Annotated in this window: 48 protein-coding genes and 1 tRNA gene (2 of these 49 cut by a window edge); 22 read left to right on the forward strand and 27 right to left on the reverse strand. The window is 71.3% G+C overall.

The window, feature by feature from the left end; genetic code table 11:
- Together ACGFZK_RS28805 and ACGFZK_RS28810 are read right to left on the reverse strand one after the other, a co-directional pair.
- Positions 1 to 958, reverse strand: the 5' portion of a protein-coding gene (locus tag ACGFZK_RS28805; RefSeq protein WP_393851769.1) for a carbohydrate ABC transporter permease. The gene continues 41 nt to the left of window position 1, outside the view; the window shows 958 of its 999 coding nt (coding positions 1–958); it begins with the start codon at positions 956 to 958; its stop codon lies beyond the left edge, outside the window.
- Positions 959 to 965: 7 nt separating this feature from the next.
- The gene (locus ACGFZK_RS28810) at positions 966 to 2,315 is read right to left on the reverse strand and encodes an ABC transporter substrate-binding protein (protein WP_393851770.1); all 1,350 of its coding nucleotides are present in this window, start codon (positions 2,313 to 2,315) and stop codon (positions 966 to 968) included.
- Between the two features lie 102 nt (positions 2,316 to 2,417).
- On the opposite strand from ACGFZK_RS28810, the gene ACGFZK_RS28815 reads away from it, so the two are divergent.
- Complete coding sequence (locus ACGFZK_RS28815) at positions 2,418 to 3,443, forward strand: LacI family DNA-binding transcriptional regulator (RefSeq protein WP_393851771.1); 1,026 nt, start codon at positions 2,418 to 2,420, stop codon at positions 3,441 to 3,443.
- A 93-nt stretch (positions 3,444 to 3,536) separates the two neighbouring features.
- Here ACGFZK_RS28815 and ACGFZK_RS28820 read toward each other — a convergent pair.
- From ACGFZK_RS28820 to ACGFZK_RS28835, 4 genes are all read right to left on the reverse strand, one after another.
- Positions 3,537 to 3,609, reverse strand: a tRNA-His gene (locus ACGFZK_RS28820).
- Between the two features lie 118 nt (positions 3,610 to 3,727).
- Positions 3,728 to 4,330, reverse strand: coding sequence for an oligoribonuclease (gene orn, locus ACGFZK_RS28825; RefSeq protein ID WP_393851772.1), 603 nt, complete (start codon positions 4,328 to 4,330; stop codon positions 3,728 to 3,730).
- Between the two features lie 105 nt (positions 4,331 to 4,435).
- On the reverse strand, positions 4,436 to 5,608 hold the full coding sequence (locus tag ACGFZK_RS28830; RefSeq protein WP_393851773.1) for a helix-turn-helix domain-containing protein: 1,173 nt from the start codon (positions 5,606 to 5,608) through the stop codon (positions 4,436 to 4,438).
- A gap of 376 nt (positions 5,609 to 5,984) precedes the next feature.
- Positions 5,985 to 6,428, reverse strand: a complete 444-nt coding sequence (locus ACGFZK_RS28835) for a hypothetical protein (RefSeq protein ID WP_393851774.1) — start codon at positions 6,426 to 6,428, stop codon at positions 5,985 to 5,987.
- 323 nt (positions 6,429 to 6,751) lie between these two features.
- On the opposite strand from ACGFZK_RS28835, the gene ACGFZK_RS28840 reads away from it, so the two are divergent.
- Together ACGFZK_RS28840 and ACGFZK_RS28845 are read left to right on the forward strand one after the other, a co-directional pair.
- Entirely contained in the window at positions 6,752 to 7,285 is a 534-nt protein-coding gene (locus tag ACGFZK_RS28840) for a universal stress protein (RefSeq protein ID WP_393851775.1), read from the forward strand.
- Positions 7,286 to 7,383: 98 nt separating this feature from the next.
- Positions 7,384 to 7,950 (forward strand): acetate uptake transporter, encoded by a 567-nt coding sequence (locus ACGFZK_RS28845; protein ID WP_393851776.1) that lies wholly within the window; start codon positions 7,384 to 7,386, stop codon positions 7,948 to 7,950.
- An 84-nt stretch (positions 7,951 to 8,034) separates the two neighbouring features.
- On the opposite strand, the gene glmS is transcribed toward ACGFZK_RS28845, so the two are convergent.
- Complete coding sequence (gene glmS / locus ACGFZK_RS28850) at positions 8,035 to 9,852, reverse strand: glutamine--fructose-6-phosphate transaminase (isomerizing) (RefSeq protein WP_393851777.1); 1,818 nt, start codon at positions 9,850 to 9,852, stop codon at positions 8,035 to 8,037.
- Positions 9,853 to 9,917: 65 nt separating this feature from the next.
- Entirely contained in the window at positions 9,918 to 10,193 is a 276-nt protein-coding gene (locus ACGFZK_RS28855) for a hypothetical protein (protein WP_030008735.1), read from the reverse strand.
- A 172-nt stretch (positions 10,194 to 10,365) separates the two neighbouring features.
- Here ACGFZK_RS28855 and ACGFZK_RS28860 point away from each other — a divergent pair, with 172 nt between their 5' ends.
- Positions 10,366 to 11,967: a beta-N-acetylhexosaminidase gene (locus ACGFZK_RS28860; RefSeq protein ID WP_393851778.1), complete on the forward strand. Its 1,602-nt coding sequence runs from the start codon at positions 10,366 to 10,368 to the stop codon at positions 11,965 to 11,967.
- A 50-nt stretch (positions 11,968 to 12,017) separates the two neighbouring features.
- Here ACGFZK_RS28860 and ACGFZK_RS28865 read toward each other — a convergent pair whose 3' ends face one another.
- The 8 genes from ACGFZK_RS28865 to ACGFZK_RS28900 form a co-directional block, all read right to left on the reverse strand.
- Positions 12,018 to 12,533, reverse strand: a complete 516-nt coding sequence (locus ACGFZK_RS28865) for a hypothetical protein (protein WP_393851779.1) — start codon at positions 12,531 to 12,533, stop codon at positions 12,018 to 12,020.
- A gap of 20 nt (positions 12,534 to 12,553) precedes the next feature.
- Positions 12,554 to 13,684 (reverse strand): alpha/beta hydrolase, encoded by a 1,131-nt coding sequence (locus ACGFZK_RS28870; protein WP_393851780.1) that lies wholly within the window; start codon positions 13,682 to 13,684, stop codon positions 12,554 to 12,556.
- Positions 13,685 to 13,692: 8 nt separating this feature from the next.
- Positions 13,693 to 15,498: an IucA/IucC family protein gene (locus ACGFZK_RS28875; RefSeq protein WP_393851781.1), complete on the reverse strand. Its 1,806-nt coding sequence runs from the start codon at positions 15,496 to 15,498 to the stop codon at positions 13,693 to 13,695.
- A complete protein-coding gene (locus tag ACGFZK_RS28880) occupies positions 15,495 to 16,079 on the reverse strand; it encodes a GNAT family N-acetyltransferase (protein WP_393851782.1) in 585 nt (194 codons plus the stop codon). Before ACGFZK_RS28880 ends, ACGFZK_RS28875 begins: the two co-directional genes overlap by 4 nt.
- A complete protein-coding gene (locus ACGFZK_RS28885; protein WP_393851783.1) occupies positions 16,079 to 17,404 on the reverse strand; it encodes a lysine N(6)-hydroxylase/L-ornithine N(5)-oxygenase family protein in 1,326 nt (441 codons plus the stop codon). The genes ACGFZK_RS28880 and ACGFZK_RS28885 overlap by 1 nt, the downstream gene beginning before the upstream one ends.
- On the reverse strand, positions 17,361 to 18,854 hold the full coding sequence (locus tag ACGFZK_RS28890) for a pyridoxal phosphate-dependent decarboxylase family protein (protein WP_393851784.1): 1,494 nt from the start codon (positions 18,852 to 18,854) through the stop codon (positions 17,361 to 17,363). The genes ACGFZK_RS28885 and ACGFZK_RS28890 overlap by 44 nt, the downstream gene beginning before the upstream one ends.
- A 149-nt stretch (positions 18,855 to 19,003) precedes the next feature.
- Positions 19,004 to 19,903: a siderophore-interacting protein gene (locus ACGFZK_RS28895; protein WP_393851785.1), complete on the reverse strand. Its 900-nt coding sequence runs from the start codon at positions 19,901 to 19,903 to the stop codon at positions 19,004 to 19,006.
- Between the two features lie 41 nt (positions 19,904 to 19,944).
- On the reverse strand, positions 19,945 to 20,982 hold the full coding sequence (locus ACGFZK_RS28900) for an ABC transporter substrate-binding protein (RefSeq protein ID WP_393851786.1): 1,038 nt from the start codon (positions 20,980 to 20,982) through the stop codon (positions 19,945 to 19,947).
- A 375-nt stretch (positions 20,983 to 21,357) separates the two neighbouring features.
- Between ACGFZK_RS28900 and ACGFZK_RS28905 the strand changes: the two genes are divergently transcribed.
- The 8 genes from ACGFZK_RS28905 (at position 21,358) to ACGFZK_RS28940 (ending at position 29,519) form a co-directional block, all read left to right on the forward strand.
- Positions 21,358 to 22,107, forward strand: a complete 750-nt coding sequence (locus ACGFZK_RS28905; RefSeq protein ID WP_393851787.1) for a hypothetical protein — start codon at positions 21,358 to 21,360, stop codon at positions 22,105 to 22,107.
- A gap of 117 nt (positions 22,108 to 22,224) precedes the next feature.
- Positions 22,225 to 22,701, forward strand: a complete 477-nt coding sequence (locus tag ACGFZK_RS28910) for a hypothetical protein (protein ID WP_393851788.1) — start codon at positions 22,225 to 22,227, stop codon at positions 22,699 to 22,701.
- 39 nt (positions 22,702 to 22,740) lie between these two features.
- Entirely contained in the window at positions 22,741 to 24,213 is a 1,473-nt protein-coding gene (locus tag ACGFZK_RS28915) for a hypothetical protein (RefSeq protein WP_393851789.1), read from the forward strand.
- Positions 24,210 to 24,899: an ABC transporter ATP-binding protein gene (locus tag ACGFZK_RS28920; RefSeq protein ID WP_393851790.1), complete on the forward strand. Its 690-nt coding sequence runs from the start codon at positions 24,210 to 24,212 to the stop codon at positions 24,897 to 24,899. Before ACGFZK_RS28915 ends, ACGFZK_RS28920 begins: the two co-directional genes overlap by 4 nt.
- Positions 24,896 to 26,158, forward strand: coding sequence for an ABC transporter permease (locus ACGFZK_RS28925; RefSeq protein ID WP_393851791.1), 1,263 nt, complete (start codon positions 24,896 to 24,898; stop codon positions 26,156 to 26,158). Before ACGFZK_RS28920 ends, ACGFZK_RS28925 begins: the two co-directional genes overlap by 4 nt.
- Positions 26,159 to 26,240: 82 nt before the next feature.
- Entirely contained in the window at positions 26,241 to 28,442 is a 2,202-nt protein-coding gene (locus tag ACGFZK_RS28930; RefSeq protein ID WP_393851792.1) for a glycoside hydrolase domain-containing protein, read from the forward strand.
- 29 nt (positions 28,443 to 28,471) lie between these two features.
- Entirely contained in the window at positions 28,472 to 28,792 is a 321-nt protein-coding gene (locus tag ACGFZK_RS28935) for a hypothetical protein (RefSeq protein ID WP_393851793.1), read from the forward strand.
- A gap of 22 nt (positions 28,793 to 28,814) precedes the next feature.
- The gene (locus ACGFZK_RS28940; RefSeq protein WP_393851829.1) at positions 28,815 to 29,519 is read left to right on the forward strand and encodes a twin-arginine translocation signal domain-containing protein; all 705 of its coding nucleotides are present in this window, start codon (positions 28,815 to 28,817) and stop codon (positions 29,517 to 29,519) included.
- A gap of 56 nt (positions 29,520 to 29,575) precedes the next feature.
- Here ACGFZK_RS28940 and ACGFZK_RS28945 read toward each other — a convergent pair whose 3' ends face one another.
- From ACGFZK_RS28945 to ACGFZK_RS28960, 4 genes are read right to left on the reverse strand one after another with little or no spacing between them, the layout of a single operon-like run.
- Positions 29,576 to 30,736: an acyl-CoA dehydrogenase family protein gene (locus tag ACGFZK_RS28945; protein ID WP_393851794.1), complete on the reverse strand. Its 1,161-nt coding sequence runs from the start codon at positions 30,734 to 30,736 to the stop codon at positions 29,576 to 29,578.
- Between the two features lie 7 nt (positions 30,737 to 30,743).
- Entirely contained in the window at positions 30,744 to 31,661 is a 918-nt protein-coding gene (locus ACGFZK_RS28950) for a hydroxymethylglutaryl-CoA lyase (RefSeq protein ID WP_393851830.1), read from the reverse strand.
- An 11-nt stretch (positions 31,662 to 31,672) separates the two neighbouring features.
- Positions 31,673 to 33,772: a biotin carboxylase N-terminal domain-containing protein gene (locus ACGFZK_RS28955; RefSeq protein ID WP_393851795.1), complete on the reverse strand. Its 2,100-nt coding sequence runs from the start codon at positions 33,770 to 33,772 to the stop codon at positions 31,673 to 31,675.
- Positions 33,773 to 33,788: 16 nt separating this feature from the next.
- Positions 33,789 to 35,405, reverse strand: coding sequence for a carboxyl transferase domain-containing protein (locus tag ACGFZK_RS28960; RefSeq protein ID WP_393851796.1), 1,617 nt, complete (start codon positions 35,403 to 35,405; stop codon positions 33,789 to 33,791).
- A 112-nt stretch (positions 35,406 to 35,517) separates the two neighbouring features.
- Here ACGFZK_RS28960 and ACGFZK_RS28965 point away from each other — a divergent pair, with 112 nt between their 5' ends.
- The 3 genes from ACGFZK_RS28965 to ACGFZK_RS28975 all read left to right on the forward strand — a co-directional run bounded on the left by ACGFZK_RS28965 (position 35,518) and on the right by ACGFZK_RS28975 (position 37,887).
- A complete protein-coding gene (locus ACGFZK_RS28965) occupies positions 35,518 to 36,096 on the forward strand; it encodes a TetR/AcrR family transcriptional regulator (protein ID WP_393851797.1) in 579 nt (192 codons plus the stop codon).
- A gap of 56 nt (positions 36,097 to 36,152) precedes the next feature.
- Positions 36,153 to 36,959 carry a phosphatase gene (locus ACGFZK_RS28970; protein WP_393851798.1) on the forward strand — a complete coding sequence of 269 codons (807 nt, stop codon included), beginning with the start codon at positions 36,153 to 36,155 and terminating at the stop codon, positions 36,957 to 36,959.
- 76 nt (positions 36,960 to 37,035) lie between these two features.
- Positions 37,036 to 37,887 carry a DUF4253 domain-containing protein gene (locus ACGFZK_RS28975; protein ID WP_393851799.1) on the forward strand — a complete coding sequence of 284 codons (852 nt, stop codon included), beginning with the start codon at positions 37,036 to 37,038 and terminating at the stop codon, positions 37,885 to 37,887.
- 10 nt (positions 37,888 to 37,897) lie between these two features.
- Here ACGFZK_RS28975 and tesB read toward each other — a convergent pair whose 3' ends face one another.
- Both tesB and ACGFZK_RS28985 read right to left on the reverse strand, forming a co-directional pair.
- A complete protein-coding gene (gene tesB / locus ACGFZK_RS28980) occupies positions 37,898 to 38,785 on the reverse strand; it encodes an acyl-CoA thioesterase II (RefSeq protein WP_393851800.1) in 888 nt (295 codons plus the stop codon).
- 27 nt (positions 38,786 to 38,812) lie between these two features.
- Entirely contained in the window at positions 38,813 to 39,970 is a 1,158-nt protein-coding gene (locus tag ACGFZK_RS28985) for an acyl-CoA dehydrogenase family protein (RefSeq protein ID WP_393851801.1), read from the reverse strand.
- A 366-nt stretch (positions 39,971 to 40,336) separates the two neighbouring features.
- Here ACGFZK_RS28985 and ACGFZK_RS28990 point away from each other — a divergent pair, with 366 nt between their 5' ends.
- Positions 40,337 to 40,792, forward strand: coding sequence for a hypothetical protein (locus tag ACGFZK_RS28990; protein WP_393851802.1), 456 nt, complete (start codon positions 40,337 to 40,339; stop codon positions 40,790 to 40,792).
- Positions 40,793 to 40,958: 166 nt separating this feature from the next.
- On the opposite strand, the gene ACGFZK_RS28995 is transcribed toward ACGFZK_RS28990, so the two are convergent.
- Positions 40,959 to 42,365, reverse strand: a complete 1,407-nt coding sequence (locus tag ACGFZK_RS28995; RefSeq protein WP_393851803.1) for a helix-turn-helix domain-containing protein — start codon at positions 42,363 to 42,365, stop codon at positions 40,959 to 40,961.
- A gap of 116 nt (positions 42,366 to 42,481) precedes the next feature.
- Between ACGFZK_RS28995 and speB the strand changes: the two genes are divergently transcribed.
- Both speB and ACGFZK_RS29005 read left to right on the forward strand, forming a co-directional pair.
- Positions 42,482 to 43,444: an agmatinase gene (gene speB, locus ACGFZK_RS29000; RefSeq protein ID WP_393851804.1), complete on the forward strand. Its 963-nt coding sequence runs from the start codon at positions 42,482 to 42,484 to the stop codon at positions 43,442 to 43,444.
- A gap of 5 nt (positions 43,445 to 43,449) precedes the next feature.
- Complete coding sequence (locus ACGFZK_RS29005) at positions 43,450 to 45,117, forward strand: thiamine pyrophosphate-binding protein (RefSeq protein ID WP_393851805.1); 1,668 nt, start codon at positions 43,450 to 43,452, stop codon at positions 45,115 to 45,117.
- A 27-nt stretch (positions 45,118 to 45,144) separates the two neighbouring features.
- On the opposite strand, the gene ACGFZK_RS29010 is transcribed toward ACGFZK_RS29005, so the two are convergent.
- A complete protein-coding gene (locus ACGFZK_RS29010) occupies positions 45,145 to 45,405 on the reverse strand; it encodes a hypothetical protein (protein ID WP_393851806.1) in 261 nt (86 codons plus the stop codon).
- 254 nt (positions 45,406 to 45,659) lie between these two features.
- Between ACGFZK_RS29010 and ACGFZK_RS29015 the strand changes: the two genes are divergently transcribed.
- The gene (locus ACGFZK_RS29015; RefSeq protein WP_393851807.1) at positions 45,660 to 49,526 is read left to right on the forward strand and encodes an ABC transporter ATP-binding protein; all 3,867 of its coding nucleotides are present in this window, start codon (positions 45,660 to 45,662) and stop codon (positions 49,524 to 49,526) included.
- 31 nt (positions 49,527 to 49,557) lie between these two features.
- Here the strand turns inward: ACGFZK_RS29015 and ACGFZK_RS29020 are convergent, their stop codons facing one another.
- A complete protein-coding gene (locus ACGFZK_RS29020; RefSeq protein WP_393851808.1) occupies positions 49,558 to 50,112 on the reverse strand; it encodes an EF-hand domain-containing protein in 555 nt (184 codons plus the stop codon).
- A gap of 323 nt (positions 50,113 to 50,435) precedes the next feature.
- Here ACGFZK_RS29020 and ACGFZK_RS29025 point away from each other — a divergent pair, with 323 nt between their 5' ends.
- Positions 50,436 to 50,789 (forward strand): hypothetical protein, encoded by a 354-nt coding sequence (locus ACGFZK_RS29025; protein WP_393851809.1) that lies wholly within the window; start codon positions 50,436 to 50,438, stop codon positions 50,787 to 50,789.
- Between the two features lie 84 nt (positions 50,790 to 50,873).
- Positions 50,874 to 52,307, forward strand: a complete 1,434-nt coding sequence (locus ACGFZK_RS29030; RefSeq protein WP_393851810.1) for a S28 family serine protease — start codon at positions 50,874 to 50,876, stop codon at positions 52,305 to 52,307.
- A 39-nt stretch (positions 52,308 to 52,346) separates the two neighbouring features.
- Here the strand turns inward: ACGFZK_RS29030 and ACGFZK_RS29035 are convergent, their stop codons facing one another.
- Positions 52,347 to 54,098, reverse strand: coding sequence for a glycoside hydrolase family 3 N-terminal domain-containing protein (locus tag ACGFZK_RS29035; RefSeq protein WP_393851831.1), 1,752 nt, complete (start codon positions 54,096 to 54,098; stop codon positions 52,347 to 52,349).
- 117 nt (positions 54,099 to 54,215) lie between these two features.
- A complete protein-coding gene (locus ACGFZK_RS29040) occupies positions 54,216 to 55,121 on the reverse strand; it encodes a LysR substrate-binding domain-containing protein (RefSeq protein ID WP_393851811.1) in 906 nt (301 codons plus the stop codon).
- A 100-nt stretch (positions 55,122 to 55,221) separates the two neighbouring features.
- Between ACGFZK_RS29040 and ACGFZK_RS29045 the strand changes: the two genes are divergently transcribed.
- Positions 55,222 to 56,050: the 5' portion of an EamA family transporter gene (locus ACGFZK_RS29045; RefSeq protein ID WP_393851812.1), read on the forward strand. 152 nt of this gene lie beyond the right edge of the window; 829 of the gene's 981 nt are visible here — the first part of the coding sequence; its start codon is at positions 55,222 to 55,224; the stop codon falls past the right edge of the window.

Below are 56,050 nucleotides of genomic sequence, written 5' to 3' on the forward strand. Positions count from 1 at the left end.
CCCCGGCGATCAGCAGCAAGATCAGGAACATCGCCCACGCGATCGCCGAGGCCCGCCCCAGGTGCAGGTTCACCCAGCCCTGCTCGTACAGGTACAGCCCGAGCGTCTGGAACTGGTGGTCCGAGCCGCCCGTCGCACCCGCCCCGCCGTTGAACAGCAGCGGCTCCCCGAACAGCTGGGTCGCCCCGATCGTCGACACCACGCAGGTGAAGAAGATCGTCGGCCGCAGCGAGGGCACCGTGACGTGGAGGAACTGCTGGAAGCGCGAGGCCCCGTCCAGTGCGGCGGACTCGTACAGCTCGCCCGGTACGGCCTGCATGGCCGCCAGGTAGATCAGCGCGTTGTAGCCGGTCCACCGCCAGATCACGATGCTGGAGACCGCGAGCTGGGAGGCGAAGGTGCCGTTCTGCCAGTCGACCGCCTCGAAACCCACCGCCGACAGCGCCCAGTTGACCATTCCGTAGTCGCGGCCGAAGAGCAGCACGAAGACGAGCGTGGCCGCGGCCACCGAGGTCGCGTACGGAGTGAGCACCGCGACCCGGAAGAAGGCGGAGCCCCGCAGCCGGTAGTTGAGCAGATGGGCGAGGCCCAGCGCGATCGCCAGCTGCGGCACCGTGGACAGCAGCCCGATGGTCACCGTGTTGCGCAGCGCGTTCCAGAAGAACTCGTCGTCCCACAGCCGGGTGAAGTTCCGCAGACCCACCCACGTCATGCTGTCGGGATCGGTCAGCTCCACCTGGTGCAGCGCCGCCCAGCCCGTGTAGAGCAGCGGGAACAGCCCGAAGGCGGCGAAGAAGAGGAAGAAGGGCGCCACGAAGGCGTACGGGCTCCAGCGCAGGTCCCAGCGGTAGCGGCGCGAGCGCCACACCTGGCCCGGCCGGCCCCGGCCGCCCCCCTCCGCCGCCGGCCGCTGCGGGCCGACGGCGGAGGGGGACAGAACAGCCGTCTCGTCCGTCACTGGCGCCTCACTGATCCAGGGCGTTGTCGATCGCCTTCACCGCGGCCTCCCAGCCTTCCTGCGGGCTGCGGCCCTTCTGGTCGACCTGGAGCATCCCGATGTCCGCGAGGTTCTGCGCGATCACCAGGTCCTTCGGGCCGACCACCGTCACCGGCACGCCCTCGGCCGCCTTCGCGAAGATCTCGCCGATCGGGGCACCGCCGAAGTACGCGTGCTGCGCACCCGACACCGACGGCAGCTTGTACGCGGCGCTCGCGCTCGGGAAACTGCCCCGCTTCTCGAAGAGCTTCGCCTGCTGCGCCGGAGCCGTCAGCCAGGCCGCGAGCTTCGCCGCCTCCTCGGCGTGCTTGCCCGCCTTCGGCACCACCAGGAAGGAGCCGCCCCAGTTGCTGGGCTTCGGTGCCTGCGCCACGTCCCACTTGTCCTTGCCCGCCGGACCCGCCTTGTCCTGGATGTAGCCGAGCATCCAGGCCGGGCAGGAGACCGTGGCGAAGGAGCCGTTGGAGAAGCCCTGGTCCCAGGCCGGGGTGAACTGCTGGAGCTTGGCGCTCAGCCCGCCGGTGGCGAAGGAGGCCGCCAGGTCGAAGGCCCCGCGCACCGCCGGGTTGGTCTTGTAGACGACCTTGCCCTGGTCGTCGTAGAACCGCTGGGCGCTGCTTCCGGTCACCGCCGCCATCACTCCCGACGCCGAGTCCACGAAGGCCTTCCCGTCGCCGGCCTTGGCCTTGTACGCCTTGCCCGCCTCCAGGTACTTGTTCCAGTCGCCCGCCCACAGCGCGCCGACCGCCGCCCGGTCGGTGGGCAGTCCGGCCGCCTCGAAGAGGTCCTTGCGGTAGCAGATGCCCTGCGGGCCGATGTCGGTGCCGAGGCCGACCGTGGCCCCGCCCTTGGCGGCGCTCGCCGTGCCCTGCGCCCACTTCCAGGGCAGGTACGCGGCCTTGTCCACGCCGGGGGCCTTGGCCAGGTCCACCAGCTTGTCGGACTGGGTGGCGGTGATCTCGGCGATGTTGTTGACCTCGACGGCCTGGATGTCGGCGAGCCCGCTGCCCGTGCCCAGGTGGGTGAGGAGCTGGGGGTAGTAGTTCTCGTTGCGCTCGATGGAGGTCTGCTCGATGCGGATCCCGGGATTCTGCGCCATGTACGCGTCGTAGAGCCCGGCCTCCTGGAGTCCGAAGGCCCCGAAGACCCCGACGGTGAGGGTGGTCTGTGCGGTGCCGCCGGATGTGCCGGTGGCCGGAGCGCCCTGGTCGGGGCTCTCCTCGGGGTCCTGCGCACACCCCGCGAGCAGCAGGGCCGCAGCTCCTACCGCGGCTACGGTCGTGACAAGGGTTCTTCGGGCTCGGGCTCGGACGCGCATGTGCTTCCTCCCTGGAGGACGAAACGTGCCAGGTGTCGTGTGACACAGTGTGGGAGCGCTCCCACAGTCGTCAAGAGGTAGATTCACAACCGGGAGGAAGCCATGAACGGGCACGGGCGCAGTGGGGGACGGCCGACCCTGGAGGAGGTCGCGGCGCGCGCCGGAGTCGGGCGCGGCACGGTCTCCCGGGTGATCAACGGATCCTCCAAGGTCAGCGAGCACACCAGGGTCGCCGTCGAGGCGGCCGTGGCCGAGCTGGGGTACGTACCGAACCGCGCCGCGCGCGCCCTCGCGGCCAACCGCACCGACGCGATCGCCCTCGTGATCCCCGAGCCCGAGGCCCGCTTCTTCGCCGAGCCCTACTTCTCCGAAGTGGTCCGCGGGGTGGGCGCCGCCCTCGCCGAGACCGAGGTCCAGCTCGTCCTCACCCTGGCGGGCAGCGACCGCGAACGCCGCCGCCTCGCCCAGTACCTGTCCGGGCACCGCGTCGACGGGGTGCTCCTCGTCTCCGTCCACGCCGGGGACCCGCTGCCGGAGCTGCTGGCCGAGCTGGGCATCCCCATGGTGGTCAGCGGCCGCCGCTCCGCCGCCGAGACCCTGCCCAGCGTGGACTCCGACAACCTGGCGGGCGCGGCCGAGGCCGTACGCCACCTCCTCGGCCGGGGCCGTCGCACGATCGCCACGATCACCGGCCCGCTGGACGTGTACGGGGCCCAGTGCCGCCTCGACGGCTACCGGCAGGCCCTGGAGGGCGCCGGCCACCCCGTCGACGAGCCGCTGATCGCGGTCGGCGACTTCACCGAGGAGGGCGGCCGGCGGGCCATGCGCGAACTGCTGGAGCGCCGCCCCGCGCTGGACGCGGTGTTCGCCGCCTCGGACGTGATGGCGGCGGGCGCCCGGCAGGAGCTGCGCGCGGCCGGCCGCCGGATCCCGCAGGACGTGGCGCTGGTCGGCTTCGACGACTCGGTGGTGGCCCGGCACATGGACCCGCCGCTGACCAGCGTCCGGCAGCCGATCGAGGAGATGGGGCGGGCGATGACGCGGATGCTGCTGGGCAGGATCGCCGGGGAGACGGGCGGGGCGGCCGTGGTCCTGCCGAACCGGCTGGTGGTCCGGGAGTCCTCCTGACCGGCCCGGCCCCGGGGCAGGCCCGTTCAAGCAGAAGGCCCCGGTCATGCAGAAGGCCCCGGTCCGCTTTCGCGAACCGGGGCCTTCCCGCAGGGTGAGTGACGGGACTTGAACCCGCGGCCACCTGGACCACAACCAGGTGCTCTACCAACTGAGCTACACCCACCATGTCCGGTCGGAAAACCGACCGGCCGAAGAAAAGGGTACAGGGTCCGGGAGGGTGCTCGCTCCCTCCTTTCCCGGCGCCCCGTCTCCGCAGGGCCTGGCCAGGAGCCGGGAGGCGGCTACGCGCCCGGCACGACGTGCTTGGCGGCGATGCCCCGGGCCGTGTCCGAGTCGGGCCCGGGCTGCGGCACGAAGACCGCCTCACGGTAGTAGCGCAGCTCGGTGATGGAGTCCTTGATGTCCGCCAGCGCCCGGTGGTTGCCGTTCTTCGGCGGGCTGTTGAAGTACGCCCGCGGGTACCAGCGGCGCGCCAGCTCCTTGACCGAGGACACGTCCACGATCCGGTAGTGCAGGTAGCTCTCCAGCGCGGCCATGTCGCGCAGCAGGAAGCCGCGGTCGGTGCCGACCGAGTTCCCGCACAGCGGCGCCTTGCGGGGTTCCTTCACGTGCTCGCGGACGTAGGCCAGGACCTGCGCCTCCGCATCCGCGAGGGTGGTCCCGCCGGCCAGCTCGTCGAGCAGGCCGGAGGAGGTGTGCATCTCGCGCACCACGTCGGGCATGGTCTCCAGGGCGGCGTCCGGCGGGCGGATCACGATGTCCACGCCTTCGCCGAGCACGTTGAGCTCCGAGTCGGTGACCAGTGCGGCCACCTCGATAAGTGCGTCGTCCGTCAACGAGAGCCCGGTCATCTCGCAGTCGATCCACACCATGCGATCGTTCATGTGTCCCACCTTATGCGGTCGCCCGCGGCGCGGACCGCATATGCGGAAGGTCCCCCATCGGCGATGACCGATGGAGGACCCTCGTGCGTCGTACCCGGCGAGCGGTTACGCGTGTTCCCGTAGCGCCCGGCCCGGGGCGTAGAGCTCCGTCACCGTGGGACCCGCCGCGGCCAGGGCCGCCGCCGCCCGGTGGGGCTGCGGAGTGCGCTGGTGCGGAACCGGACCCGAGTTGATCTCGGCCACCTGTGCCACGTCGGCCTGCGGCCGGCGCGCCCGGTAGGCGGAGCGGTAGGCGGCCGGGGAGGACCCCAGCTGCCGCCGGAAGTGACCCCGCAGGGCGACCGGCGAGCGGAACCCGCAGCGTCCGGCGACCTCGTCGACCGAGTAGTCGGAGGTCTCCAGCAGCCGCTGTGCCTGGAGCACCCGCTGGGTGATCAGCCACTGGAGCGGAGCGCTGCCGGTGAGCGAGCGGAACCGCCGGTCGAAGGTGCGCCTGCTCATGTAGGCGCGGGCGGCCAGCGTCTCCACGTCGAACTGCTCGTGGAGGTGTTCCAGGGCCCAGGCGACGACCTCGGCCAGCGGGTCGGCACCGATCTCCTCCGGCAGCGACCGGTCGAGATAGCGTTCCTGGCCGCCCGTCCGGCGCGGCGGCACGACGAGCCTGCGGGCCAGGGCCCCGGCCGCCTCGCTGCCGTGGTCCGTGCGCACGATGTGCAGGCACAGGTCGATTCCGGCCGCCGTACCGGCGGACGTGAGCACGTCGCCGTCGTCGACGAACAGTTCGCGCGGATCGACATGGACGGACGGGTACCGCTTGGCCAGCGTCGGCGCGTACATCCAGTGCGTCGTCGCGGGCCGGCCGTCCAGCAGACCGGCGGCGGCGAGCACGAAGGCTCCCGTGCACAGTCCGACGATCCGGGCCCCCTCCTCGTGCGCCAGACGCAGTGCGTCGAGCGCCTCCGGCGGCGGTGGTGAAGTGATGGAGCGCCAGGCGGGAACGACGACCGTTCCTGCCCGGGCGATCGCCTCCAACCCGTACGGCGCGGTCAGTTCGAGTCCGCCGGTGGTCCTGAGCGGACCGTCCTCACCGGCGCACACGAGCAATCGATAGCGTGGAACTCCCGCGTCCTGCCGGTCAATGCCGAACACGGAAAGTGGAATGGAGCTCTCGAAGATCGGTCCGCCGCTGAAGAGCAGCACCGCGACGATCTCCCTGCGGCGACGCCCCGCGAGCTTCCGGCCGGCGTCTGTGACGACGGCGGTGGAATCCTGGCTCATGGCGCTAAGCCCCCCTTGGGTGTCGCGACTCCTTGGTCTGGTCGCACCTGCACGTTTCCCCTCGGCCTTGCACGTGGATCCCCCGCCGTAAATACATGATCGAATCTACTGCGTCCCGTGGTGTCGGCGTGACAAGTTCAGCACGCAGCGCTATGTCGACTTCTCAACTTGGCGAAAAGCATTCGATCAGTAAGCGTTCCACTCCGCTACCCGAACGGGAAGCGTGCCGCCCGGCCATGGCCAGTACCTGTAGGGCCAGCACGCCCCTCGGGGTCTGTCGTCGCTGGTGGTGAGGGGGGCGGGGGGACATTCCGGCAAGGAGGGCACCCTGCCGGGAAGTTGGCCGAAAACATGCGTGTGTGGGTGTGCGAATAAGTCAGTCGTGCGGGGAGACCGGCCCGGAGGCCCGGCATCCGCGGCGGCTCCCGGCCCCGCCGCGCGAGTGCCGGCGGCGGTGGGCGGACGGCAGTGGCTCCTCCGCCCGGACCCGGGCCGCGGCCCGCGCGGCCTTCTCCGAGTGGCGCAGCAGGATCCGGCACGCGGCCGTGACGGCGAGCAGGCCGAGGGTCGCGACGGCGGCCCCGCCGAAGGAGGTTCCGTAGACGACGAGGACCACGGGGACGAGCAGGCAGCTGAAGGCGGCCCAGCGCACGACGTCACCCGCGGGGTCGTCATGGGGGTGTCCGGTGGGACGCACGGACGAGTGAAGGGGCGAGCGGGGGGAAGGCGCGAACTGCGCGAGCGGGTCGGCGTTCTGGAGGGACCGGACGGACTGCGTCGGCTGAGCTGGCTGGACGGGGTGAACCGGATGACCGGGCACGGCGTGCTCCCTGCGGGCTCTTACCTGAAGGTCGGACGCATGTCCCAACGCCCGCCGGCGGGGCTCGGTCACTGCGCGCACGGGTGGCGATCCCCTGTCTCGTCACTGCCTGTAGGGGACAGCGGACATTGCCAAGGCGCGCTCGCTCCGGCATGCTCCCTGGGACGCTCTCCAAGGGCGGCATGCCCTGTGCAGGACAGGAGTGTCGCCGTACCCTGGTGGGTAAGGGCTTGGGAAGATGCTTCCCGGACAGAGCTCCGTCACACTGCGTCGCCGATTTCGCCCCTGTTGCTTCCTCCGAGGACCTCTTCGCCGAGACACCCATGGCCGGTCACGAATTCTCCGAACCCGCGGACCGCAAGCGCAAACGCGTCGTCGACCCCGCGTCGGCCGCCGATCTGCGCGCGGTGGAACAGACACGCGTGCACTGCGATCCGGCCTTCCGGCACGGGGTCGTTGTGGGATTCGACGGATCCACCTCAAGCGAGCGCGCGCTCGCCTATGCGATCGGCATGGCCCGTCGCTCCGGATCGGGTCTGATCATCGTCCATGTCGCCAACCGGCTGCCCACCACCGTCTGGGCCGGCTGCGAGCCGCCCGTCTTCGTGGACGTGCCGGACCACCGCACCGAGGTGCTCGGGCTGGAACTCGCCTGTGCGGACTATCTGTCCGAAGTGCCGTGGATCCTGGTCGAGCGCGGTGGTGACATCTGCCATGAGCTGGAGGAGGTCGGCCGGGAGTACTCGGCCGACGCCATCGTGGTCGGTTCCACCCACGGGATCGTGGGCCGGATCTTCGGCTCGGTCGCCGGCCGGCTGGCCAAGCGCGCACAGCGACCGGTCGTTGTCATTCCGTGACCGTCTGTTAAGGGGCTTGTGCGGTTGTGCCCTCGTGTAAAGGGTAGATAAATGCTGCTGGGACGCAGCAAACAACTGCAGATCGAAGGGAGCCCGCCGTGGACAATGGTGTCTCTGCGGGAAGCACGGCCTCGACTTCGACCCTCGGGAACATCGCCCTGGGTCTCACCCTTCTCGCGTTCGGTATCGGCCACACCGGTGTCATCGACGGCGTGTCCGCTGCCAACTCCGTGTCGCTCGCGATGTACGTCGGCGGCGCGGCCCTCTTCCTCCTCGGACTCCTTGAGTACCGCGGCGGCAACGGGTTCAACGGCACCGCGTTCGCGGGCCTCGGCGTCTTCTGGTTCACGTGGGCCAAGGGGGCGGGCGGTTCGGTCTCCGACGAAGCAGCCGGAACGTTTCTTGTCCTGTTCGCGATGCTCGCGCTGACCCTCACGCTCGCCGCCGCGAGCGGGGTGTTCGGCCAGGGCGTCTACGGCCTGCTGACCCTGTCGCTGGTCCTGCTGGCGATAGGCGCCTTCGTCGACAACGGCGGGATCGCCAAGGCGGGCGGCTGGGTCGCCGCGGTGGCCGGACTGCTGGCCTGGTACGGGGCGACCGCGGCGCTGGCGCACTGGCCGATGGCCGTCGGGAGGTCCCGGCGCGGCGCGGTCGCCGCGAGCTGAGCGGCCGGGCACGGAACGGCACCACAGCGGAGAACCCCCGTGCGCACCGCGCACGGGGGTTCTCAGCTGTGTCGGGGGCGGCGACTACTCGACGGTGACCGACTTCGCCAGGTTGCGCGGCTTGTCGATGTCCCGGCCCATGGCCAGGGCCGTGTGGTACGCCAGCAGCTGGAGCGGGATGCCCATCAGGATCGGGTCCAGCTCGTCCTCGTTCTTCGGCACCACGATGGTGTGGTCCGCCTTCTCCTGCTCGCGGTGGGCGACCGCCAGGATCCGGCCACTGCGGGCCTTGATCTCCTCGAGCGCCGCGCGGTTCTTCTCCAGCAGGTCGTCGTCCGGGACGATCGCGACCGTCGGCAGCGAGGGCTCGATCAGGGCGAGGGGACCGTGCTTGAGCTCGGAGGCCGGGTAGGCCTCGGCGTGGATGTAGGAGATCTCCTTCAGCTTGAGGGAGGCCTCCAGCGCCACCGGGTAGCCGCGGACCCGGCCGATGAACATCATCGACTTGGCCTCGGCGAACTCGGCCGCCAGCTTCTTGATGTCCTCTTCGCCGTCGAGGATCTCCTGGATCTGCGCGGGCAGCTTGCGCAGGCCCTCGATGATCCGCTTGCCGTCGGTGACCGAGAGGTCCCGGATGCGGCCCAGGTGCACGGCGAGCAGCGCGAAGGCCACGACCGTGTTGGTGAAGCACTTGGTGGAGACGACGCAGACCTCGGGGCCGGCGTGCACGTACACGCCGCCGTCGGCCTCGCGGGCGATCGCGGAGCCGACCACGTTGACCACGCCGAGGACGCGGGCGCCCTTGCGCTTGAGCTCCTGCACCGCCGCGAGCACGTCGTAGGTCTCACCGGACTGGGAGACCGCGATGTAGAGGGTGTCGGGGTCCACGACCGGGTTGCGGTACCGGAACTCGGAGGCCGGCTCGGCGTCCGCGGGGATCCGGGCCATGCCCTCGATGAGGCCGGCGCCGATCAGACCCGCGTGGTACGAGGTGCCGCAGCCCAGGATCTTGACCCGGCGGATGCCGCGCGCCTCGCGCGGGTCCAGGTTCAGGCCGCCCAGGTGCACGGTGTTGAAGCGGTCGTCGATCCGGCCGCGCAGCACGCGGTCGACCGCGTCGGGCTGCTCGGAGATCTCCTTGTGCATGTAGGTGTCGTGACCGCCCATGTCGTACGAGGCGGCCTCCCACTCCACGGTCTCCGGGGTGGCGGTCGTGGTGGCACCGCTGGTGGTGTAGGTGCGGAAGTCGTCGGCCTTGAGGGTGGCCATCTCGCCGTCGTCGAGGGTGACGACCTGGCGGGTGTGGGCGACGAGCGCGGCGACGTCCGAGGCGACGAACATCTCCTTCTCGCCGATGCCGAGGACGACCGGGGAGCCGTTGCGGGCGACGACGATGCGGTCGGCGAAGTCGGCGTGCATGACGGCGATGCCGTAGGTGCCCTCGATCGCCTTGACGGCCTCGCGGACCTTGTCCTCCAGGGAGTCGGCCTCGGAGCGGGCGATCAGGTGGACGATGACCTCGGTGTCGGTCTCCGAGACGAAGACGACGCCCTCGGCCTCGAGCTTGGCGCGCAGCTCGGAGGCGTTGTCGACGATGCCGTTGTGGACGACGGCGACCTTGTTCTCGGCGTCCAGGTGCGGGTGCGAGTTGATGTCGCTCGGGGCGCCGTGCGTGGCCCAGCGGGTGTGGGCGATGCCGGTGGTGCCGGCGAAGCGCTTGGGGACGCGGGACTCCAGCTCGCGGACCCGGCCCTTGGCCTTGACGACCTTGAGGGTGGAGGCCTTCGGGCTGTTCACGACGATGCCCGCGGAGTCGTACCCGCGGTACTCGAGGCGCTGCAGTCCTTCGAGCAGCAGCGGTGCCACGTCACGCTTGCCGATGTAACCGACGATTCCGCACATACGGTTGAGCCCCTCCTGAAGTTCGGTTCGTGTACTCGCCCGCAGCCGCACCGGCGGCTGCCGGCTCAGCCGTAGACGATGCGGCGCAACTGCCGGAGCGACAGCTCCGGCGGCGCCACGGCGCGGTGCGGCAGTTCGGCCGCGATCCGCTCGAAGATCTCCGCGTTGACCGCTCCGCCGGACTGCAGTTCCCGGTGGCGGCGGCGGACGAACTCCTCGGTCGTCTCGTCGAAGTAGGCGAGCACGTCCAGTACCACCCGGGCGGCCTCGCCGCGCTGCAGCGCGGTGCTGCGCACCAGGTGGTCGACGAGGTCGTCATGCGACGGGCGGCGATCGAGCACGCGTAGATACTGGCGGCTAACGACGCCGAACGCAAAGATCCTGCCCGATTTCGGGCAGGATCTCTCTGGTCTGGACCAGCTAGGGGCTCGGTGTGACCTCCTTCGGATGATTTCCGCCCGTCCCTGATTCCCGTACCGGACGGGACGGCCCGCTTGGCCTATACCTGTGCGCATGAGAGTCCTGCGACGCGCGCTCGGCGCCCTCCTCGCCCTCGGCGCGGCCCCGGCCCTGGTCACGGCCTGCGGCTCGGCCCAGGGGGACGACGCCAGACCCGGGGACGACCCGCCCGCGGCCCTCGCCCCCTTCGAACGGCTGCTGCCGGCGCCCGTCTCCGCGCGCGCCGAGGGGCCCGGGTACTCCTTCGGGGCGGGCACGGTCATCCGCACCGGCCGCGGCGGCGACGAGGAGGTCCGCCGGGTGGGCGAGCTCCTGGCCGAGCAGCTGCGCGGCCCGAGCGGGCTGCCGCTGCCGGTGGTCGACGGGGCCCAGGGGGACGGGATCCGGCTCAGGATCGACGAGGGGGACGGGGCGGGTGGCGGGCTGGGCGACGAGGGGTACCGGCTGGAGTCCGGCCCGAGCGGGGTCACCCTCACCGCGCGGACCCCGGCCGGGCTGTTCCACGCGGGACAGACGCTGCGCCAGCTGGTGCCGGTGGCCGGTCCCGGGACGGTGCCGGGCGGGACGGTCACCGACCGGCCGCGCTTCGCGTACCGGGGGGCCATGGTCGACATCGCACGCCACTACTTCACGGTGGAGCAGGTCAAGAGGTACGTGGACCAGCTCGCCCAGTACAAGGTCAACACCCTGCACCTGCACCTGACCGACGACCAGGGATGGCGCCTCGCGATCGATTCCTGGCCGCGGCTGGCGGAGTACGGGGGCGGCAGCGAGGTCGGTGGCGGGCCCGGCGGCCACTGGACGAAGGACGAGTACCGGGAGCTGGTGGCCTACGCGGGACAGCGGTACGTGGACGTGGTCCCCGAGATCGACATGCCGGGGCACGTGAACGCGGCGCTGGCCTCCTACGCCGAGCTGAACTGCGACGGGAAGGCCCCGGACCGGTACACCGGCGTCAAGGTGGGCTTCAGCTCGCTGTGCGTGGCCAAGGAGCGGACGTACGAGTTCATCGACGAGGTGCTCGGCGAGCTGGCGGAGCTGACGCCGGGCCGCTACCTGCACATCGGCGGCGACGAGGCGCACGCGACACCGGCGGCGGACTACGCGGCCTTCATGGACCGGGCGCAGGCGGTGGTCGGGCGGTACGGCAAGACGGTGGTGGCCTGGCACCAGCTGGCGACGGCCCGCCCGGTGCGGGGGGCGGTGCTCCAGTACTGGGGCCATGACAAGACCCCGGCCGCGGACAAGGCGGCCGTGGCCGCGGCGGCGAAGGCGGGGCACCCGCTGATCCTGTCGCCGGCGGACCGGCTGTACCTGGACATGAAGTACGAGCCGGCGACGAAGCCGGGCCTGGCCTGGGCGGGGTACGTCCCGGTGCGGCGCGCCTACGACTGGAACCCGGGGGCGTACCTGGCGGGGGTCCCGGAGTCCGCCGTGCTGGGGGTGGAGGCCCCGCTGTGGACCGAGAACGTCGCGACGCGGGGGGAGTGGGAGCAGATGGCCTTTCCGCGGGTCCTGGGCCTGGCGGAACTGGGCTGGTCCCCGGCGGCCTCGCTCGGCTGGGAGGCGTACGGCCGCCGCCTGGCCGCGCAGGCGCCCCGGCTGGACGCGCAGGGCATCGGCTTCTTCCGGGCACCGGAGGTGCCCTGGCCGTAGCGGGGGGAGCGGTGGCTCCGCGGACACGGGGTGCCGCTGAGCCCCACCGCTCAGAACTTCTGCTGTTCGGCGTCGGGCGGCAGCAGGCAGGGGGTGTCGACGGACAGGCTCCACTGGTCCTCGGCCACGTCACCCGCGGAGACGTACTGCTTGTCCTTCGGATGGCCGGCCTGCACCCCGTAGGCGCCGAGCTCCCGGCCGGGGCCTTCCTGATATCCGACGATCTTGAATCCCTGGGCTTCGAGCTCGCTCTTCAACGCCCTCACGGCCTCGGCGTACCGGTCCCGGGGCAGCGTGGCGCGCGCGTTGAACATCAGGGTGAACCGGCCGTCGCCGGCCGCCTCACCGTTCTTGCCGGTGCAGTGGGTGAAGTTCGCCCGGGCCGTGCCGGGGACGATCTCGGACTTGGTCGTACGGGCCATGGACTCGACCCAGTGCTGAGCCCAGGTCTGCGCCTTCTCCCTGCTCATGCGGGGAAGGGCGTCGTTGACGCCGTTGTCGGACATACAGCCTCCGAGCAGCAGGGCGAGGGCGAGGACGAGGGAGGCCCTCCGCGTTGTGGGCATGGTTCGCAGTCTCCTTCGGGTCAGCCGGACGGCCCGGGGCGGGGCTTCAGCCCGGCGATGACCCGGCCCTGGTTGTCGAGGCTCTGACTGCCGTCGTCCCAATAACCGCTGTGCCCCGAGGTGTCCACGTACATCCTCTGGGCTCCGAAGGCAGGATCCTTCGGGTCCGTCGCGAGGGAGAGTCGGGAAGTCCAGTTGGAGACGAAATCATCCCCGGAGGCTCCCACCCACAGGTGGCGCGGGTTCACGTGCAGCTGGTCGGCGCGGTCCACGGTGAGACCGGGGCTGCCGACGACCACGATGTCGTCCGCGTCCAGCCCCGACCCGCCGGCGTCGGCGGCCCCGGTCATGGAGGACCCGTAACTGTGGCCGATCACGGTCAGGTGCCCGCGCTCGCCCTCGTGTGCGGACCGGAGCCCATGGGTGAAGTCCCGCAGGTCTTCCGCACCCGCCTGCGCCCGACCCTGGCTGGCGACGCTTCCGTCGATCTCGGGGGCGTCGTAGTCCATCCAGCTGATCACGGCGACGTCCTCGCCGGGCGCAGTCGAGTTCGCCGCCGCGTTCTGCAGCTTGTCGATGCGGTCGAGCTGTCCGCCGTAGTTGTCCAGCTGGTTGTCGGTGCCCGGCACCAGGACCGCGGTGTGCCGGGCGGTGTCCGGATTGCCCAGGGCGACGACGGCGCGGCCGTCCTTCTCGGTTCCGTAGCCGAGCAGGTACATCTGCTTGTTCGCCGGTCCGCTGTCCGTCTTCTCCAGACGGTCCTTGAGGGTGGTCAGGTTCCGGTAGTTGTACCGGTCGTGGTAGCCGAGGCTGCCTTCCCGCAGGGCGTAGTCGTTCAGACGCAGTTCCAGAGCCGAGCGGTTGGCCTCGTCGCGGACGGGTGTCGGCAGGCCGTCCAGGGAGCCGATCCGCTCCGGGTAGGCGGCGAGGTAGAACTGCCGCTTCTCCTCGTTCAGCCCAGCCCACCAGTCCTTGGACTGCCCGGGGTCCTTGCCGTCGGGGATGGCTTTCGGATCGATGCCGGCGAACGCGGCGACCCGCGCCGCGTCCTCCTGGGCGTGTGCGCCGCCGTAGCGCTGGTCGAGGTCGAACGGGTCAAGCTGGTACAGCGCGTCGGCGGCAGTCTGACTGGCGGTCCTGGCCTCCTCCACGGCCGCGTCTATGCGGGCCCGGAAGCCGCCCAGACCGGTCGGGCGAAGGCCGCGACGGGGTTCTTGAGGTTGCCGATCAGCTGGAGGGCCGCCGCCGGGTCGGCGAGGTCGACCATCTGCTTGTTGTTGCGCAGCTGGAGGCGGTTCAGGCAGGACAGCTGGAACTCCTCCGCGAAGAGGTCGTACCGCTCGAAGCGCTCCGCGAGCTGCGGCATCGACTCCTGGTAGGCGTGGCCGCAGTCCGCGACCGCCTGCCAGAAGGTGTCCTCGTCGCAGATGCCCTCGTCCGCGAGGATCGCGCCGAGGAAGCGGAAGAAGCAGTCGAAGACGTCCGTGAAGATCGACAGGAGCTTCATGTCCTCGGGGATGTCCGCCCGGACCCGCTCGACCGCGGGCGGCAGCACCGCGTCCGCGTCCATGATGACGATCTCCTCGGCGATGTCCTTGAAGATCGCCCGCTTCACCAGGCCGCCCTCGATGACGAGGATGGTGTTCTCGCCGTGCGGCATGTACGCGAGGTCGTACTGGTAGAAGCAGTGCAGCAGCGGCACCAGGTAGGCACGCAGGTAGTGGCGCAGCCACTCGGCCGGGGTCAGCCCCGACTCCGCGATCAGCGCGCCGACGAAGGACTTGCCCTCGGCGTCCACGTGCAGGAGCGAGGCCATCGTGGCGAGGCGCTCGTCGCCCTGGACCGAGTTCACCGGGGACTCGCGCCACAGCGCGGCCAGCATCTTGCGGTACGGGGAGTACCGGTCGGTGGCGCGCTCGTACTGGCGGTGGTGGTAGCCGATCGCCGCACGCTCTCGGATGATCGAGAAGTCCACCGACCTGAGGACCTCGTCGCCCTCGATCAGCTGGTGCAGCCAGTCGTTGATGGCCGGGGTGGCCTCCATGTACGCGGCCGACAGACCTCGCATGAAGCCCATGTTCAGGACCGAGATGGCGGTCTTGACGTAGTGCTTGCGCGGCGCGCTCCGGTTGAAGAACGTGCGGATCGACTGCTGCGCGAGGTACTCGTCCGGGCCCTCGCCCAGCAGGACCAGGCGGTGGTTCGCGATCTCGGCGGCGAAGGTGACCGTCGTCTTGTTCCACCACTGCCAGGGGTGCACGGGGAAGAGGTGGAAATCGGCCAGGTCCAGGCCCAGCGCGGTCATCCGCTCCGCGAAGACGCCGATGGTCTCGTCGCCGAGCTCCTCGCGCATGAAGGAGTCGTGGTCCAGTCCCGCGCCCGCCGTGAAGGTGGAGACGTCCTTGCGGGCGGCCACCCACACCAGGTGGACGGGGCTGGCGGTCTCCGGGGCGTACGAGAGGTACTCGTGCACGCCGAAGCCGAGCCGGCCGTTGTTCGCGACGAAGCAGGGGTGGCCCTCGGTCATGCCCGTCTCGATGTCCTGGAAGGAGGACTTCGCGAGGACGTCGGAGGAGACCTGCGGCTTCGTGTACTTGTAGCCGGTGCCGGCCAGGGTGGAGGAGATCTCCTCCAGGTAGACGGGCAGCACCTCCGGGCTCAGGCCCAGGGTCTCGCGCAGCTCGATGTGGAAGTCGAGGGCGTCCAGCGGGAGCTCGGCACCGCCCTGGTGGCGGGTGATGGAGGCCTCGTCCACCGACCAGTGGTCGAGGGCGTGCAGCACGGCCTCGAAGCGGTACTCCACGGTGGAGTCGTCGCTGAGGACCGAGTACCGGCCGGAGCCCAGCGGCTTCGGGGTCAGCAGGCGCTCGTGGGAGAACTCCGCGAGGCCCTTGCGGACCAGGGCGCGGTTGGCGCGGGCCCACAGCTCCGGGGAGAGGTGGGAGACGGCGTCGGCGAGGCTCATATCGAGACCCCCTGGGCGGCCGTGGCGGCCTCGAACTGCGCGCGGGTGCAGAAGCTCAGCAGGGCATCCTTCTCCGGCTTGGTGACCTGGCGCTCCGGTACGAAGCCGACGGCCTCGTTCAGGGCGTGCACGGCGGTGTTGGCGACGTCCGGCTCGACCACGACGCGCTCGGTGGCCGGGTCGGCGAAGACCGCGGCCATGACCGTGGTGATGACGGCGCGGGTGAAGCCGTGCAGCGGGGTGTCGCTCGGGGCGACGAGGAAGTGCATGCCGACGTCGCCGGGCTGGGCGTCGTAGAGGCCGACCAGCTCCAGCTCGGAGGGGTCGTAGGTCTCCATCAGGAAGGCGGGACGGCCCTCGTGCAGGCCGATGAAGGCCTGGTGGTGCTCGTGGGCGGCGATCCTCATGTACTCGCGCTCGACGTCCGGAAGGGACGCGTCCTGCATCATCCAGAACGACGCCTTGGGGTGGGTGACCCAGCCGTGGAGCAGCTCCGCGTCGGCGAAGGGGTCCAGGGGGCGCACGGAGAAGGAGCCGAGTTCCTTGTCGGTGCGGGAGAAGAGGAGTTCGGTGGTGCTCATCAGAGGGTGCCTTCCGGGGCGGCGAACTGCTGGAACGCGATGGACTTCTCGACCTTGTAGTGCTCGCGGCCGAGGAGCTCACCGACGATGTACGCGTTCCGGTACGCCGCCATGCCCAGGTCGGGCGAGGTGAGGGAGTGGTTGTGGGTGGTGCCGTTCTGCAGGTAGACCCCGCGGCCCGTGGTGTCGATGCTGTAGTTGCGGGCGGCGTCGAGACGGCCGTGCCCGTCGAAGTTCAGCCGGTCCCGTACCGGGTTCAGGAACTCCGGGAAGGTGTACTTGTAGCCGGTGGCCAGGACCAGGCCCTCGGAGCTGAGGGAGAAGTCCCGCTCCTGCTCCTCCTGGCGCAGCCCCAGCGTGTACGTGCCCGTGGTGGTGTCGTACGCGGTGCTGTTCAGGGAGGTGTTGGTCAGCAGGGTGGTCGGGACCTCGCCCGGCATGCTGATCTTCTTCTGGTAGAGCAGGTCGAAGATGGCGTTGATCAGGTCGCCGTCGATGCCCTTGAAGAGGTTCTTCTGCTGGGTCTCCAGCCGGTACCGGGTGTCCTCGGGGAGGGCGTGGAAGTAGTCCACGTACTCGGGGGAGGTCATCTCCAGGGTCAGCTTCGTGTACTCCAGCGGGAAGAACCGCGGCGAGCGGGTCACCCAGTTGAGCTGGTAGCCGTGGACGTCGATCTCGGCGAGGAGGTCGTAGTAGATCTCGGCCGCGCTCTGGCCGGAGCCTATGAGGGTGATCGACTTCTTCTTCTGCAGCTCCGCCTTGTTCTGCATGTAGGCGGAGTTGTGCAGGAAGTCGCCGCCCAGGCCCTCGCAGGACTGCGGGACGTGCGGCGGGGTACCGGTGCCCAGGACCAGGCGGCGGGCCCGGTGGGTCTCGCCCTTGTCCGTGTGGACCTCGTACAGGCCGGCCTGCCCGTCGTAGGTGACCTCGGTGACCGAGGTGGACCACTGGACGTTGTCGAGGCGGTCGGCGGCCCAGCGGCAGTAGTCGTTGTACTCGGCCCGCAGCGGGTAGAAGTTCTCCCGGATGTAGAAGGAGTACAGCCGGTCCTTGTCCTTCAGGTAGTTCAGGAAGGAGAAGGGCGAGGTCGGGTCGGCGAGCGTGACCAGGTCCGACATGAACGGCGTCTGCAGGTGCGCGCCGTCCAGGAACATTCCGGCGTGCCACTCGAAGTGCGGCTTCGACTCGATGAAGAGGCCGTCGATCTCGTCGAGCGGGGCGGTCAGGCAGGCGAGTCCCAGATTGAACGGACCGACGCCGATGCCGATGAAGTCGTGGGTCTTAGCGGTGGAGGGCAAGGGATTCTCCCAGGAACTGCTCGGCATGTGCGGCGAGAAGGTCGAGAACGGCCGCGATGTCGGCCGTGGTGGTCTGCGGGTTGAGGAGGGTGAACTTCAGGTACTGCTTCCCGTCCACCTTGGTGCCGGCGACGACGGCCTCACCGGAGGCGAACAGGGCCTTGCGGGCGTGCAGGTTGGCCTCGTCGACCAGGTCGGCACGGACTTCGCCGCCCAGCGGGACGTAGCGGAAGACCAGGGTGGAGATCTGCGGCTTGACGACGACCTCGAAGCGCGGGTCGGCGTCGATGACGTCCCAGCCGGCCGCGGCCAGGTCGATGACCTCGTCGAAGAGCGAGCCGACACCGTCGGCGCCCATGACGCGCAGGGTCACCCAGAGCTTGAGCGCGTCGAACCGGCGCGTGGTCTGGATGGACTTGTCGACCTGGTTGGGGATGCGCTCCTCGGCCATGCGGCGCGGGTTGAGGTAGTCCGCGTGGTACGTGGCGTGCTTGAGGGTGTCGCGGTCGCGCACCAGCATGGCGCTGGAACTGACCGGCTGGAAGAAGGACTTGTGGTAGTCGACCGTGACCGAGTCGGCGCGCTCGATGCCGTCGAGGAGGTGGCGGCGGGTCGGGGAGGCCAGCAGCCCGCAGCCGTAGGCGGCGTCCACGTGCATCCACGCGGAGTGCTCGTCGGCCAGGCGGGCGATCTCGGGGAGCGGGTCGATGGACCCGAAGTCGGTGGTGCCGGCGGTGGCGACGACCGCCATCGGGAAGAGGCCCTCGGTGGCGCACTCCTCCAGCTCCAGGGCGAGCACCGCGGTGTCCATCCGGCGGTTGCGGTCGACCGGGACGGAGATGACGGCCTCGTAGCCGAGGCCGAGCATGGCGGCCGACTTCTGGACGCTGAAGTGGCTGGCCTCGGAGGTGAAGATGCGCAGCTTCGGCAGCAGTTCGGCCTTGGTGAGCTCGCGGCCCTGGTCGAGCGCCTTCTTCATGACGAGGCGGCAGGCCTCGTCACGGGCGAGGAGCAGCGCGTGGAAGTTGGACTGGCTGCCACCGGAGGTGAAGACGCCGTCCGCGCCGGGGCCGAGGCCGATGCGCTCGGTGGTCCAGTCGATGAGGCGGCGCTCGATGAGCGTGCCGCCGATGGACTGGTCCCAGGTGTCGAGCGAGGAGTTGACGGCCGAGAGGATCGCCTCGCCGAGCACGGCGGGGATGACGACCGGGCAGTTGAGGTGGCCCAGGTAGCGCGGGTGGTGGAAGTACACCGCGTCGCGCAGGTACACGTCCTCGAGCTCGTCCAGGACGGCGGCCGCGTCTGCGAGCGGTTTGTCCAGGTCGATCCCGTTGATCACCGGGGCGAGTTCGTCGACGGATATACCGGTGTGGGGTCGCTGCGTCGTCGCGAGTTTGGCGGCGACGCGTTCGACGCCCTCGGTGACGGAGCGCCGGTAGAGGTCCGCGGTCGTCTCGTTCAGCAGATGCGAGCGCATCAACTTTCCTCCGGGCAGGGGGGAGAGGGAGTGGGGTCTGGCGTGCGTCGATTAGGTTAGCCTAACCTTACTATTTCGCCAAATATAGACGGGCCCCGGCTGAAAAAGCCGGGGCCCGTCGCAACTGCTCTAGGAGGTAAGGGGGCTGACTACAGCTCGGACGTCGGGTCCTCGCTCGGAGCCTTGCCCGCGTACGCCTCGGCGAGGAGCTCCTCCTCGCTCGCGCCGAGCCGCCAGTAGCCGGTGAAACGCACGGCACGGCGATCGACGAATCGTTCCTGCACGAAGTGGCGGCGCACCGAGCGGATCGTGCCGGCCTCGCCCGCCAGCCAGGCGTACGGGGCTACGGCTGCGGCGGGTTCGGCCGCGCGCAGCGCGCTCAGCACCTGCTCCGTCCGCTCCCGGCCGTGGCCTTCGCGCACGATCCAGGTGATGTCCGCGTCGGCGAGCGTCGCGAGGTCGAGCCGGTCGTCCTCGTGCGGGACCTCGAACCAGGCCCTGACCCGGGTCCCGGAGGGCAGCCGGTCCAGGATCGCGGCCGCGGCCGGCAGTGCGGTCTCGTCCGCGTACATCCAGATCGCGTCCGTGCCGGCCGGCGGCCGGAAGCGCACGGACTTGTTCTCCGCGACGGCCGGTCCGATCGCCATGATCCGGCGGCCGGCCACCGCTTGCCCCGCCCAGCGTGACGCCGGGCCGAAATCCCCGTGCAGGACGAAGTCGACATCGACCTCGTCCGCCCCCTCGGGCGTACGGCGCTGCTCGCGCACCGTGTAGGAGCGCATCACCGGCCGCTCCTCGTCCGGCATCCCGCGCCAGGCGCCGAACCAGGTGTCCTCGTCCGTGGACGGGAGCACCGTGTGCTCCTGGCCGGAGACGGGCAGGAAGAGCGACAGGCTCTGGTCGAAGCCGCCCGAGCGGAAATCCGCGAGGGACTCCCCGCCGAACGTGACCCGCAGGAACGAGTGGCCGACACGGCACGTGCGGACGACTTCGAGCTCGAAGAAGCGGAAGTGTGCGACGGCCGGGGCGCCGGATGCGGTGGCGGTCATGCGGAGAGGTCCCCCTGGGAGTCAGCCGGAGTGAAAGGTGGTCAGCTGACCTTCTTGGCGCCCTGGATGGCCTTGGCGAGGTCCTCCAGGATCTGGGCGCACTTGTCGTAGGAGTAGATCGGCTCGGACACGCGCGGGACGACCTGGCCGGCCTTGACCGCGGGCAGCTCGCCCCAGGTCGGCTTGGCCTTCAGCTGCTCGGGCTGCAGGGTGCCGGTGCGGTTGTCGAGCAGGATGACGTCGGCCTTGTACTTGCCGGCGTTCTCCCAGCTGAGGCTCTCGAAGAAGCCGGCCTCGTCCAGCTTCTCCGGGATGACGAACTCGACGCCGAGCTCCTCGAAGTACTTCAGGTCGGCCGCGGTCTTCGGGGTGGAGGCGTAGAACAGGGCGTCCGCGCCGGAGCCGGCGAGCACCTTGACACCCGGGTTCGCCTTGGTGGCCTCGCGGACCTTGGTGGTGGCGGCTTCGAAGCGCGCCTTGGAGTCGACGACGTTCTTGGCACCCAGGTCGGCGCCCAGGGACTTGGCCAGGTCGGCGGTGCGCTCCAGGGCCTTGGGCAGCGAGGTGTCGCCGCCCACGGAGATGGCGGCGGCCGGGGCGATCTTCAGGATCTTGTCCTTGGAGGCCTCGGGGACGTACCAGTACGAGCCGTCCCAGGTGTTGGTGACGAGGAGGTCGGGCTGGAGGGAGGCGTACTTCTCGACGTTGAACTGGTCGTAGACGTTGCCGAGGATCTCGACCTTGGTGACGTCCAGCGAACCGGCCTGGACGTCGGGCTTGCCGTCGGCGGTCGTGGTCGGGCCGAACACGCCCTTGACCGGGATGCCGTAGTCGTACAGCGCGGCGGCGGTGCCGGTGAAGGCGACGATGTTCTTCGGCTTGGCCTTGGTGGTGACGTCCTTGCCGAGGTCGTCCTTGAAGGTCCAGGAGCCGGAGGCCGCGGCGCCGTTGTCCTTGCCGCCGTCACCCTTCGCCGAGTCGGAGCCACCGCACGCGGCGAGGACCGCGACGAGGCCGAGGGCGCCACCGGCCGCGACGAAGCCGCGACGGGTGAAGGAGGAGGTTCGGGACTTGGGCATGTCGATGTCCGCTTTCATGCGTGCCGGGCGACCACTGGGCCGTTCGAGAGGAAGGGTAGCCTAACCTCATCAGTGATCCAGCCCCGGGCGGGTGAGGTGTCTCACTCGGCGCGAACTTGTGCGGCTCGTTCTCGCTCTTTAATGTCTCTTTATGTGGCGCCGGGGGGTGCCTTGAAGTGGCGAGACCTGACCGAATCCCCTTCATTTTGTGCGTTTCGTAGGGGGAGTTTCGTGCGTTTTCGCGTGCGGCGGATGTCCGTCGGCGTCTTTTCTTTGATCGTTCTGGGCGCGGCTTCGGCATGCGCCGGTGGTGAATCCACTGGGGGCCAGGGGGATGACCGCCCGATCGGCGCCAGGGATTCCTGGACGCTGCCGGTGCAGGCGTATCTCCCGGACGAGAAGCAGAAGCAGCTGGTCTTCGATGCCAGGGAAGCCCTCCTGGTCAAGTGCATGGCCCGGTACGGCTTTTCGTACAAGCCCGCTCCGCCGATGCCGAAGTTCGGGCCGAAGTCGATGACCGACCTGCGTTACGGGATCCACGACGAGGCGACCGCCTCGCGGTACGGCTACAAGCCGCCGGTCGACCTCGCCGCCATCCGTGAGCAGGAGCGTGCGGCGGTCGACGGCACGGTCCTCTCCGCGGACGAGGAAGCGGTGATGACCGGTCAGGGCGCGGCTGCGTCCGCTGCGGCCGACCTTCCGCCCGGGGGCTGCGCCGGCGAGGTGGCCCGCGCGATCACCGGCTCCGACGCGGGGCAGTCCATGCTCGCGACGGAACTCGGCAACGAGGCGTACATCAAGGCCCAGCAGGATCCCAAGGTCAAGCAGGCCTTCGCCGACTGGGCGGCGTGCATGACGGAGAAGGGCTTCCACTACGAGAAGCCCATGGACGCGGTGGACGACCAGCGGTTCGCCTCCGAGAAGGCCACGGATGCCGAGATCTCGACCGCCACGGCGGATCTCGGGTGCCGTGCGAAGTCGCAGGTGGCCGAGGTCTGGTACGCAGCCGAGGTCGGCATTCAGAAGTCCCTGATCGAGAAGAACTCCGAGCGTCTCGACAAGGTGAAGTCGGACATCGCCCTCTCCGTGAAGAACGCCTCCAAGGTGCTCGGCGAAAAGAGCTGAAGCCCTCACCCCCCGGAGTCGCCCGACTCCCGATTTTTCTCAGTGCCGTCACGGCCGCCCTCTTTCCCAGTGCTGCCGTGAGGGCTGTTCATCCTGCCCGAAAGAAGGAAGAAAACCATGGTGAAGAAGTCCATGACCGCAGGCGCGGTGGCCGCGGCCGCCCTCGTCGCAGTCGTCACCGCTCCGGGGACCGCCAGCGCCGTCGACGTGAGCGAGAACAAGAACTACCTGTCTCAGTCGGCCTGTTCGGGGACCGAGTTCAAGTTCACGTTCCGCTTCAACTCGAACCAGGGGGGCGCTTACCGCAAGCTCGGTTACGCGCACGGTAACCTCGCCGCCTCGCAGGTCTTCGCGTTCGAGGACCCCACCAACTACCCGCTGACGTTCTGCGACGGCACGGGCAAGGGTTCGGGCGAGGGCATCAAGAACAACGCCGCCTCCATCACGAACAGCCACACCTCCTTCGGTGGTGTCGTCTACTACAACAGCTGGTGGCAGGGCGCCTACGACAGCCTGCAGCCGGGCGTTCCCACCCCGGTCAGCCGCAACCTGTCCAACACCTACAACCAGAACGCTTCCTTCAAGTGGAGCTGACGCACGTTCTGTTGTCGTGTTGAGAGAGAGGCGTAGGTAGTGGCGGACAGCTGTCGGGACAGGGGACTGACGAATCGTCGGCGTTGGGTCGCGGGCATCGTCTTCGGCGCGATCCTGCTTTCAGGAGTAGGAACGGCGGCGGCTCAGCTGGTCAAGTCCCCCGCCCAGGCAGCGGCAGACTCGGCGGCCCCGCCGCCGAGTCTGCTCACCGCTCCGGTCGAACGCCGGGTGCTCAAGGACTCGGTGACCCTCCGGGGCACGGTCACGGCCGAGCAGTCGGTGGACGTGAAGGCCTCGGGCAAGGGAGCCTCGGCCGGAGTGTCCGTCGTCACCAGGACGCCGCTCGCGGCCGGGGACGCCGTCAAGCACGGCGCCGTGCTCCTTGAGGTGTCCGGGCGCCCGGTGTTCGCCCTCAAGGGCGCGCTCCCGGCCTATCGGGACATCAAGCCGGGTATGAACGGCCAGGACGTCGCCCAACTGCAGAGCGCGCTGTCCGAGTTGGGGCATGCGACGGGCGGCGACCGGTCCGGCAGCTTCGGAGCCGGCACGAAGGCCGCCCTGTCGGCCTACTACGAAAGCATCGGGTACGAACCGACCGAGGCACAGCAGGACGCTGCGTCGGCCGTGCGGGACGCGACGAAGGCCGTCACCGAGGCCGAGCGCCGCCTCCAGGATGTCCGCGACGGCGGGCAGGCCCGCCCGGCGCCCGGCGGTGCGCAGCCCTCCGGGGCCCCGGGGACGGATGCCAAGGACCTGGGCAAGGACCTGGGCAAGGACCTGGGCAAGGACCTGGGCAAGGAGATCAAGCGGGCCCAGACCGATCTCGACGACGCGCGCAAGGCCCTGACCGACCTCCAGGCCGTGGCGGGCCCCATGGTGCCCGTCTCGGAAGTCGTCTTCCTCGGCGGCTTCCCCGCCCGGGTGGACGCGCTCCTCGCGCGCGTGGGAGCGGAGCCGTCCGGAAAGGCCATGACGGTGTCCGCCGGTGCCCTCGTGGTCAACGGCTACCTGCAGCCCCATCAGAAGGGGCTGGTCCGCAAGGGGCAGCCGGTGCAGATCCTTTCCGAGAGTTCCGGGGTGAAGGGGCAGGCCCAGGTGGCGTCCGTGGCGGACGCCATCGCCCGCCCGGCCGCGGCCGGAGAGGGAACCACCGCGGACCGCGGGCCGGCAGAGGGCCAGGGCCAGGCGCAGGGCTACCTCATGGTGGTCAAGCCCGAGGCCGGGCTCGACCCCTCGCTCGCCGGCCAGAGCGTCCGGCTCACCGTCGAAGCGGGCTCGACCGGAGGACCGGTCCTGGTGGTCCCGGTTTCGGCGGTCTCTGCGGGAACCGACGGCGGTACTTACGTTCAGGTGCTGGGGAAGGACGGTGCGCGCCGCAGGGCCGAGGTGACCACCGGGGTCACCGGCGACGGTTACGTCGAGGTGCGTCCCCTCGACGGCGCATCGCTCGCCGAAGGGGACAAGGTCGTCACCGGCCTGTCCTCCGCGCGGCGGCCGGGGGCGTCGCGGTGACGACGCAGCAGCCGGTCGTCGAGCTGCGGGGAGCCGCACTCACCTATCCCGGCCCCCCGCCGGTGCAGGCGCTCGGCCACGTCGACCTGGTCGTGCACAAGGGTGAGTTCCTGACGGTCGTCGGTCCTTCGGGATCGGGGAAGTCGACCTTCCTGAACGTGGTCGGACTCCTGGACTCGCCGACGGCCGGCACCTACCTCCTCGACGGACTGGACACGGGAGCGCTCCACGACACCGACCGCACGGCCCTGCGGGGCCGGCGCATCGGCTTCGTCTTCCAGGCCTTCCACCTCCTGCCGCACCGCAGCGCCTGGGAGAACGTGGCCATGGCCCTGCTCTACCAGGGTGTGCCCGCCGCAGCCCGGAAGGAGCGCGCCGAAGAGGCGTTGCGCCGGGTCGGGCTGGAGCACCGGATGGACGCGATGCCGACCACGCTCTCGGGTGGGGAACGCCAGCGCGTCGCCGTGGCGCGCGCCCTCGTGGGCCGCCCCTCCCTGCTGCTGTGCGACGAGCCGACGGGCAATCTCGACACCGCGAACGCCGATGCGATCCTCGCCCTCCTGGAGGAACTCAACCGCTCGGGGATGACCGTCATCGTGATCACCCACGACCCGGCCGTCGCGGCGCGCGGCGGCCGCGCGGTGGCGATCCGCGACGGCGTCCTGACGGAAGGCGGGGCGGCATGAAGCGGATCCGAGCCCTGTCCCGTGTGAAGGTCCGCCGGGCGAAGCGCCATGTCGTGCCCTCCCGCATGCGCCGCAGGGACCTGCTCTCCGAAGCCCTGGCCGGAACGCTGCAGCGCCCCGTCCGTTCTGCCCTGACCTCCGTCGGCACCGTCCTCGGTGTCGGCACCTTCGTGGCCATCCTCGGACTGACCGCGACCGCCTCCTCGCAGATCGACGACCGCTTCAACGCGCTCAGCGCCACGGAGGTGACGGTCGAGGACGTCGCGCGGCAGAAGAACGAGTTCGTGGACCTCGCCTTTCCCGAGGACGCCGACGCCCGCGTCGGCAGCCTCAACGGTGTGGAGAACGGCGGCGTGTACTGGCCCGTACGGCTGGCCGAGAAGGACATGGTGCGGTCCTCACCCGTCGGCACCACGCCGGGAGGACGCCGGATCCAAGTGGTCGCGGCCTCCTCCGGGGTACTGCGCGCGGCCGGGCCCGAGCTGGCGGAAGGCCGCCTCTACGACTCCTGGCACGACACCACCGACCAGCGGGTGGCGGTGGTCGGCGCGGGCGTCGCGGCGGACCTGGGCATCACCACCCTCGAGACGCAGCCCGTCGTCTTCATCGGCGACGAACCGTTCACCGTCGTCGGCATCGCCTCGGACGTGGAGCGCAAGGCGGACCTCCTGCTGTCGGTCGTCGTTCCGCGCAGCACGGCCCAGCAGGTATGGGGTCCGCCGCAAGGCGGCGCGATGATGCTCATCGAGACGCAGGTCGGGGCAGCCGCCCAGGTGGCCGGTGAGGTGGCGACGGCCCTCGACCCCGCGCACGCCGATTACTTCAAGGCCGTCCCGCCGATCGACCCGAAGGCCTTGAGGACCAAGGTCACGGGTGATCTGGACCAGCTGTTCCTGTTGCTCGCCTCCATCTGTCTGCTGATCGGGACGGTCGGCATCGCCAACACGACGCTGGTGGCCGTGATGGAACGCACGGGTGAGATCGGCCTGCGCCGGGCCCTGGGCGCCCGCGGCCGCCACATCACCGCCCAGTTCCTCGCGGAGTCGGGTGCGCTGGGCGCGCTCGGCGGCCTCGTCGGGACCTCGCTGGGAACCCTGACCGTCGTCGCTGTCGCCGTGGCCCGGGACTGGACCCCCGTCATCCACCCCGCCACCGCAGCCCTCGCACCCGTCATCGGTCTGGTCACCGGCCTGGTCGCGGGCGTGTACCCGGCCTGGCGGGCCAGCCGTATCCAACCGGTCGAAGCCCTGCGCCGCTAGCCCCTACCGGGTGGCCCGCCCGCGCGCACCGCAGGACCCTCCCGTTTTTGTCCGTACACCTTCGAATGTCAGGAGACAGCTCATGGCCGACGAGATGGTTCGTCTCGCCCAACGATTCGTGAACACGACCTACGGGAACGGTGCGACGCTCGGCATATCCAAGCTGGACGAGAACGGCGTCACCAGCTGGACCACGATGTACGCGCTGACCCGGGCGCTCCAGTACGAGATGGGCGTCAGCTCCCTCTCGGACTCCTTCGGGCCGACGACGCTCTCCACGATCGCGTCGAAGTACGGCAAGCTGGACGAGACGACCGTCCCCTCGGCGAACTTCTGCCGCGTCATCCAGTCCGCCCTGTACTGCAAGGGCTACGACGGTGGTGAGATCGACGGCAAGTACAACTCCCGCGTCCAGGCCGCCGTCGCGAAGCTGATCCAGAACATGGGCCTGAGCACTGCGTACCCGGGCAGCTCCCTGTGGCCGAAGGTCGCCAAGGGCCTGTTCAACATGGACGCCTACGTCACCGTCAACGGTGGCTCGGACGTCGTCCGCACCATCCAGCAGTGGCTGAACGGCCGGTACATCCTGCGCAAGGACTTCTACGCCATCCCCTGCGACGGCCACCACTCCCGTGACGTCGCCAAGTCGATGCTGTTCGCCGTCCAGTACGAGATCGGCATGGCCGACGGCACCGCGAACGGCGCCTTCGGACCGGGCACCCAGGCCGGCCTGAAGTCCCACACGGTCTCGGTCGGGACCACCGGCACGTGGGCGCAGCTGTTCACCGCGGCGATGATCCTCAACAAGCGGTCCGTTCCCTTCGGGGACTTCACCGGCACGGTCAAGGCCGGCGTGGAGAGCTTCCAGTCGTTCATGAAGCTGCCGGTCACCGGGTCCGGCGACTTCCAGACGTGGGCCTCGCTGCTCGTCTCCTACGGCGACCAGTCCCGCAAGGGCACCGCGTGCGACGGTGTCACGATGGTCACGCAGGCCCGCGCCGAGGCGCTGAAGGCCGCCGGCTACAAGTACGTCGGCCGGTACCTCTACAACCCGTCCACCACGTCCCTGCCGGAGAAGGCGATCCAGCCCGGCGAGCTCGCCACGATCAAGGCGAACGGGCTGCGCTGCTTCCCGATCTTCCAGACGTGGAGCCGGTCCGCCGACTACTTCAGCTACAACCAGGGCACGGGCGACGCCTTCCGGGCCATCGAATGGGCCCAGTACCACGGCTTCAAGCCCGGCACGATCATCTACTTCGCGGTCGACTACGACGCGATGGACGGCGAGATCAGCGAATACATCATTCCGCACTTCCGCGGGGTGATGCGGACCATCGGCGAGAACTCCGGCTACGGCGTGGGCGTCTACGGCCCGCGCAACGTGTGCCAGCGCGTCGCGGACGCCGGCTTCGCGGCCACCAGCTTCGTCTCCGACATGTCGAGCGGATTCTCCGGGAACCTCGGCTACCCGATGCCGACCAACTGGGCCTTCGACCAGATCGCCACGATCACCGTGGGCTCGGGCGCCGGCGCGATCAACATCGACAACAACATCGCCTCGGGCCGTGACCTCGGTCAGGCCGACTTCAACGCCGGAGCCTCCTCGGACGGCCTGGACGTCGACCTGGACAAGACCGCCTACCGCGATTCGATGCTCACCGATGTCAAGCAGTACCTGACGATGATCGGCGTGCCGGAGACGGGCGGTGACGGCTGGGACAAGGACTGGGCCACGACCGGCGGCATCTCCACCACGAAGGCCTTCGACCTCATGCTGAGCGCGGACTGGCTCTTCACCTCCCTGGCCCGGCAGCTCCGGCTGCGCAAGGCTCTGATCCAGGCCCCGGTCATGTGGGAGCTGCGCAAGCTGAACCCCCTGGACGTGGTGTCCGACACGGCGGTCCGCAACGGTCTGAAGGATGACTCCAGCACGGGCTGGGGGCAGATCTTCGCGTGGGTGGCCATCGAGGCGCGCAACTACTGCATGCAGCAGGGCATCATCAACGGAACGCCGCTGACGAAGAGCGACATGAAGTCGGTCTGGACCAGCCTGAACACGGACACGACGTACAACATCCGTTCTGCCGCCTACCTGACGGTCTACAACGCGCACCAGCTCGGCATCGCCCGCCCGAGCCTGACCACCAGCGCCGCGCACACCCAGGACCTGCTCGGCCGGTACAACGGTCCCATCACCGACCCGAACGCGCGTGAATACGGTAAGCAGCTGATGGGCCTGTACAACGTGCTCGAGAACTACAACCGGCTTTCCCGCACCAAGTGACCCCGATCATGAGCGTGAATACTGGGCGCATGCGAAGGCAATGGTGGATAGCCGCAGGAGTGAACCTGCTGATGGGAGTGCCCGGTGTGGTGCCGGTCTGGCTCCTTTGGTACATCGCCGTCAACGGGCCGCTCGCCGACCTCGGCTGGACCCTCCGGGATCCCACGGAGAACGACGGCATGCTGCTCTGGCTGGTGATCGCGGCGCCGATCGTGACCCTGTTCGTGCTGCTGTGGTGGCTCGCCAACCACTTCGTACGGCGAGGGAACACGGCGGCGGCTCGGGTCTACTGGCCGGTGTGCGCCCTGGTGACCCTGGTCCCCTCGTTCGCGCTCATGATCCTTCTGTGAGAACGAGGAAGAGATGAACAGCATGCAGAACGCGATGAGCCGCCGGTCCGTGGTCAAGAGCGCCGCGGTGATCGGTGCCGTTGCCGCGATGGGCTCCCTGCTTCCGGGCACGGCCTTTGCCGCGCCGAAGAACGGGGAGGAGCAGCCGAAGAAGCTCCCGACGTCCGCGAACGGGTGGACGATCGAGAAGGAGGCGAACAACGTCTCGACCGTGTGGACCCGTCCGGTCGCCGGCACCGGGCTCAAGGTCGACGTCCGGATCGGTGACGTGGAGGCCCTGCTCCTCCACGTGGTCCGCCGCTTCCACTACGAGGTCGAGCAGCTCAGCGCGGTCGACCTGGCCGGCTGGCGTGCGATCGAGGGGCTCCGCAAGGACGGCCCCGAATCCAACCTCGCGTCCGGCACCGCGGTGCGCGTACGCCCGGGCGCCGCCGCCAAGGGAGGGCTCTTCGCCTACCAGGAGCTGGTGCTGCGGGACATCCTCGCCGACTGCGAGGGAGTCGTGCGCTGGGGTGGCGACGACAAGCACGTCGACGAATCGCTGTTCTACATCGACGGCGGACCGGACGACGAGCGGATCAAGAAGGTCGCGGTCAAGCTCCGGGCCTGGGACGAGACGCCCGGCGCCGGTGCCGGAGTCACCGTGGACGTCCTGGCCCCGACCCGGCGCAGCAGCGCGGACCGGCTGGCGAGCACCCAGCGCTCCGGTGGCGTGACCGCTCGCTGACAAGCGGATGTCCGGCACGGGCCCAGGGCCCGCGCCGGACACCGTCACGCGGTGTCTCAGCCCGCGAAGCCCAGTTCACGCGCGATCAGCATGCGCTGGACCTCGCTCGTGCCCTCGCCGATCTCCAGGATCTTGGAGTCCCGCCACATACGGGCCACCGGGTACTCGTTCATGAACCCGTAGCCGCCGTGGATCTGGGTCGCCTCGCGCGCGTTGTCGACGGCCACCGTCGAGGAGTACAGCTTCGCGATCGCCGCCTCCTTCTTGAACGGCTCACCGGCCACCAGCCGGGAGGCCGCGTCGCGCCAGCCGATGCGGGCCATGTGCGCGCGCATTTCCATGTCGGCCAGCTTGAACTGGATGGCCTGGTTGTCGCCGATCGCCTTGCCGAAGGCGTGCCGCTCCCTGGCGTACTTCACCGACTCGTCCACACAGCCCTGCGCGAGCCCGGTCGCGAGCGCGGAGATGGCGATCCGGCCCTCGTCGAGGATCCGCAGGAACTGCGCGTAGCCGCGGCCCTCCTGGCCCACCAGGTTGGCCAGCGGGACCCGTACGCCGTCGAAGGACAGCTCACGGGTGTCCGAGGAGTTCCAGCCCACCTTGGAGTACGGGGCGGCCACCGTGAAGCCCGGGGTGCCGGACGGGACGATGATCGAGGAGATCTCCGGGCGGCCGTCCGCCTTGCGGCCCGTCACGGCGGTGACCGTGACCAGGCCGGTGATGTCCGTACCCGAGTTGGTGATGAAGCACTTCGAGCCGTTGATGACCCACTCGTCGCCCTCACGGACGGCGGTGGTGCGGGTGCCGCCCGCGTCGGAGCCCGCACCCGGCTCGGTCAGGCCGAAGGCGCCCAGGATCTCGCCGGAGCACATTCTCGGCAGCCACTCGCGCTTCTGCTCCTCGGTGCCGAAGAGGTGGATCGGCATGGCGCCGAGGGAGACCCCGGCCTCCAGGGTGATGGCGACCGAGGAGTCGACCCGGGCCAGCTCCTCCAGGGCGATGCCGAGGGCGAGGTAGTCCCCGCCCATGCCGCCGTACTCCTCCGGGAAGGGCAGGCCGAACAGGCCCATGCGGCCCATCTCGGCGACGATCTCGTACGGGAACTCGTGCCGCTCGTACAGGTCGCCGATCTTCGGGGCGACGACGTCGTGCGCGAACGCCTCCACGGTGCGGCGGAGTTCCTCGTGCTCAGGGGTGAGCCGGTGGTCGAGGGACATGGTGTGACTACTCCTTGTGGGAGAGGGCGCGGACGGTACGGGAGGGGCTGGGGCGTCCCAGCTGTTCGGCCATCCACACGCTCGTGGCGGTGAGGGCGGCCAGATCGACCCCGGTTTCGATGCCGAGGCCGTCGAGCATCCACACCAGGTCCTCGGTCGCGAGGTTGCCGGTGGCGCTCTTCGCGTACGGGCACCCGCCGAGGCCGCCTGCGGAGGCGTCGACGGTGGTCACGCCGTGCTGGAGTGCGGCGAGGGTGTTGGACAGGGCCTGGCCGTAGGTGTCGTGGAAGTGCACGCCGATCCGGTCGGTCGTGACACCGGCCTCGTTCAGCGCGGCGAGCAGGGCCTGCACATGACCGGGGGTGGCCACGCCGATCGTGTCGCCGAGGCTCAGCTCGTCACAGCCGAGGTCCAGCAGGGCCTTGGCGACGGAGACCACCTGGTGGACCGGGACCGGGCCCTCCCAGGGGTCGCCGAAGCACATGGAGAGATAGCCGCGGACGTGCGCCCCGCCCTCCTTGGCGCGGGCCACGACGGGCTCGAACATGGCGAGGGACTCGGCGACGGTCCGGTTGAGGTTGCGGGCGGCGAAGGTCTCTGTGGCCGAGCCGAAGACCGCGATGCGCCGGGCCCCGAGGGCGAGCGCGCGGTCGAGTCCGCGCTCGTTGGGCACGAGGACGGGCAGATCCGCCGCGACGTCGGAAAGCTGCGGGAACAGCTCCTCGGCATCCGCCAGTTGGGGCACCCACTTGGGGTGTACGAAGCTGGTGGCCTCGATGGTGGTCAGTCCGGCGGCGGCGAGGCGGTGGATGAACTCCGCCTTGACGGCGGTGGGGACCGCGCCCTTCTCGTTCTGCAGGCCGTCGCGGGCGCCGACCTCGTGGATGCGGACCCGGGCCGGGAGGCCGGGGGCCGGGACGTTCATGGGCAGCCTGTTCACGCGGCCCCCTCCTCGTCCTCGTCGGGGGTGACGACGGCCAGGATCTGGTCCATGGCGACCGTGGTGCCGGGGGTCACGTCCAGCTCGGTGACGGTGCCGGCGTGCGGGGCGGAGATGACGTGCTCCATCTTCATGGCCTCGACCACGAGGAGGCTCTGCCCGGCCGTGACCCTGTCGCCGACGGCCACCTTGACCACGGTGACGGTGCCGGGCATGGGGGCGGCGAGGGTGTCCGCGCCTCCGCGTCCGGCCCCGCTGAGGTTCGCCACGACGGGGTCGTACGTCTGGACGTGCCAGCTGTCGCCGTCGCGGCCGAGCCAGGTCCCCTCCGGGGAGGTGGCGTGGCTGAACCGGTGCGTGACGCCGTCGAGTTCGACCGTGACGGTGTCGGGGGTGCGGGTGAGGATCCGGCCGCGGGCCGGTGCGCCGGGGGCGCTGCCCCCGGACCCCCGCGCCTCAAACGCCGGCGGGGCTGGATTTGGCCCGGACGAGTCCGAGATGAGGAGCTCGGAGTCCGTTCCCAGGGGGCGAGTACGAACCTGCACCGGATCCTGGCCGGGAAGGCGGAAGTGGTGGACCGTCCAGGCGGGCGTGCCGCCCAGACGCCAGCCGTTGGCGGCGTCGAAGGGGTCGGCCCACCAACCCAGCCCCTCCGGCGTTTGAGGAGCGGGTCCGGGCAGAGCCCGGGGACCCTGCGCCAGCAGGGCTGCAGTGGCGTACACCTCGTCCGGGACCCCCTCCGGCAGGAGCTCGGCGAGGTCCCGTTCCACCAGGCCCGTGTCCAGGTCGCCGGAGACCACGTCCGGGTGGGCCAGGAGCCTGCGCAGGAAACCCGCGTTCGTCTGGACACCCAGGATCACGGTGTCCGCCAGAGCCCCCCGCAGCAAGCGCAGCGCACTGGCGCGGTCGGGCCCGTACGCGATGACCTTGGACAGCATCGGGTCGTACGTCGAGCCCACCGGCACGCCCGCCGTCAGCCCGGAGTCCGTACGCACCGCACCGCCCGACGGCTCGGACAGGGCCCGGACGGTGCCGCCGGACGGCAGGAACCCGCGCGCCGGGTCCTCCGCGCAGACGCGGGCCTCGATGGCGTGCCCGGTCAGCGTCACCTCGGACTGGCCGAAGTCGAGGGGAGCGCCCGCCGCCACGCGCAGCTGCTGCTCCACCAGGTCCAGCCCGGTGATCAGCTCCGTCACCGGGTGCTCGACCTGGAGGCGGGTGTTCATCTCCATGAAGTAGTAGGCGGAGGGGTCGCCGCCCGGCACGATGAACTCCACCGTGCCCGCGCCGACGTACCCGCAGGAGCGGGCCGCGTCGACCGCCGCCGCGCCCATCGCCGCACGGGTCTTCTCGTCGAGCAGGACCGACGGCGCCTCCTCGATGACCTTCTGGTGGCGGCGCTGCAGCGAGCACTCGCGCTCGCCGAGGTGCACCACGTTCCCGTGGGCGTCCGCGAGGACCTGGATCTCGATGTGCCGCGGCCGGTCCACCCACCGCTCGACCAGCAGCGTGTCGTCGCCGAAGGAGGACCGCGCCTCGCGGCGGGCCGCCGCGATCTCCTCGGCCAGCACCGCCTCGTCGCGCACCAGCCGCATGCCCTTGCCGCCGCCGCCCGCCGAGGGCTTGAGCAGCACCGGCATGCCGATCTGGGCCGCGGCGGCGACCAGTTCGGCGTCGGTCAGGCCGCTGCCGGAGGAGCCCGGCACCACGGGCACGCCCGCGGCCTTCACGGTCTCCTTGGCGCGGATCTTGTCGCCCATCAGGGAGATGGCGGAGGCCGGGGGCCCGATGAAGGCGAGTCCGGCGTCGGCGCAGGCCTGCGCGAAGGCCGCGTTCTCGGCGAGGAAGCCGTAGCCGGGGTGGACGGCCTCGGCGCCGGTGCGCCGGGCGGCATCCAGCAGCCGCTCCACCGACAGGTAGCTCTCGGCGGCCGCGGCCGGGCCGATCCGGACGGCCGTGTCGGCCTCCCGGACATGGCGGGCGTCCGCGTCGGCGTCGCTGAAGACGGCCACGGAGCGGATGCCGAGCTGCCGCAGGGTGCGGATGACCCGGACCGCGATCTCGCCCCGGTTCGCCACCAGAACAGTGCTGAACATCAGTGAGGTCCTCACGTCACATACGGAAGATGCCGAAGCCCGAGTCGCCCAGGGGGGCGTTCGCGCACGCGGTCAGGGCCAGTCCCAGCACCTGCCGGGTTTCCATCGGGTCGATGACGCCGTCGTCCCACAGCCGCGCGGTGGCGTAGTAGGCGTTGCCCTGCTCCTCGTACTGCGCGCGGACCGGGGCCTTGAAGGCCTCCTCGTCCTCGGCGGGCCACTCCTGGCCCGCGCCCTCGATCTGGTCGCGCTTGACCGTGGCGAGCACCGAGGCCGCCTGCTCCCCGCCCATCACGGAGATCTTGGCGTTGGGCCACATCCACAGGAACCGGGGCGAGTACGCCCGGCCGCACATCGAGTAGTTGCCGGCGCCGTACGAGCCGCCGACCACCACCGTCAGCTTCGGCACCCGGGTGCAGGCCACCGCCGTCACCATCTTGGCGCCGTGCTTGGCGATGCCGCCCGCCTCGTAGTCCTTGCCGACCATGAAGCCCGAGATGTTCTGGAGGAAGAGCAGCGGGATGCCGCGCTGGTCGCACAGCTCGATGAAGTGCGCGCCCTTCTGGGCGGACTCGGCGAACAGGATGCCGTTGTTGGCGATGATCCCGACCGGGTGACCGTGGATCCGGGCGAAGCCGGTGACCAGCGTCTGGCCGAACTCGGACTTGAACTCCTGGAAGCGGGAGCCGTCCACGATCCGGGCGATGATCTCGCGGGCGTCGTACGGGGTGCGCGAGTCGACGGGGACCGCGCCGTACAGCCCGTACGGGTCCACCTTGGGCTCTTCCGGCGCCTCGACCGACCAGGGCAGGGCCCCGCGCTCGGGCAGGGTCGCCACGATGTTCCGTACGATCCGCAGCGCGTGCGCGTCGTCCTCCGCGAGGTGGTCGGTCACGCCGGAGACCCGGGAGTGGACCTCGCCGCCGCCGAGCTCCTCGGCCGTGACCACCTCGCCGGTGGCGGCCTTCACCAGCGGCGGGCCGCCGAGGAAGATCGTGCCCTGGTTGCGGACGATGACGGCCTCGTCGCTCATGGCCGGTACGTACGCCCCGCCCGCCGTGCAGGAGCCGAGGACGGCGGCGATCTGCGGGATGCCGGCCCCCGACATGCGGGCCTGGTTGTAGAAGATGCGGCCGAAGTGCTCCCGGTCGGGGAAGACCTCGTCCTGCATGGGGAGGAAGGCGCCGCCCGAGTCGACCAGGTAGAGGCAGGGGAGACGGTTCTCCAGGGCCACCTCCTGGGCGCGGAGGTGCTTCTTGACGGTCATCGGGTAGTACGTGCCGCCCTTGACGGTGGCGTCGTTCGCGACGATCACGCACTCGCGGCCGCTGACCCGGCCGATGCCCGCGATGACCCCGGCGGCGGGCGCCGCACCCCCGTACATGCCCTCGGCGGCCAGCGGGGCCAGCTCCAGGAAGGGCGATCCGGGGTCGAGGAGGGTGTCCACGCGGTCGCGGGGGAGGAGCTTCCCGCGGGCGGTGTGGCGGGCGCGGGCCTTCTCGCCGCCACCGAGCCGGGCCGCGTCGAGCCGGGCGCGCAGGCCCTCGGTCAGCTCGCGGTGGGCGGCCTCGTTGGTCCGCCAGGCCTCGGACGCCGGGTCCGCGGCGCTCGTCAGCACTGGTGCCTGCTGCATCGGTCGAGCTCCCTTGCTCGTTCCACTTGCTCGGTGCACGCTGTTAGTGAGCGTTAACGTGTGTGGGGCTTAGGTTAACGACCGCTAACGGCCCTGTCTAGAATGGTTTCCCATGAGCACCAGAGCGGCCGCCCCCACCCGTCGCGAGCAGATCCTCAACGAGGCCGCTCGTCTCTTCGCCGCGCGCGGATTCCACGGCGTCGGCGTCGACGAGATAGGAGCCGCGGTGGGCATCAGCGGCCCCGGCCTGTACCGGCACTTCGCGGGCAAGGACGCCATGCTCGCCGAACTGCTCGTCGGCATCAGCGAACGACTGCTGACCGGCGGCCGCCACCGGGTGGCGCAGGCGGCGGGCGAACCGGCCCGGGTGCTGTCCTCCCTCATCGACGGCCACATCGACTTCGCGCTCGACGACCGGGCGCTGATCACCCTGCACGACCGGGAGCTCGACCGGCTCCGGGACGCCGACCGCAAGCTCGTACGGCAGCTGCAGCGCCAGTACGTGGAGCTGTGGGTGGAGGTCGTACGGGAACTGCACCCGGAGGTCGTCGAGGCGGAGGTACGGGTCTCCGTGCACGCGGTCTTCGGTCTGCTCAACTCCACCCCGCACCTGGCGGCCCTGGGGCGCGAGGCGACGGAATCGCTGCTGAGGCGCCTCGCGCACGGCGCGTTCGGGGCGCTGTCGGCATGACCCGGGGCGTCCGCCGACCGGAATGGACGCGCCGCCTCCGGCCCGGCGGCGGCAGAATGGCCCGTATGCCGAAGCCGATAGAGACGCCGAGCCGTGCCGAACTCATCGACCACCTGGTCCGTACCCGGATCGCGGGGCAGGTCGCGACTCCGCGCGAGAACAACCTCAGCCACTACCGCAAGCTCGCCAACGGCGACCGGCACTACTGGCTCGGCCTGGAGCTGGGCGACCGCTGGACGGACGAGCAGGACGTGCTCGCGGTGATGGCGGAGCGGTGCGGGGTCGTGGACGACCCGGCGTTCCGGTACGGCCAGGACACCATCGACCCGGAGCTGACCGTGGCCGGCCTGGACCGGCTGGCGGCGCGACTGCGCAAGGCCGCGCTGGACCGGCAGGGCGTGCTGTTCGCCACCGGGCACCCGGGCGGCCTGCTGGACGTCCACCGGGCCACGGCGGCGGCCCTGCGCGCCGCGGGCTGCGAGATCGTGGTGATCCCCCCGGGCCTGGTGGCGGACGAGGGCTCGGTGTGGCAGTTCGCCGACGTCGCGGTCCTGGAGCGGGGCGCGACCCTGTGGCACACCCACTCGCCGGAGCCGATGGCCGCGATCCTGGACGCCCTGGCGGCCGGGAACCGCCCGCAGCCGGACCTGGTCGTCGCCGACCACGGCTGGGCGGGCTGCGCGGCCCAGCGCGGCCTGGACGCGGTCGGCTACGCCGACTGCAACGACCCGGCGCTCTTCCTCGGCGAGGCCGAGGGCACCCTCCAGGTGGCGGTCCCCCTGGACGACCACGTCCGTGACCCCCGCTACTACGACCCGATGGTGGCGTACCTCCTGGACGCGGCGGGCCTGACGGACGCGTAGCGCGGTCGGATCCGTCAGCCCCGCCGCCCGGCTGCCCGGCCGGGCCGTTGTCAGTGGTGCTGGCTACGGTCGCTGTATGTCGAAGTCCGCGAAGACGTACAACCCGCTGTCCGTACTGGCCGACGATCCCCAAGGCCGCTCCCTGGGGCTTGAGTTGCCGCCGGGTGCGGTCATCGGCGCGCCGGGGCGGCGGCGGTGGGGGAAGGCGGCCGAGCCGTTGGCCTGGGTGTCCGACGAGGCCGTGGGGGTCGGTGCGTTCGCCGCGTACCGGAGCCCCGCGTTCGCGGCCGCCGGGCTGCAGGCCGTGCTGCTCCAGGATCGCCGCGGGCTCGAACGGTGGTGGCAGGAGCGGGAGTTCGCGCCGGAGCGGATGTCCGACCCCGACGACCACCACGTCGAGCCGGTGCTGCGCGAGTACTGGGCCGCGGTGGTGCCCGATCCGCAGGAGGGAGCCGAGGGCGAGGAGCTCATCGCGCCCTTCGGCCGCGACTGGCCGGGGCTCGCGGAGGCGGGTCCCGATGGCGGCGCGGACCCGGAGGCCGCCGCCTGCGCGCTCGCGGACGAGCTGATGGCGAGCGGCGCCCTGCCGAGCCCGCGGCTCGCCCTGGTCCCCGCGGGCCGCGGGGCCGACGTCCCCACCGCGATGGGCTGGTGCGGGCCGACCAACCACGAGAACGACACCGCCCTCATCAGCACGGTGCTGCGCTCCTGGGAGGACCGCTTCGGCGCCCGGGTCGTCGCCCTCGGCTTCGACGAACTCCACGTGTCCGTGGCGGCCCCGCCGCGTACGGTCACGCGGGCGCTCCCCGTCGCGGCGGAGCACTTCGCCTTCGCGCCCGACAACATCTGGCAGGGCTCCGGCAGCATCCGCGCCTACGCGGACGAGGCGGTCACCGGCAGCAACCACTGGGGTTTCTGGTGGGACTGAGGGCCGCCGATCAGGCCGGGCTCGTGCGCGGGACGCGTACGACGCCCTCCTGGATGACGGTCACGGCCAGCCGGCCGTCCTGGGTCCAGATGCGGGCCTGGCCCAGACCGCGGCCCGCGGCCGCCGAGGGCGACTCCTGGTCGTACAGCAGCCACTCGTCCGCGCGGAACGGCCGGTGGAACCACATCGCGTGGTCCAGCGAGGCGCCGACCACGTCGCCCACCGCCCAGCCGCCCCGCCCGTGCGCGAGCAGCACCGAGTCCAGCAGGGTCATGTCGGAGACGTAGGTGGCCAGACAGGTGTGCAGCAGCGGATCGGCGCTGTCCAGCTTGCCGGCCGTACGGAACCACACCTGCGAGCGCGGTTCCACGGGCTCGCCCACGCTGCCCCAGGGCGGGGTCGTCGCGTAGCGCAGGTCCACCGCCTCCCGGGTCTCGATCAGCCGCTCCACCGTGCCGGGGTCGCGGAAGATCTCCCGGTACGCGGGCAGCGACTCGGCCGCGGTGGGCAGCGACTCCGGGTCCGGGGCGGACGGCATGGCGACCTGGTGGTCGAGGCCGTCCTCGTACTTCTGGAACGACGCGGAGAGGTGGAAGATCGGCTGGCCGTGCTGGACGGCGACGACCCGGCGCGTGGTGAAGGAGCGCCCGTCGCGGATCCGGTCCACCGAGTAGACGATGGGCGCACCCGTGTCCCCGGTGCGCAGGAAGTACGAGTGCAGGGAGTGCGCGGTGCGGTCCTCGGGGACGGTCCGCCCGGCCGCGACCAGCGCCTGGGCCGCGACCTGACCGCCGAAGACGCGCGGCACCAGGGAAGGCCTGCTGGTGCCGCGGAAGATGTTCTCCTCGATCTGCTCGAGGTCGAGCAGATCGAGGAGGGACGTCAGTGCCTCGTTCATGGGTGAAGGCTAAGCGCCCGGACTTCCCTACAGGCCCATGGACTTGGCGATGATGGACTTCATGACCTCGCTGGTGCCGCCGTAGATGCGGTTCACGCGGTTGTCGGCGTACAGGCGCGCGATCGGGTACTCGTTCATGTAGCCGTAGCCGCCGTGCAGCTGGAGGCACTTGTCGATGACGCGGTGCGCGACCTCGGTGCAGAACAGCTTCGCGGAGGCGGCCTCGGCGGCGGTCAGCTCGCCGGCGTCCAGGGCCTCCAGGGCGCGGTCGGCGACGGCCTCGGCGGCGTCCACCTCGGCCTGGCAGGAGGCCAGTTCGAACTTGGTGTTCTGGAAGTGGGCGACCGGCTTGCCGAAGACGGTGCGCTCGGTCACGTACTGCTGGGCGAATCGGACGGCGGCCTTGGCCTGCGCGTAGGCGCCGAAGGCGATGCCCCAGCGCTCGGAGGGCAGGTTGGCGCCGAGGTAGTAGAAGCCCTTGTTCTCCTCGCCGAGGAGGTCCTCGACCGGGACCTTCACGTCGACGAACGCCAGCTCGGCGGTGTCGGAGGTGCGCAGGCCCAGCTTGTCCAGCTTGCGGCCTATGGAGTAGCCCTCGGACTTGGTGTCCACGGCGAAGAGGGAGATGCCGAAGCGGCGGTCCTGCTCGCCGGGGGCGGAGGTGCGGGCGCAGACGATCACGCGGTCGGCGTGGACGCCACCGGTGATGAAGGTCTTGGAGCCGTTGAGGACGTAGTGCGTGCCGTCCTCGGAGAGCTTGGCGGTGGTCTTCATGCCCGCGACGTCGGAGCCGGTGCCCGGCTCGGTCATCGCGAGGGCCCACATCTCCTCGCCGGAGACGAACTTCGGCAGGTAGCGCTTCTTCTGCTCGTCGTCGGCCAGCATCTTGATGTAGGGGAGGGCGAGCAGCACGTGCACGCCGGAGCCGCCGAAGTTGACGCCCGCGCGGGAGGTCTCCTCGTAGAGGACGGCCTCGAACTTGTGGGTGTCCAGGCCCGCGCCGCCGAACTCCTCGGGCACGTTGATGCCAAAGACGCCCAGCTCGCCGAGCTTGTAGTAGAAGTCGCGCGGCGCCTGGCCGGCCGCGAACCAGTCGTCGTAGACCGGGACGACCTCGGCCTCGATGAAGGCGCGGATGGTCTCGCGGAATGCCTCGTGGTCCTCGTCAAAAACGGTACGGCGCACGGCCGGCTCCCTTCGGTCGCGGCGGTCCGCCGCCATGGCTAAGCGCTTGCTCAGCATAAGTTACCGGCCAGTCAAACTGGCTGTCCAGAGTGGAGGTACCGCGGAAAGGGTGGGGTGGCTCACCCCGGCCCGCCGGCAGGGGGCGCGGCGGAGGGCGTCCGTCCGGGCAGCAGTGGCCGGAATGTACCCAACAATGCCTTGTTCGTGGTCTCACGTACCGATTCGCCCTCCCCGCCGAGGGCGAGCCGGGTGCGCCGCTGGACCTCGCGGAGATGGCCGAGCTGGTCCGGGCCCTGCCGCCCGCGAACCGGCGGTCGGCCACGGTGACGCTTCGCCGTGGTCCGCCACCTGCTCATGCCGAGGCTGGTGACCATCGACACGGTGGGGGAGGACCGTGCACTGGCGGTCGCCCTCACCGGGGAGCCGGCGGCCGTCGTGGTGATCCGGGTCGGCGGCGCCCTCTCCGCACCCGTCCGGCAGGAACAGTTCGGCTCCTGGCGGACGGAGGACTCCGAGGTGTGGGCCGCCGCCATGGCCAACCTCGACGCCGCGCCGGTCCCGCTCCAGTACAACGACGACGAGAACCCGCTGGTGAACGTCGAGGCCGGCGAAGGATGGACCTCCACACACCTCCTGCACGCCGCCGAACTCATCGACCGCCCGGCGCCGCACGGCATCCTCGCGATGGTCCCCTTCCACGGCCACCTGATGCTGTGGGCCGTCGAGGGGCCGGAGCCGCACACCTGCCTGATCGCCTACGGCCCGCTCGTGCGGAAGATGGGGGAGGACGCCTTGGAGGAGCCCCGGAGGAGTACCGGCTGAGCTCGCGCCTGCTGCGGATCGGGGAGGACGGGATCGAGTCGGTCGGAGTTGAGCCCGCGCCGCCCGGCAGCGACGGGCCGGGCGTGATCACCGGCTCCGCCCGCTTCGTGGAGATGCTCTCCGCCTTCCGCCCGGGGGACGGCCACCCCGGGTGAGCGGTCCGCACTCACCCGCCGGCGACGCGCAGCGCGAACCACAGCTCCATCCGCACGTCCGGGTCGTCCAGGTCCCGGCCCAGCAGTTCCGCGGCGCGGGTGATCCGCTGCCGGACGGTGTTGCGGTGAACGCCGAGGGCGGTGGCCGTGCGGTCCCAGTTGCCGTGGTGCGCCAGCCAGCCGCGCAGGGTCTCGCGCAGGGCGGGCGAGAGCGGCCCGAGCAGGGACTCCGCGTGGGCGCGGGCCTCGGCCGCGCCGACCAGGCCCGCGAGGCCGGATTCGGTGTGGCGGGCCAGCGGGGTGCGGGCCGCCTCCGCGCGCCGAAGGGCCCGCCCGGCCTGGGCATCGGCCGTGGCCAGCCCGGCGGGCGCGGCCGGGGCGCTGACGCCCAGCCGCCAGCCGGGCTGCGCCTCGGGCTCGCGGTCCGTGAGCAGCCGTACGCCGCCCTCGTGCGGGTCCGGCAGTTGCGGGTCCAGCAGTACGGTGCCCAGCGCGGCCGCGAGGGCCTGCGGATCCCCGGACCCGCGGGCGTGGACGGCGTACCAGGGCCCGTCCGTCGCCAGCGCCCCGGCCGGATCCCCGCCGAGCAGCAGCCGGGTCAGGGCCGCCGCCTCCGCCCCGGCGGGCCGCTCGGCGGTGAGCAGGGTCAGCAGTACGGCGGCCACCGATGCCACGGTGTGGTCGCCGGGCGCGCGGGCCGGGGTCGCGGTGCCCAGCGCCGCCCGCCCGGCCAGGGCGTAGGCGGCCAGGTGGTGTCCGCCCGCCCGGTCGGTGGCGGTGGCGGGCCCGCCCTCGCGGCCGACCCGGGCCAGCAGGGCGGACAGGGCCTCCCAGGCCGGAGCCGGCAGCTCCGGACCCGCCGCCCGGCCACCCGGCCACAGCGCGACCGACCCGCCCAGGGTCGCGGCGAGCCTGGCCAGGACCGCCGGGACCGGGTCGGGGCGGGCCGCGGCCGCCGCCAGGGCCTGCTGGGCCTCGGTGACCCGGCGCAGCTCCCGGGTCCGGGCCTCCGCCATCAGCCGCCCCACCGCGCGGGCGACCGCCGAGAAGGGGGTCCGCGGCGGGACCTCCAGCAGTGGCAGCCCGTGCCGGGCGCAGGCCTCGGCCAGCGCGGCCGGGACCTCCTCGTGCACCGGGGCGACGCCGAAGCCGAGCGCGGCCGCCCCCGCCCCGGCCAGCCGGGCCACGTACCCGTCGGGGTCGTCGGCGGGGCCCGCCCCGGCGGTCAGCAGCAGCTCGCCGCCGAGCAGGTACGGGGAGGGGTCGGGCATCTCGGAGGCGTGCACCCCGTGCACCCCGGCGTTGGCCGGCCCGGCGAGGTGGCGCAGGCCGAGCTCCCGGTCGCCGAGCAGCGAGGCGAGGAGCACGGGCGGCGTGAGCGGCTCCCCGTACTCCGGATCACGTGGAGGACCGGGCATGGATACTCCATACATTGCAGCTGTGCCAGATGGATGAAACGTACACTCCCCACCCCTCGGCGGCCCCCTTACGCTCGAAGTACCGCACACGTCAGGCCAGAGAAAGAGGCACAGCCATGAGCACGCAGCCGCGCGGACCCGTCGATTCCTCCCGCATCCCGCGGTACGCGGGCCCGGCGACCTTCGCCCGCCTGCCCCGCCTCGACGAGGTCGGCTCCGCCGACGTCGCCGTCGTCGGCGTGCCCTTCGACTCCGGCGTGTCCTACCGCCCCGGCGCCCGCTTCGGCGGCAACGCCATCCGCGAGGCCTCGCGCCTGCTGCGCCCGTACAACCCGGCCCAGGACGCCTCCCCCTTCGCGCTCGCGCAGGTCGCCGACGCCGGTGACATCGCCGTGAACCCCTTCAACATCAACGAGGCCGTCGAGACGGTCGAGGCCGCCGCCGACGAGCTGCTCTCCGCCGGCTCCCGCCTGATGACCCTGGGCGGCGACCACACCATCGCCCTCCCGCTGCTCCGCTCCGTCGCGAAGAAGCACGGCCCGGTCGCGCTGCTCCACTTCGACGCCCACCTGGACACCTGGGACACCTACTTCGGCGCCGAGTACACCCACGGCACCCCGTTCCGCCGCGCCGTCGAGGAGGGCATCCTCGACACCGAGGCGCTCTCCCACGTCGGTACCCGCGGCCCGCTCTACGGCAAGCAGGACCTGACCGACGACGCCAAGATGGGCTTCGGCATCGTCACCTCGGCCGACGTCTACCGCCGCGGCGCCGACGAGGTCGCCGACCAGCTGCGCCAGCGCATCGGCGACCGTCCGCTGTACATCTCCATCGACATCGACGTGCTCGACCCGGCGCACGCGCCCGGCACCGGCACCCCGGAGGCGGGCGGCATGACCTCCCGCGAGCTGCTGGAGATCATCCGCGGTCTGTCCTCCTGCAACCTCGTTTCCGCCGACGTCGTCGAGGTCGCCCCGGCGTACGATCACGCCGAGATCACCTCGGTCGCGGCCTCGCACACCGCGTACGAGCTCACCACGATCATGTCGCGACAGATCGCGCAGGCGAAGGGCAAGTAAGCGAAGTGACGCACGACCACGACCTGGTACTCCGTCCCACCGAAGCCCAGAAGGCGGCCGCGCTCGCGCCGCCGCCAGGGCGGACGGGCGGGGACCTGGTCGTGGAGACGCTGCGCGGCCTCGGCGCGACCACCGTCTTCGGCCTGCCCGGCCAGCACGCGCTCGCCCTCTTCGACGCGGTCGGCCGCTCCGACCTGCGCCTCGTGGGGCTGCGTACGGAGAACAACGCCGGCTTCGCCGCCGACGCGTACGGCCGGATCACCGGCGAGGCGGTCCCGCTGCTGCTCTCCACCGGTCCGGGCGCGCTGATGGCGCTGCCCGCCCTGGCGGAGGCGGCCGCCGCCTCCGCCCCGGTCCTCGCGATCTCCTCCCAGGTCCCGGTGGCGGGCCTGGGCGGCGGGCGGCGCGGGCACCTGCACGAGCTGCGGGACCAGTCGGCGTCCTTCCGGGACGTGGTGAAGTCCGTCCACACGGCCCGCACCCCGTCCCAGATCCCCTCCGTGATCGCCGAGGCCTGGGAGTCGGCCCTGACGGCCCCGCACGGCCCGGTGTTCGTGGAGATCCCGGAGGACGTCCTGCGGGCCGAGACCGTCATCCCCCAGGTCACGGGCGTGGACGCGACCCCGCACGAGCCGGCCCCGCGCCCCGAGCTCACCGCCGTCGCCGCCCACTGGCTGGAGAACGCCACCCGCCCGGTGATCATCGCGGGCGGCGGGGTCGTCCGCTCGGACGCGGCCGGCAAGCTCAAGCAGCTCGCCGAGCGGCTGAACGCACCCGTCGTCACCACCTTCGGCGGCAAGGGAGCCTTCCCCTGGACGCATCCGCTCTCCCTCCAGTCCTGGCTGGAGGACCGCCATATGACGGACTTCCTGGAGGACGCGGACGTCCTGCTGGTCGTCGGCTCGGGCCTCGGTGAGCTCTCGTCGAACTACCACACGTTCTTCCCGACGGGCCGGGTCGTCCAGATCGAGGCGGACCTCGGCAAGCTGGAGTCGAACCACGCCGGCCTGGGCATCCACGCGGACGCCCGGCTCGCCCTCCAGGCCCTGCTGGAGACGGTGGCCGAGCGCGCGGACCCGACCGCTCCGGAGCGTGTCCGCCTGCTGCTCGCGGACATCGCGGCCCGCCTCGACACCCAGGACCTGGTCCTGGAGCAACAGCTCCTCCGCTCGGTCCGGGCCGCCCTTCCCGCCCGCTCCCCGTCCTTCTGGGACATGACGATCCTGTCCTACTGGGCCTGGTCCGCCTTCGACCCGAAGCACCCCAACACCATGCACTCGGCCCAGGGCGCAGGCGGCCTCGGCTACGCCTTCCCCGCGGCCCTCGGCGCGTGCGTCGCCGAACCGGACACCCCGGTGCTCGCGGTCTCCGGCGACGGCGGAGCGATGTACTCCGTGGCGGAACTGGCGACGGCGAAGCAGCACGACCTCGACGTCACCTGGCTGATCGTGGACGACGGCGGGTACGGCATCCTGCGCGAGTACGGCTGCGAGACCGGTACACAGCTGACCGGCCCCGACTTCGTGGCCCTGGCGGAGTCCTTCGGCGTCCCGGCCTCCACCACCACCCCGGAGTCCCTGACCTCCGACCTCAGGAAGGCGCTGGCGACCCCGGGCCCCTCGGTCCTGGTCCTCCCCGCCCGGCTGAAGATGTTCGCCCCGACGCACCTCTGAGAGCACACCGCGGCGCCGGCCGCCCGCTCACGCCTCCTCCTCGGCCTCCTCGTAGGTGTGCAGGAGGAGACTGACCACGGCCACCCCCACCGCCGTCGCCAGCCGCGCCCACGGGTTGTCGGTCACCAGGCCCAGGACCTTCGCCGCGAAGAGCGCGAGGAGGAACGCGGTGACGAAGGGGACGACGGTGCGGGCGGTCCGCTGCACGAAGCTGATGTCGCCGCTGGCGCTGGCGCTGGCGCTGCCGCTGCCGCTGCCGCCGCCGGTTCGGTGCTCGTGAGTGCTCATCGCGCTGGATCCCTTCGGTCCGCCACCGCCACCGCAGTCCGCGGTCGGCTGTGCTTCCAGCATCGTGGGCACGCCCCGCCGGGCCCAGATCCGGAAAGTCGTGACTTGACAGGATCCGATCCCGCCTCCCCGCCCCGGTCGGACGCATCCCGCGCGCCCGCGCCGTACGGCAGTGCGATTGTTGCGGCGGGATGAAATCCGCCGGTCGGAGCGTTGGCGCTTCCGGCAGGACAGGACGAACGGGGAGGCCTCACGTGGCGGCGGCAGAGACATCGAATGGGGAGAAACAGGGCTGGGGCAAGCGGCTCGCCGCCTACACCTGGCGGTACAGGACCAATGTGCTGCTCGCGCTCGGCTCCTCGCTGGCCGGTATGGCCGTCATGGCGGTGGTGCCGCTGGTGACCAAGGTGATCATCGATGACGTCATCGGGGACCAGACCAAGGCCATGGCGCCCTGGGCAGGCACGCTGATAGCCGCGGCCCTGCTCGTGTACGTGCTGACCTACATACGCCGGTACTACGGCGGACGGCTCGCCCTCGACGTGCAGCACGACCTGCGCACCGACATGTACGCCACGATCGCCCGCCTCGACGGGCGGCGGCAGGACGAGCTGAACACCGGCCAGGTCGTCGGCCGCGCCACCAGCGACCTCCAGCTGATCCAGGGCCTGCTCTTCATGCTGCCCATGACGATCGGGAACTTCCTGCTCTTCGGGATATCCCTCGGGATCATGCTCTGGCTCTCGCCGCTGCTGACCCTCGTCGCCCTGCTCATGGCCCCCGCCCTGTGGTTCATAGCCAAGCGCAGCCGCAAGAAGCTCTTCCCCGCCACCTGGTGGGCCCAGGGCCAGGCCGCCGCCGTCGCCACCGTCGTCGACGGGGCCGTGACCGGCGTCCGCGTCGTCAAGGGGTTCGGCCAGGAGGAGCAGGAGACCGGCAAGCTGCGCGCCGCCGGCCGCCGGCTGTTCGCCGGCCGGATGCGGACCATCCGGCTCAACTCGCGCTACACCCCCGCCCTGCAGGCCGTGCCCGCGCTCGCGCAGGTCGCCATGCTGGCCCTCGGCGGGTGGATGGCCACCAAGGGCCAGGTCACCCTCGGCACCTTCGTCGCCTTCTCCACCTACCTCGCCCAGCTGGTCGGCCCCGTCCGCATGCTCGCCATGGTCCTCACCGTCGGCCAGCAGGCCCGCGCCGGCGTGGAGCGCGTGTTCGAGCTCATCGACACCGAGCCCGAGATCCGCGAGGGCGAGGGCGAGCTGCCCGCCGACGCGCCCGCCACCGTCGAGTTCGACGACGTCCGTTTCGGCTACGACCCCGGGCGGCCCGTCCTCGACGGGTTCTCGCTCACCGTGGCGGAGGGGGAGACCGTCGCCGTCGTCGGGTCCTCCGGAAGCGGCAAGTCCACCGTCGCGCTCCTGCTGCCCCGGTTCTACGACGCCGACGGCGGCACGGTCCGCGTCGGCGGCCACGACGTCCGTGAGCTGACGTACGACTCGCTGCGCGGCGCGATAGGCCTCGTCCCCGAGGACTCCTTCCTCTTCTCCGACACCATCCGCGCCAACATCGCCTACGGGCACCCCGGTGCCACCGAGAAGCAGATCGAGGCCGCCGCCCGCGCCGCCCAGGCCGAGGGGTTCATCCGGGCCCTGCCCGCCGGGTACGACACCAAGGTCGGCGAGCAGGGGCTCACCCTCTCCGGCGGCCAGCGCCAGCGCATCGCCCTGGCCCGGGCCATCCTCACGGACCCCCGGCTGCTGCTCCTCGACGACGCCACCTCCGCCGTGGACGCCCGCGTCGAGCACGAGATCCACGAGGCCCTGCGTTCCGTCATGGCCGGCCGGACGACCCTGCTGATCGCCCACCGCCGCTCCACGCTCGCGCTGGCCGACCGGATCGCCGTACTCGACCGCGGGCGGCTCGCCGACATCGGGACGCACGAGCAGCTGGAGAGCCGCTCGGCGCTCTACCGCAGGCTGCTCACCGACCCCGACGCGCTCGGCGCCGCCTCGCCGCGGACCCCGGACGCCCGGGTGATGACGGAGTTCGAGCGCGAGCTCGACCGTGACGTCGAGCGCGGCATCGAGCTCGAGGCGGAGATCGACTCCGAGCCCGTCAACGCCAAGCGCAGGGTCGCCGGCCGGGTCACCCCCGAGCTCTGGCGCCGCCAGGACGACCCCGACGGGACCACCTCGGGTGCCGCTCCCGGTACTGCTCCCGCCGCCGCGAGCGGCGCGCCCGGAGCCGGGCATTCCATGGCCGGGTCCGTCGCCGGGATGCCCGCCACCCCCGAACTGCTCGCGCAGGTGGCCGCCCTGCCGCCCGCCGAGGACCTGCCCGAGGTGGACGAGACCCGCGCCGCGGCCGCCGAGGAGAGCTACGGCCTGCGCCGCCTGCTCCACGGGTTCTGGGCGCCGCTCGCCATCAGCCTCGGCCTCGTCGCCGCGGACGCGGGGGCCGGACTGCTGCTGCCGATCCTGATCCGGCACGGCATCGACCAGGGCGTGGAGCAGGCCGTGCTCGGCGCCGTCTGGGTGGCCGCCGCCCTCGCCCTCGTCCTCGTCGTCGCACAGTGGGCCGCGCAGTTCGCCGAGACCCGGATGACGGGACGTACCGGCGAGCGCGTGCTGTACGCCCTGCGCGTCAAGATCTTCGCCCAGCTCCAGCGCCTCGGCCTCGACTACTACGAGCGCGAGTTGACCGGCAAGATCATGACCCGGATGACCACCGACGTGGATTCGCTGAGCTCGTTCCTGCAGACCGGGCTCGTCACCGCCGTGGTCTCCGTCTTCACCTTCTTCGGCATCCTGATCGCCCTGGTCGTCCTGGACGCCGAGCTCGCGCTGATCGTCTTCGCGACCCTCCCCGTCCTGGTCCTCGGTACGATCGTGTTCCGCCGCAAGTCCGTCGCCGCCTACGAGCTCGCCCGCGACCGGGTCAGCCTGGTCAACGCCGACCTCCAGGAGTCCGTCTCGGGCCTGCGCATCGTCCAGGCCTTCCGCCGCGAGGGCTCGGGTGCCAAGCGCTTCGCCGAGCGCAGCCACTCGTACCGCGAGGCCCGGGTCCGCGGCCAGTGGCTGATATCCGTCTACTTCCCCTTCGTGCAGCTGCTGTCCTCGGGGGCCGCGGCCGCCGTGCTGATCGTCGGCGCGGGGCGGGTGGAGGCCGGGACGCTCACCACCGGCGCCCTGGTCGCGTACCTGCTCTACATCGACCTGTTCTTCGCGCCCGTCCAGCAGCTCTCCCAGGTCTTCGACGGCTACCAGCAGGCCACGGTGGCCCTCGGCCGGATCCAGGGGCTGCTGCGCGAGCCCACCACCACCCCGCTGCCTCAGCGGCCGCGCGCGGTGGAGTCGCTCGGCGGGGAGATCGCCTTCGAGAACGTCCGCTTCCAGTACGGGACGGCCGAGGAGCGGGGGGAGAAGGGCGAGGCCCTGGCCGGCATCAGCCTGCGGATACCCGCCGGGCAGACCGTCGCCTTCGTCGGCGAGACCGGGGCCGGAAAGTCCACGCTGGTCAAGATGGTGGCCCGGTTCTACGATCCGACCTCCGGCCGGGTCACCGCCGACGGCGCGGACATACGGGAGCTGGACCTGACGGCGTACCGCCACCGGCTGGGGGTCGTCCCCCAGGAGGCCTACCTCTTCCCGGGGACGGTCCGTGACGCCATCGCCTACGGGCGGCCCGGGGCGAGCGACGCCGAGGTGGAGGCCGCCGCCCGCGCGGTCGGCGCCCACGACATGATCGCCACCCTCGACGGCGGCTACCTGCACACGGTCGCCGAGCGGGGCCGCAACCTCTCCGCGGGCCAGCGCCAGCTGATCGCGCTGGCCCGGGCCGAGCTCGTCGACCCGGACGTGCTGCTGCTCGACGAGGCCACCGCCGCCCTCGACCTGGCCACCGAGGCCCAGGTCAACCAGGCGACGGACCGGCTCGCCGGCAAGCGCACCACCCTGGTGGTCGCGCACCGGCTGACCACCGCGGCGCGCGCCGACCGGGTCGTGGTCATGGACCGCGGCCGGGTCGTGGAGGACGGAACCCACACCGAACTCCTGGCGCGCGGCGGCCGGTACGCCGAGCTGTGGCGCACCTTCGTCGGTGAGGACGAGCGCGCCGCGGCCTGAGCGGCCACCTGGGGACTGGGACGTCCCGGGATCAGAACTCGCCGAAGAGCAGGTTCCCCGGGGCGTCCTCGTCGGTGCCGGTGTAGTACTCGCGTACCGCGTCCAGCAGTTCGTCGACCGTCAGGGACTCGTCCCCGTTCGCGTCGATCCGCCGGAAGAGCGCCTCGGTCTCGGCGGGGCTCAGCTGCGTGCCGAAGGCCTCCTGTGCCCGGTGGAACTCCTGCGGGCTGATGCGCCCGTCGTCGTCGGTGTCGACGATCGTGAGGATCGCCCGCATCATCGGGCGGAAGGAGCGGTCGTAGGCGGGCCCGCCCTGCGCGTACAGGCGGGTCATGCCCAGCTTGTACTCCTCGGGCGTCACCTTGCCGTCGCGGTCGATGTCGAGCTCGGTGAACAGGTCCTGCCAGAAGTCGGCCAGCCCGCTCATCACCAGGTCGGCCTTGGCCGAGCCGGCCGGCTCGGCGAGGGCCGTCAGCAGCCGGGAGCCGAGCGCGATGATGTCGTCGGCGTCGATCACGCCGCTCCCGTCGGCGTCCAGGTGCGTGAAGGCGCGCTCCAGCTTGCGGTCGAGCAGGTCGTTCGTCATCTCATGGCCTTTCACGGCTACGGCTACGGCTGCGGATACGGCTGCGGATACGGCTCCTGCTCGGCTACGGCGAGCGGGCTGTTCGTCACCTAGCGTAATCGCCCTCCCGGGTGTGAACTCCCGCTGTCCCGGCGGGAGGTGGCGGATGCACTCGTACGAGGGAGGGTGGCCGGAACCGGTACGCCGGACCCTTGCGTGCAGCAACCTTCCGGGGGACTCGGGTGTCGTACGTGCGTGCGTGGACGCGTCGTACGTACGACCGATCGGGGGGTCTGGTGTCGCAGAGGTGGAGGAGGCGTGGCCGGTGGGCCGCGTCCCCGGGGGTGTTCGCGACGGCGCTGTGGCTCTCCGTGAGCGGGCTGTTCACGCCGTCGCCGGCGCAGGCCGCGACCGAGGGGTGTGCGGGCCGGCTGGCCAGGACGGTGGCCTTCGAGGCGGGCGAGGTGCGCGTCTACAAGAGCCGCCACCAGGCCTGTGCGATGACGGTGGCCCGGGTTCCGGGGGAGCGGCGGCGGATGACGGTGAGCATCCAGCCGCGCGGCGGGGCCCCGGTGCGCGAGGCCGGAGGATTCACCCGATACGCCGGGCCTGTCACGGTCGGGGCAATCAACCGCTGCGTGTATGTAAAGGGGGGTGTGGGGGCTGGATCCGTTGATTCCGGCTGGATCCTGTGCTGAGGGACAGGCCCAACTGGGTCTGGTCAGCGGCGCGTTGACCCGGCTAGGTTCACGGCGACCGAAGTGAACTCAAGGGGAGGGTGCATGCGCAAGACGCTCGGATGGCTGCTGTCGCTCGTGGTGCTGATCGGCACCATGGGCGCGGCCGGCTCCACGGCGCAAGCGGCCACAGCCGCGGAGCCCGCGGCCGCCACGGACATCAAGGACCAGATCCTCGGCATTCCCGGGATGAGCCTGATCGAGGAGAAGCCGTACCCCGGCTACCGCTTCTTCGTACTGAACTACGAGCAGCCGGTGGACCACCGGCAGCCGTGGAAGGGCACCTTCAAGCAGCGCCTGACCCTGTTGCACAAGGACGTCTCGCGGCCGTCGGTGTTCTTCACCTCCGGCTACAACGTCACCACCAGCCCGCGCCGCAGTGAGCCGACGACCATCGTCGACGGCAACCAGGTCTCCCTGGAGTATCGATTCTTCACTCCCTCCCGGCCCGACCCGGCCAACTGGTCGAACCTGGACATCTGGCAGGCCGCCAGTGACCAGCACCGCATCTTCACCGCGCTGAAGAAGATCTACAAGAAGAACTGGCTGGCCACGGGCGGCAGCAAGGGCGGTATGACGGCGACGTACTACGAGCGGTTCTACCCGCGCGACATGGACGGTGTCGTCGCGTACGTCGCGCCGAACGACGTCGTCAACAACGAGGACTCGGCCTACGACCGCTTCTTCGCCAAGGTCGGCACCAAGGAGTGCCGCGACAAGCTGAACGCGGTGCAGCGCGAGGCGCTCGTCCGCCGCGAGCCGCTCGAGGCCAAGTACGCGGTCGCCGCGGCCGAGAACGGCTGGACCTTCACCACCGTCGGCAACCTCGACAAGGCCTACGAGGCCGTCGTGCTCGACTACGTGTGGGCCTTCTGGCAGTACAGCCTGCTCGCCGACTGCGCTTCCGTCCCGGCGGCCGCGACCGCGAGCGACCAGGAGATCTGGGACAGCATCGACGCGATCTCCGGCTTCTCGGCCTACGCCGACCAGGGCCTGGAGACGTACACGCCGTACTACTACCAGGCGGGTACGCAGCTCGGTTCCCCGGACATCAAGCAGCCGCACCTCAAGGGCCTGAGCCGCTACGGCTACCAGCCGCCGCGCAACTTCGTGCCCCGCGACATCCCCATGACCTTCCAGCCGGGGGTGATGGCGGACGTCGACAAGTGGGTGCGCGACAACGCCCACCAGATGCTCTTCGTGTACGGGCAGAACGACCCGTGGGGCGCCGAGCCGTTCCGCCTCGGCTACGGGGTGCGCGACAGCTACGTGATGATCGCGCCGGGCGCCAACCACGGGGCGAACGTCGCCAGGCTCATGGACGGCGAGAAGGCCCTCGCCACCGCGAAGATCCTGCAGTGGGCGGGGGTGGCCCCGGCCGCCGCGCTCGCCGACGCGGGGAAGGCGGCGCCGCTGGCGGCGCCCGACGCGCAGCTCGACCAGCGCGACCTGGAGCGCGAGCCGCAGCTGCGGCCGTAACCGGGACCCACGCGGGCCGCGGGCCCGGCGCCTGAGGAATCAGTGCGTCAGCCCGTGGCCCAGCGGGTAGCGGCCCGGGACCGGCACGGGCAGGCGCCCTGCGGGCCGTACCGCCCCGGTGAGCACCCGGGCCGCCGCCCGCATCTCCACGTCCGTCCAGGAGTACGTGGCCAGCTCCGCCGCGCAGGCCGGCAGCCGGGCCGGGTCGTACGGATTGCGGACCGCCAGCGCGATGACCGGCACGCCGGTCGCGATCAGGTCCGCGACCAGCGTGCGCTGCGGACTCTCGCCCTCCGGGACGTTGTACGTGCACACCAGCACCGCCGCGTGACCGGCCGCGGCGGCCACGGCGCGGCCGGGCGGCACCGCCGTGGCCCGGCAGCCCAGGGCGGTCAGCTCCCGGGCCAGTACGGCCGTAGGGGGTCCGGTGGTACCCGAGGGGGAGGCCGGGTCCGTCCCGGTGACCAGCAGCCGTGGCCCGGACGTCGCATCGATCGGCACCAGCCCGCGAGGATCGGCCAGCAGGGTCGTCGTGGCGGCCGCGATCGCGTCGGCGGCATCGAGGTGCTCCTGGACGCCGACGGCGGCGTCCACCTCCCGGCCCGTGGTGTACGCCTCGTCGAACAGGCCCCGGCGGGCCTTCAGTTCCAGGATGCGCAGCACCGACTCCTCGATCCGTGCCTCCGTCAGCTCGCCCGCCTCGACGGCTGCCCGCACGCTGCGGTGTGCGAGCCCGAGGTCCGGCGGGTTCAGCAGCTGATCGCAGCCCGCCAGCAGGGCCAGTACGGGCACGCGGTCGTCCCCGTACTTCTGGCGGACCCCGGCCATGTCGAGGGCGTCGGTGACCACCACCCCCTCGAAGCCGAGGCGTTCGCGCAGCAGACCGGTGACGATCGGCCGGGAGAGGGTCGCCGGGTCCCCCGAGGGATCGAGCGCGGGGAAGACGATGTGCGCCGTCATGACGGCGTCCACCCCCGCCTCCACCGCGGCCCGGAAGGGCGGCTCGTCCAGCTCCTCCCAGGTGGCGCGGGAGTGCCGCATCACCGGCAGGCCGACATGGCTGTCCGTCTCGGTGTCCCCGTGGCCGGGGAAGTGCTTGGCGGTGGCGGCCACCCCGGCGCCCTGGTAGCCGCGGACCTGGGCGGCGACCAGCTCCGCCACGGCCTGCGGGTCGGAGCCGAAGGACCGTACGCCGATCACCGGATTGGCCGGGTTCACGTTGACGTCGGCCACCGGCGCGTAGTCCTGCCGGATGCCCATGGCGGCCAGCTCGGAGCCCGCGATGCGCGCGGCCCGCCGGGCGTGGGCGGTGGATCCGGCCGCACCGAGGGCCATCGCCCCCGGGAGCAGCGTCGCCGGCTTGCCGATCCGCGCGACGGCCCCGTGCTCCTGGTCGGTGGAGAGCAGCAGGGGGATCCGGGCGCCGGTGGTGAGGGCGGCCTGCTGGAGGCCGACCGAGAGCGAGGCGATCTGCTGCGGGCTGCGGGTGTTGTGGGCCCAGGCGAAGTAGATGATCCCGCCGAGGTGGTAACGGGCGACCAGCTCGGCGGCGGTGCGCACGCCGAACAGCGCCTGGTTCTGCTCGGCGTCCGCCGGGTCGGGACCGGTCGCCGAATGCCCGTACACCCGGGAGACGAAGAGCTGCCCGACCTTCTCGTCGAGGCTCATCCCGTCGATCATGCCGCGCAGCCGCGCCCGGCCGGGGCGGCGGCCGGGGGGCCGTGCGTCGTCTGGGGTGTGGTGGGGGCCCACCGCGGCGGAAGCGGCCCCGGCGGCCGTGACGGCGACCATGGCGGCAGCGGCGAGCAGGTTCCGGCGCGAGGCGTGGTACGGCACGCGCCGGACCCTACTGCCGGGGTACGCCCGGCGCGTGGCGGACACTCGGACGTACCCCGGAAGAGACACCCCCTAGAGCCGGTCGGCCGCCCAGTGCTCCTGAAGGGTCCGCACGGCCTCGGTGATCGCGGGGCGCCGGGCGGCCCCGGTCCGCCACAGCGCGTACAACCGGCGTACGGGGCCGGGCTCCAGCGGTACGGTCACCGCCCCCGGCGGCAGCGCCCCGGTGCCCAGCCGGGGTACGACGGCCACCCCGAGCCCGGCTGCCACCAGGGCGACGATGGTGTGGTTCTCCTCCGCGACGTGCGCGATGTCGGGCTCGAACCCGGCGGTGCGCAGGGTCCGTACCAGCCAGTCGTGGCAGACCCGGCCGGGTGGCTGGCAGACCCAGCGCTCGCCGCCGAGGTCGGAGCGGCGGATGACCCGGCGCGTGGTGAAGGGGTGCCCGGCCGGCACCACCAGGTCGCAGAGGTCGTCCCCGATCACTGCCTGTTCGATCCCCTCGGGCGCGGGCAGCGGGGCGATGTCCCAGTCGTGGGCCACCGCCAGATCGGTGACCCCGCGGGCCACCAGCTCCACGGACAGGTGCGGGTCCACCTCCGTGAGCCGTACGTCCAGCGCCGGGTGCCGGCGGGCCAGATCGGCCAGCACCTGCGGCAGCAGCCCGCGCGCCGCCGAGGCGAACGCGGCCACGGTCAGCAGTCCGCTCGGCTGCCCGCGGCGCTCCTCCAGGGTGGTCTCGGCGCGCTCCACGATCGACAGCAACTGCTGGGCGGTGTCGGCCAGGTGGCGGGCCTCCTCGGTGAGCGCGACCCCTCGTCCGCGCCGCTCCAGCAGGGTGGTGCGGGTCTCGCGTTCCAGCTTGGAGATCTGCTGTGAGACCGCCGAGGGGGTGTAGCCGAGGGCGGCCGCGGCGCCGGCGACCGAGCCGTGGACGGAGACGGCGTGCAGGGCGCGCAGCCGCGCGAGATCGAGCATGCCTCCATCCTGGCACCGCGGATATCCGTAAGCAATGCTTCATCCATCCCGGAAGCGATCCGAGCTGGTGCTACATGATGGGAGGGCCGATGCTCGGAGCATGCGTCCCCAACACACCGCACTCGCCGTGCTCGTCGCCGCCGTATGGGGCGTCAACTTCGTGGTCATCGAGATCGGCCTCGACCACTTCCCGCCCCTGCTCCTGTCCGCCCTGCGCTTCCTCGTCGCCGCACTGCCCGCCGTGTTCTACGTCGGGCCGCCCAAGGTCGCCTGGAAGTGGATCGCCGGAGTCGGGATCGCCCTCGGCATCGCCAAGTTCGGCCTGCTCTTCACCGGGATGGACGCCGGGATGCCGGCCGGGCTGTCCTCCCTCGTGTTGCAGGTCCAGGCCGTCTTCACCGCCGTCCTCGCCGCCTTCGTGCTGCGTGAGCGGCCGGGCAGGGTGCGGGTGCTCGGGATGGGCGTGGCGTTCGCCGGGATCGCGGTCGCCGCGGTGGACGGGGGGACGTCGGGGCCGGTGCTCGGCTTCGCGCTGGTCGTGGCGGCCGCCGCCTGCTGGGGCGTGTCCAACGTCCTGACCCGCAAGGCCTCCCCGCCCGACGCCCTCAACTTCATGGTGTGGGTGTGCACGGTTCCGGTCCTGCCGCTGCTCGCGCTCTCGCTGCTGCTGGAGGGACCCGAGCGGGATCTGGCCGCGCTGCGGGCCCTGGACTGGTCGGGGGTGGCCGTCATCGGCTACGTCGGCTGGCTGTCCACCGTCTTCGGCTTCGCCGCCTGGAGCCATCTGCTGCGCCGCTACCCGGCGTCCTCGGTGGCCCCGTTCTCGCTGCTGGTCCCGGTCTTCGGGATGTCCTCGGCGGCCCTGGTGCTGGGGGAGTCCGTGTCGGGGCTGCGCTGGCTGGCGGCCGTACTGCTGGTGGGCGGGGTGG

The organism is Streptomyces sp. NPDC048257 (genome assembly GCF_043201855.1).
GTDB lineage: Bacteria > Actinomycetota > Actinomycetes > Streptomycetales > Streptomycetaceae > Streptomyces.

Excerpts from the sequence above, each read along its gene's own strand:
- ACGFZK_RS28810 (WP_393851770.1), bottom strand. The coding sequence starts at position 2,315 with ATGCGCGTCCGAGCCCGAGCCCGAAGAACCCTTGTCACGACCGTAGCC.
- ACGFZK_RS28815 (WP_393851771.1), top strand. The coding sequence starts at position 2,418 with ATGAACGGGCACGGGCGCAGTGGGGGACGGCCGACCCTGGAGGAGGTC.
- orn (WP_393851772.1), bottom strand. The coding sequence starts at position 4,330 with ATGAACGATCGCATGGTGTGGATCGACTGCGAGATGACCGGGCTCTCG.
- ACGFZK_RS28830 (WP_393851773.1), bottom strand. The coding sequence starts at position 5,608 with ATGAGCCAGGATTCCACCGCCGTCGTCACAGACGCCGGCCGGAAGCTC.
- ACGFZK_RS28840 (WP_393851775.1), top strand. The coding sequence starts at position 6,752 with ATGGCCGGTCACGAATTCTCCGAACCCGCGGACCGCAAGCGCAAACGC.
- glmS (WP_393851777.1), bottom strand. The coding sequence starts at position 9,852 with ATGTGCGGAATCGTCGGTTACATCGGCAAGCGTGACGTGGCACCGCTG.
- ACGFZK_RS28860 (WP_393851778.1), top strand. The coding sequence starts at position 10,366 with ATGAGAGTCCTGCGACGCGCGCTCGGCGCCCTCCTCGCCCTCGGCGCG.
- ACGFZK_RS28865 (WP_393851779.1), bottom strand. The coding sequence starts at position 12,533 with ATGCCCACAACGCGGAGGGCCTCCCTCGTCCTCGCCCTCGCCCTGCTG.
- ACGFZK_RS28875 (WP_393851781.1), bottom strand. The coding sequence starts at position 15,498 with ATGAGCCTCGCCGACGCCGTCTCCCACCTCTCCCCGGAGCTGTGGGCC.
- ACGFZK_RS28880 (WP_393851782.1), bottom strand. The coding sequence starts at position 16,079 with ATGAGCACCACCGAACTCCTCTTCTCCCGCACCGACAAGGAACTCGGC.
- ACGFZK_RS28885 (WP_393851783.1), bottom strand. The coding sequence starts at position 17,404 with ATGCCGAGCAGTTCCTGGGAGAATCCCTTGCCCTCCACCGCTAAGACC.
- ACGFZK_RS28890 (WP_393851784.1), bottom strand. The coding sequence starts at position 18,854 with ATGCGCTCGCATCTGCTGAACGAGACGACCGCGGACCTCTACCGGCGC.
- ACGFZK_RS28895 (WP_393851785.1), bottom strand. The coding sequence starts at position 19,903 with ATGACCGCCACCGCATCCGGCGCCCCGGCCGTCGCACACTTCCGCTTC.
- ACGFZK_RS28900 (WP_393851786.1), bottom strand. The coding sequence starts at position 20,982 with ATGCCCAAGTCCCGAACCTCCTCCTTCACCCGTCGCGGCTTCGTCGCG.
- ACGFZK_RS28910 (WP_393851788.1), top strand. The coding sequence starts at position 22,225 with ATGGTGAAGAAGTCCATGACCGCAGGCGCGGTGGCCGCGGCCGCCCTC.
- ACGFZK_RS28925 (WP_393851791.1), top strand. The coding sequence starts at position 24,896 with ATGAAGCGGATCCGAGCCCTGTCCCGTGTGAAGGTCCGCCGGGCGAAG.
- ACGFZK_RS28930 (WP_393851792.1), top strand. The coding sequence starts at position 26,241 with ATGGCCGACGAGATGGTTCGTCTCGCCCAACGATTCGTGAACACGACC.
- ACGFZK_RS28935 (WP_393851793.1), top strand. The coding sequence starts at position 28,472 with ATGCGAAGGCAATGGTGGATAGCCGCAGGAGTGAACCTGCTGATGGGA.
- ACGFZK_RS28940 (WP_393851829.1), top strand. The coding sequence starts at position 28,815 with ATGCAGAACGCGATGAGCCGCCGGTCCGTGGTCAAGAGCGCCGCGGTG.
- ACGFZK_RS28945 (WP_393851794.1), bottom strand. The coding sequence starts at position 30,736 with ATGTCCCTCGACCACCGGCTCACCCCTGAGCACGAGGAACTCCGCCGC.
- ACGFZK_RS28950 (WP_393851830.1), bottom strand. The coding sequence starts at position 31,661 with ATGAACGTCCCGGCCCCCGGCCTCCCGGCCCGGGTCCGCATCCACGAG.
- ACGFZK_RS28955 (WP_393851795.1), bottom strand. The coding sequence starts at position 33,772 with ATGTTCAGCACTGTTCTGGTGGCGAACCGGGGCGAGATCGCGGTCCGG.
- ACGFZK_RS28960 (WP_393851796.1), bottom strand. The coding sequence starts at position 35,405 with ATGCAGCAGGCACCAGTGCTGACGAGCGCCGCGGACCCGGCGTCCGAG.
- ACGFZK_RS28965 (WP_393851797.1), top strand. The coding sequence starts at position 35,518 with ATGAGCACCAGAGCGGCCGCCCCCACCCGTCGCGAGCAGATCCTCAAC.
- ACGFZK_RS28970 (WP_393851798.1), top strand. The coding sequence starts at position 36,153 with ATGGCCCGTATGCCGAAGCCGATAGAGACGCCGAGCCGTGCCGAACTC.
- ACGFZK_RS28975 (WP_393851799.1), top strand. The coding sequence starts at position 37,036 with ATGTCGAAGTCCGCGAAGACGTACAACCCGCTGTCCGTACTGGCCGAC.
- tesB (WP_393851800.1), bottom strand. The coding sequence starts at position 38,785 with ATGAACGAGGCACTGACGTCCCTCCTCGATCTGCTCGACCTCGAGCAG.
- ACGFZK_RS28995 (WP_393851803.1), bottom strand. The coding sequence starts at position 42,365 with ATGCCCGGTCCTCCACGTGATCCGGAGTACGGGGAGCCGCTCACGCCG.
- speB (WP_393851804.1), top strand. The coding sequence starts at position 42,482 with ATGAGCACGCAGCCGCGCGGACCCGTCGATTCCTCCCGCATCCCGCGG.
- ACGFZK_RS29010 (WP_393851806.1), bottom strand. The coding sequence starts at position 45,405 with ATGAGCACTCACGAGCACCGAACCGGCGGCGGCAGCGGCAGCGGCAGC.
- ACGFZK_RS29020 (WP_393851808.1), bottom strand. The coding sequence starts at position 50,112 with ATGACGAACGACCTGCTCGACCGCAAGCTGGAGCGCGCCTTCACGCAC.
- ACGFZK_RS29030 (WP_393851810.1), top strand. The coding sequence starts at position 50,874 with ATGCGCAAGACGCTCGGATGGCTGCTGTCGCTCGTGGTGCTGATCGGC.
- ACGFZK_RS29035 (WP_393851831.1), bottom strand. The coding sequence starts at position 54,098 with ATGGTCGCCGTCACGGCCGCCGGGGCCGCTTCCGCCGCGGTGGGCCCC.
- ACGFZK_RS29040 (WP_393851811.1), bottom strand. The coding sequence starts at position 55,121 with ATGCTCGATCTCGCGCGGCTGCGCGCCCTGCACGCCGTCTCCGTCCAC.